This is a genomic window from Thiohalorhabdus denitrificans (assembly GCF_001399755.1).
GTDB lineage: Bacteria > Pseudomonadota > Gammaproteobacteria > Thiohalorhabdales > Thiohalorhabdaceae > Thiohalorhabdus > Thiohalorhabdus denitrificans.
Genome location: NZ_LJCP01000003.1, coordinates 1 through 45,623, shown reverse-complemented (window position 1 = coordinate 45,623; position 45,623 = coordinate 1). Strand labels below are relative to the sequence as shown.

Genomic DNA, 45,623 nt, shown 5'->3' with positions numbered 1-45,623 from the left:
CCGAGCAGAGCGGCGCCCACAAGGAGCTGCAGCGCCGCTTCAACATCATCGGCCCGCCCGCCATCATGTTCTTCGGCCCCGACGGCGAGGAGATCCAGTCCGCACGCATCGCCGGGTACAAGGACGCTGGGGAGTTCACGACCCACGTGGAGGAGACGTTCGGCGACGGCTGAACCGCCGACCCGCCACAACACCAAAAGGCCCCCTGGCGCGCCAGGGGGCCTTGTTCATTTCCGGATAGGGTTGGGCCGTTGCAAGAAGATGACGTCGTCACCCGCGAATTGCAGCTCCAGGCCCTCGCGCTCGGCCCACCACCGGAAACTGGTCCGGGAGAAGAAGCCGATGTGGGTGGGATCGCGGATGTAGTGCCAGGTGGCGAAACGCTCGCGGTCAAGCACCAGCTTGGTCATGATGCCCAGCCAGCCCCCGGGGCGCAGAAGCCCCGCCAGCCTGCGCAGCTCGGCGCCGGGCCGGGCCAGATGCTCCACCACCTCGGTGGCGGTGATGAAGTCCAGGCCGGGGCGCAAAACGGAGGGGTCGGGGGCGTAGAAGGGGTCGTAGACCGCCACCTCGTAGCCCGCCTCGCGGAGCATGGCCGCCAACGCCGGCCCCGGGCCGCAGCCGAAATCCAGGCCGGTGGCGGGGACCGGCACCCGCTCACGCAGGGGCGCCGCGAGCCGTTCCAAGAAGCGCCGGTAGCCGGGATCGTCCACGGCGTTGTCGTGGCGGTCGTACTCGGCGCGCTCCGCCTCGGGGGAAAGGTGGTGAGAGGGCGGGACGAAGACGAAGCCGCATACCTCGCAGCACAGGTAGGTCCGCCAAGCGTCAGCGTGGTAGTCCTCCGCCCCTTCCGCTCCGCACAGCGGGCAACCCCTCTCCGCCACCGCATCCTCCCCACCTGTTTTTCGACCCGCCCTGCGGGGATCGCTAGCGTTGCTCACCTGGTTCTCCGCAGACCCTCCATTCAGAAGACCTTCTTGCGCAGGGCCTTCTTCTGCTTGTGCTGCTTTTTGGCCTCCTTGCGCTTGCGCTGGGAGGCGCGGCTCGGCCGGGTGGGCCGCCGTTTCTTGGGGGTGTGTCCGGCGCTGCGGATGAGCTCCTGGAGGCGGCCGAGGGCATCCGCGCGGTTCTGTTCCTGGGAGCGGTAGCTCTGCGCCTTGATGACCACCACACCGTCCCGTGTGATGCGGTTGTCGTTCATGGCCAGCAGGCGCTCCCGGTAGCGCTCGGGCAGGGAGGAGGCACGGATGTCGAAGCGCAGGTGGACGGCGGTCGCCACCTTGTCCACGTTCTGGCCCCCGGCCCCCTGGGCCCGGACGTAATGGAGCTCGATCTCGCTATCGGGGATCTGGACCTGGTTGGATATATGCAGCATGCCGGTGGGAAAGGTTGTTCTCAGCTCTCCGGCTCCCGAAGCCGGGCGGTCAGGTGCTGCAAAGGCTCGAGGTAGGCGCCGAGCCTGCCGTAAAGCTGATGAGCGAAGGCCTCGTCGTAGGTATGACTGGTTCGATTCCGATCCTCCAGCATCGCCAGCCACCGCTCCTCGTCATCCAGCCATCCCTGCTGGAAGGCCAAGCGAAGACAGCTCTTGGGGGACTGGCAGGAAAGGCCTTGGCCGCGCGCCGTTTCCTGGATCACCTTCCAGGCCAATTCGAAGCAGAACTCGAAGCGCTGGATGGTGGCATCACGGTTCATGGCCGTTTCCGGAGCATCCAGCGCCTCCGCGAAACGGGCCACTGCCTTGTTCAGGCTTTCCCACCGCGCGGTCATAAGGCCATCCCCTCGCGTTCGACCTCTTCCCGCAGGGTGGGGCCTGCTTCACCCAAGTCCACCAGATCCACCGAATAAAGGGTGGGAAGGTCCTCCAGCCGCTCCCTGGCTTTCGCCAGCTCCCCCGGGGAAATGGCAGGATCCCGTTCCACCCCCAGGTCGAGATCCGAACGCGGCCGGGCCTGGCCCCTTGGCCAGGACCCGAACCACACCACACGGGCCCCGGGGCCCAGCTCTTCGCGCACCGCGGCGGCGGCGAGCAGGGCCACTTCCTGCACACGCTCCGGAATAGGCTGGCCTGGGGAAGATGCGATGGTACGTACCATGGATGTTCCGGTTTCCCGGGGGTGTGGGTTCATCCTAGCGCAGAACGGGGACAAACCGGAAAGCCCCTACTTGGCTGGCTCCGCAACCAGAACCTGTTTCAGTCGGAACCTCCCGTCCCGCACTTATCGGCAGAAACCCCACAAGGTAGCGAGTCCCGCAGCCAGGAGATCAGCCCCTCGCCGTACCCCTCTACCTCCTCCACCGAACCATGACCGGCCCCTGGGATACGGAGCAGTCTGGCACCGGACACGGAAGCCAGACGCTCCCCATCGGTGATGGGTACGGTGGCGTCTGCCTCGCCATGCACCAGCAGCAGCGGGCAGTGGACCAGGCATACGGTACGCAGCGGGGCGATGTCCGCGAAGCGGTGGCCGATAAGCCACTGGACGTAGGCCTGCACCAGCCGGTCCACGGCGCCCGGCAGGCGGAAGCCCCGCAGGTAGCGGCTCATCATCCACCGCGGATGAGCGAAAGCGGCGATGCTGATGACGGCGCCCACATCCCGGCGCCGCCCCGCCTCCAGCAGCACCGCCCCCGCCCCCACCGAGTGGCCGACCAGGACGATTCCGCCTCGCGATCCGCCCTCTTGCGCCTTGACCCAATCCACGGCGGCCCCGGCGTCCTCGGCGAAACGCGGCATGGAGGCGAAGGTGTCGCGGTCGCTACGGCCGTGGCCGCGGGCGTCCAGCAGGAGCACGTTGAGGCCCGCCGCCGCGAAGGGCGCCGCCAGGGGCAGCATGAGCTCGGCGTTGGCGCCCCAGCCGTGAAGGATGATCACGGTGGGGGCGGAGGCCCGGCCGGGCAGCCACCAGGCGAACAGTTGTCGCCGCCGGACCGTGGGGATCCGCACCTCCCGGAAGGAAAGCCCGTAAGCAGCCGGGGTGCCCGTCTCCCGGCGCGGTGGGACGCGGAAGGCGAGGTGGACTCCCACCAGGAAGATCCCACCAAGCCCGCCGAGCAGGGCCAACAGGCCCGCGAGATACGGCATGATGCCTCGATCTCCTCCGTTAGGAAGCATCTTTATCCGGCCGGAAGGGCCCACGGGGCCCGGGATGCGGGGCAAGCCCTCCAGGCCCCAAGGGGTCCCTGCCCTTCGGGCATCCCATCAGTCGCCCTCCGGGCTTACCCCGCATCCCGGATTCGTTTTGGGAGTCCGAGCGAACGTTTCGGTGACCGTCCAAGGAGCCGGAAGCCCCCTAAGCGGTCCCAGGAGGGCACCCGCCCCCATGAGGGTCGGATTGATCAGGTCTCCTCGGGTTCCGCTCCCCTTTCCCCGCTCAGTGCCAGGGAGGCGCCGACGGCCTCCCGGACCGCCGCCACCAGGGCCTGTCCCGATTCAGTGTGGTAACCGGAATAGGGCGTATCGGCGCCGCCCTCGGAGGCGATGGCCACCGCATCCGTGCCCGTGCCAGTGGCGATTCGGCCGGAGCCCGGCACGGTCCGCCCCAGGTCGGCGAGCAGCCCGGCCTTGGCCTCCGCCACCAGGGCCAGCGCCTCCGCCCGTGCGGCGGCGGTAAGCCCCTGCCCGGTTACCGCGATGATGTTGATAGTGCCCGCGCCCGGGTGGACGGGGGCCGGCTCGCCGGCACGATGGGCATTGCTGGTGCCCGCCGTGGCCAGCACCGACCATAGCGGGTCCCGCAGCGGGGCGTGACCCACGCCCAGATCCTGCGCGGACACGGCGGTCATCAGCCCGGTGAGTGCCCCGCCCCAGCCCTGCTCGGCCGCCAATCCCGCGAAGGTTGCCTCCGGGTCCGCGCAGGCATCGAGGCAGCCGTCGCCGTGGACGCACAGGTTGACGATGCGCCGGACCAGGCGGTCGCCGCCGCCCACCGGTGCGGAGGAGAGCACCGGGCAGGGCCGGTCGAAGGCCAGGGCGTTCCAGCGGGGATGGCGTTCTAGGGTGACGCCGGGGGCGAATCGCATGGAGCGGCTCTACTAGTGGTCTAGTGGCCCTTGGCCGGAAAAGGACCGAATCTAGCAGAAGCTGGCCTCCGGGTAGAGCCCGATCACTTCCGCGGTCATGGTCCGCTCCGCTACGGCACCGGGACCTCCGCACCCAACGCTTGAGCCCCGCCCAACCCCATGCTCGGCCCGGGGGGGCGGGGCTGCAATGGGGCCACCTCCAACCCCCGGCCCGCCCCAATGGGTCGGGGGTTCCTCCTGCTTCCGCGGGGAGGGCCGCTGCCAGCGGGCAGCCAGCTGGCCCACTCCGTAGCGCTTGCCGGCTGACGCCGAACTGGTAGGCGCCGCCCTGGGGGCTCAGGCCCGGATCTCCATGGCCAGCCCGCGTGCGTCCCGCTCCGGCTCCGGGGGCCGGCGCAGGGCCTCGCCGACAGCGATGCGCCGGGCGCTCCAGAGCGCGGCGACGGCGTCCAGGAGGTCGTCGCGGGCGTATCCGGAGGCGGGGAGCCCGGACCGGGCGTACGGCCAGGCGGTGCCGAGCCAGCCCTCTGCCAGCAGGTTTCGCTCCGCGGCCCCCGCGGCCGTCTTCTTGTTGTGGGCCATGGGCACGCCGCCGTTCCATACGGCGAAGCTCGTCTCCGGGTGGACCTCATGGACCCACTCCGCACGGGAGGGGTCCGCCGCGAGAAAGGCGTCCATCTCCCGGACCTTGGGCAGGATGTTCCAGGCCTGCCGGGACAGGCGGCGACCGTCCTTCCCCTCCCCGATCCGGCAAGCCTCGCGGTAGCTGTCCGCCGCCAGCATGGGCCGGAGGGGAGCCGGAAAGACGCTGCTTGCCCGGGGGCGGCCGAGCAGCCGCCGCGCCTCCCGGTCGCAGGCCCGGACGCCGCGCTCCGGCAGGCCGATGGGGACATCCACCCCCACCGCGACGGGGCGGGGCTCCAGGCCCAGCAGGTCCTCCAGCCGCTCCAGGATCCCGGCCGACAGCGCCCCCCGCTCCGGATCCCCCCACAGGCACAGCCAGCCCCCCGGGCAGCCGTCCACCCCCGCCACGATGGCCATCGCGTCTCTCCCTGGCTTACCCCGCAGCCCGGTCAGGGACCGATCCCGGGCCCAACAAATGCCGACAAACCGTTTGAAAACAGGACGTTTTGGGCTACCCTTCCAGCCGGTTCCCGATCCCCCCACACCCCCAGGACCGACCATGCCCTTCCGACCTTCCCTCCTCCTGCTGCTCGCGGCCCTCGCCCCGCTTTCCGGCTGCGACAGCGGCCCCACCAATCCGGACCAGAAGGAGCCGCGCACCCTGGACGAGATCAAGGAGTCCGGGAAGCTAATAGTCCTCACCCGGAACGCCCCCACCACCTGGTACATCGGCCGGGACGAGGAGCCCCGGGGCCCCGAGTACGAGATGGCGCGGGCCTTCGCCGATCACCTCGGGGTGGAGGCGGAGTTCGAGGTGCTGCCCGGTCTGGGCGCCATCCTGTCCGCCCTGGAGGACGGCGAGGGCGACCTGGCCGCCGCCGGCCTGACGCCCACCGACGCCCGCAAGGAGCGGTTCCGCTTCGGCCCCGCCTACAACCGCGTCACCCAGCAGGTGGTCTGCCGGCGGGACACCGCCCGCCCGCAGGACGTGGCCGACCTCACCGACCTGGATCTCACGGTGGTGGCAAACAGCAGCTACGTGGCACGCCTGCGCGGCCTCCGGGAGAAGGATTATCCCGAGCTGAGCTGGCGGGAGTCGGAAGAGCTGAATACCGAGCGCCTCCTCCACGAGGTCTGGAAGCGGGCAATCGACTGCACGGTGGCCGATTCCACCATCGTCGACATCAACCGCCGCTACTACCCCGAGCTGATCGCACCTTTCAACCTCTCCCGCGAACAGCCCATCGCCTGGGCCCTGCCCGCCTCCAGCGCGGAGCTGGAGGGGGCGGTGGCGGGCTGGCTGGCGAAATTCCGCGCCGAGGGCCGGCTGGACCAGGTCCACGAGAAGTACTACGGCTTCTTCGAGGTCTTCGACTACGTGGACACCCGCGCCTTCATCCGGCGCATCGACCAGCGGTTCCCCCAGTACCGCTCCTATTTCCGCCAGGCCGCCGAGAAGCACGACCTGCCCTACACGCTCATCGCCGCCCAGGGCTACCAGGAGTCCCACTGGCGGCCCGACGCCCGCAGCCCCACCGGCGTCCGCGGCATCATGATGCTGACCCGCCGGACCGCGCAGGCCCTGGGCGTGGAAGACCGCCTCGACCCCCGGCAGAGCATCTTCGGGGGCGCCAAGTACCTGGCCCGGATGAAGACACGGTTCAGCGAGGAGGTCACCGAGCCGGACCGGACCTGGCTGGCCCTGGCCGCCTACAACGTGGGCCGGGCCCACCTCCACGACGCCCAGCGGTTGGCGCGCCAGCTCGACAAGAGCCCCCACCACTGGCGCGACATGAAGGAGGTGCTGCCCCTGCTGGCGGACCGGAAGTACTACCGGAACCTGAAATACGGCTACGCCCGCGGCACCGAGCCCGTGCGCTATGTGCGGCGCATCCGGGAATACCGCCACGTCCTGCGCAACATGGTGCAGGACTGAAGGGGCCAATCGCCCCCGGCAAGGGAGGATCCCCATGCGGAATTTGCTTTTTGCGCTGCTCCTGCTGCTCCCCGCCGCTTTTCCGGCCATTGCGGCGGAGCGCCCCGACGACGCCCGCTCCCTGCAAGGGATCGAGGAGGGCCGCATCCTGTGGGACGTGACCCTGGACGATCCCGGACGGCTGCTGTCCCGGCTGAAGGTGGTGGAGCAGACCTACCGGGACCTGGAGCGCCAGGGCGTGGAGCCGCGCATGCTGCTGGCCTTCCGCAGCGGGGCGGTGCGCCTGCTGGCGGAGGACCTGGACCGCGTGGAGCTGGCCGAGGAGCCGGCGGTCCGGCAGGTCCAGCGGAAGCTGGTGGAGCTGGCCCGGCTCGAGGGCGTGACGCGGATCGAGGCCTGCTCCCTGGCCACCCGACGGGTGGAGCTTTCCCAGGAGGACCTGGTGGAGCCGGTGGTGGAGGTGGGCAACACCTTCCTCACCGCTGCGGCCTACGCCCAGCGCGGCTACGCCCGCATCCGCCTCGACTGAGTCCGGGCGGGCCGCCTACACCCCGCCGGCGAGGCGCTCCCGCACCCCGGCCAGCAGCTCGAAGGAGCGCAGGGTGGCCGCCTGCTCGTACATCTGGGTGGTCGCCATGATCTCGTCGGCGCCGGTGCGCTCCAGGAACCCGCGAACCTCGCGCTCCACCGTCTCCGGGGCACCCACGGCCGAGGCCCACAGCATGGGCGCGATGCGCTCGCGCTCCCCCGGGGTGGCCACCTCCTCCAGATCCGCCACCGGCGGCGGCAGGGGCCGGGGCGTGCGGCCCCGCACCATGGACAGGAACTGCTGCTGGAGGGAGGTGAACTGTCGCCGCGCCTCGGCGTCCGTGTCGGCGGCGGCCACGTTCATGCCGAGCATGACATAGGGCCGCCCCAGGTGCTCCGAGGGCTCGAACCGGCTGCGGTAGAGGTCCAGGGCCTCCATGAGCTGGTACGGGGCGAAGTGGGAGGCGAAGGCGTAGGGCAGCCCCAGCCGGGCGGCCAGATCGGCGCTGCTGGGGCTGGAGCCCAGGATCCAGACGGGGATATCCAGGCCCGCGCCGGGCACCGCCTGCACGGCCTGTCCCCGCTCCGCCGGGCGGAAGTAGGACCGAAGCTCCTCCAGGTCCTGGGGGAAGCGCTCGGCGGCGTCCGGGTCCTGACGGCGCAGGGCGCGCACGGTGCGCCCGTCGGTGCCGGGGGCCCGGCCCACCCCCAGGTCGATGCGGCCCGGATGGAGGGCCTCCAGGGTGCCGAACTGCTCGGCCACCACCAGCGGCGCGTGGTTGGGCAGCATGACCCCCCCCGAGCCCACGCGGATGGTCTCCGTGGCCTCGGCCACGTGCCCGATGAGCACGGCGGTGGCGGAGCTGCCGATGCCGGTCATGTTGTGGTGCTCCGCCAGCCAGAAGCGCCGGTAGCCCCAGGCCTCGGCGTGGCGGGCCAGCTCGCGGGTGTGCCCGAAGGCCGCGGCGGCGTCGCCGCCCTGCCGGATGGGGGCGAGATCGAGAATGGAGAAGGCGGTCACGCGGGGGACTCCTGTGCTTGTCGCTCCGGCTTCCGGACCCGGCCGGGGAGCAGGGTCGGGCGGGGCGGGAGGGTCAGTCTAACCGCACGGGAACGCCGGGCCCAAGCGGCTCCCGGTTCCGGAGCCGGGCCGGGAAGCAGTACAGTGAAGGCCTGTCCTTTGTCACGTCCGGGAGCGCCGCGATGAACAGCCCCAAGCAGCCGCGGGCCGGGATCCTCGCCCTGCTGGCCGCCGCCCTGCTCACGCCCGTCGCCCACGCCCAGGGAGAGGCGGAGGCGGTCTCCGACGCCGAGGCCGGCATCGAGGTGGAGACCGTAACCAGGGGGCTCGATCACCCCTGGGCCCTGGCCTTCCTGCCCGACGGCGACCTCCTGGTGACCGAGCGCTCCGGCACCCTGCTGCGCCTGGACCCGGACAGCGGCGACCGGCGGGCCCTGGCGGGCGTGCCCCCGGTGGACGCCGGCAACCAGGGGGGGCTGCTCGACGTGGCCCTGCACCCCGATTTCGGCGACAACCGCTGGGTCTACCTCACCTGGTCCGGGGAGTGCGGCCCCGGCAACGCCACCCACCTGGGCCGCGGCCGCCTGGAGGGCGACCGGCTAACGGACTTCGAGACCCTGTTCGTGGCCGAGCCCTGCGTGGCCAGCTCCATGCACTTCGGCTCGCGGATCGTCTTCGACGGCGACGGCCACCTGTTCGTGACCGTGGGCGAGCGCGGCGAGCGGGACCGCGCCCAGGACCTCGGCGACCACAACGGCTCGGTGCTGCGCCTCAACGAGGACGGCGCGGTGCCGGAGGACAATCCCTTCGTGGACCGCGCCGACGCCCGCGACGCCATCTACAGCTACGGCCACCGCAATCCCCAGGGCGCCGCCCTGCATCCGGAGACGGCGGAGGTGTGGATCCACGAGCACGGCCCCCGCGGGGGGGACGAGATCAACATCCCCGAGCCGGGGGGCAACTTCGGCTGGCCCAAGACCACCTACGGGCGCGAGTACTCCGGCCCGGAGATCGGCCCGGACCGCCTGCCCGGCACCGTGCAGCCCATCCACTACTGGGTCCCCTCCATCGCGCCCTCGGGCATGGCCTTCTACTCCGGCGACCGCTTCCCCGAATGGCGGGGCGACCTGTTCGTCGGTGCCCTGGCCCTGACCCACTTGGCCCACCTGGAGCTGGACGGCCAGGAGGTGGTCCGGGAACGCCGCCTGCTCGACGACCGGGGCTGGCGAGTGCGCGCCGTCGCCACGGGCCCCGACGGCTTCCTCTACCTCCTCACCGACCACGCCGACGGCCGCCTGGTGCGGCTGCGGCCGGCCGAGTGAGCCGGGACGCCATGGACGGCGACCCGCTGCCGGAGGTCGAGGTGGAGTGCCCCTACTGTGGCGAGGTCTTCGCCACCCTGGTGGACACGGGCACCCGGGACGCCGCCTACGTGGAGGACTGCCCGGTGTGCTGCGCCCCCATCGAGTTCACCGTCTCCTGGCCCCCGGACGGCGGGCCGCTGGAGGTCCGGGTGGCCCGGGACGACGACTGACCCCGGACCCGCCCGGCTATTCCGCCTCGCCTCCCTCCCGCGACTCGTCAGCCTCCGACCGCGCGAAGGGGAGGGTGAAGCGGAAGGTGGCCCCGCCCCACTCGTTGGTCTCCACCCACATCCGCCCGCTATGGGCCTCGACGATGGACAGGCTGGTCCGCAGGCCCAGGCCCAGCCCCTCCGCCTTGGAGCTCGCCAAGGCCCGGAAGGCCGCCACGTCCGCCCGCAGCATCCCCGCCCCGGCCATGCGGGGCAGGGGCTGGTAGGCGGCGATCACCTCCCGCCCCCGGTGGTCCTCGCCCCGAACCACTCCGGACTCACCCTGCAAGGCGCGCTGCAAGGGCCTAGGCGGCCCCTCATCGCCTGGCAGCTCCACGGGATCGTCCGGATTGGTGGCCCGCTAGCGGAAGGTAATCATGATTCGGAAAGTAGCCGGGACGTGGGAAAGGGACACGGGCGGACCCGCATCCTTCTGTGAAAATCAGTCTAGGAAAAAACTCGGAAATTCCGGGTCGGCTTTCCGGACACTTCCCCGCCAACCGTCAGGGAGGACAGGGGATGGCTCATCGAGGCAAGCTTACCGTCCGCCCTGGGCTCTGGGGACTTCTTCTGGGGGCCGCCCTCCTCCTTGCGGCGAATCACACCGCCGCGGCCCGGGAGCTGGCCGCCGACGAGGACCGCTTCGTGGAGGTGGAGGCGGTCGGCGTGGGAGTCACGCCCGCGGGCGCTCCGGCGGTGCTGCTGCGCCGGCCGGGCGCGGGGAAGGCCGTCCCCATCTTCGTGGATGCCGGACAGGCGCAGGCCATCGCCATGGCCCTCCAGGAGGTGGAGCCGTCCCGCCCCATGACCCACGACCTCCTGCGCGACACCCTGGGCGCCCTGGAGGCCGAGCTGCGGCGAATCTACGTGGACGACGTCCGGGACGGCGCCTTCTACGGCATGCTCGAGCTCGCCGTGGCCGGGCGGGAGGCGCCCGTGCGCGTGGACAGCCGGCCCAGCGACGCGCTGGCCCTCGCCCTGCGCGCCGGGGTCCCCATCCTGGCCGCCCCCAAGGTGCTGGAGGCGGCCCGGGAGGTGGAGTACCGCGGCATGGAGGAGCGGATCGCCCGGGCGGCCGGCATCACCGTCAACCCCCTGACCGAGGAGCTGCGGCGGGCCCTGGAGCTCCCCGACCGGAAGGGGGTGGTGGTCAGTGCGGCCATCGGTCCGGCCCACCACGCCGGCCTCCGCCCGGGCGCGCTGATCACCGCCATCAACGGCGAGACGCCGCGGGGGCCCGCCCATTTCCGGGCCCTCCTGCGGGAAACACCCTCCGGGGAGCGGGCCGAGGTCACCTTCTGGCAGGAGGGGGAGGAGCACCGCATCGAAATCCCGCCCGAGCTGTCGGGCGGCCACCGTGCCCGCCGCGCTCCGCGGCGCCCCGAACCCCACGGCTGAAGTGCTTCCAGGGTACGGGGGCCGATCCGGAGGCCGAACCGCGGGCCTGACCCCCTACCAGGGGAGCACGGAGCCGTCGGAGTGCCAGAAGGTTCCCGTGTTCTCCAGGTTCAGCTCGTCCATGCGCTGGACCAGCCGCTCGGCCGCCTCGTCGGGGGTGATGTGGCCACGGCCCTGGGTCATCTCGGTGCGCACGTAGCCCGGGTGCAGGATGGCCACGGCGATGCCGCGCGGCTTGAGGTCCACGGACAGGGACTTACCGGCGGCGTTCAGGGCCGCCTTGCTCATGCGGTAGCCGTACCGGCCGCCGGAGTCGTTGTCGGCGATGGAGCCCATGCGGGAGGTCATCAGGCCGATCTTGGCGCCCTCGCCCATGTTGCCCAGCACGGCGTGGGTGACGTGCAGCGGGCCGAGGGTGTTCACCTCGAACTGCTGCTCCATGGTAGCGAAGTTCATGTTCTCGAGGCTCTCGTCGAGCAGTATGCCGGCGTTGTTGTAGAGCAGGTCGATGCGCTCGTCGCCGAGGGCCTCGGCCATGCGCTGCACCTCCTCGCCCCGGGTGACGTCGATGCCGTCGATGATCCGCACCCCCAGCCCCTGCAGCTCCTCGGAGGGCTGGCGGCAGACGGCGATCACCTGGTCGCCCCGCTGGTGCCATTGCCGGGCCAGCTCCAGGCCGATGCCGCGGTTGGCCCCCGTGATCAAGACGTTCTGTGCCATGGATGCGCTCCTTGGTCTTTGCTTATGTGGGGATGCCGCCGGCCGGACCAAAGCCCCGGCCCGGCCGGCGCTCAGGTCTTGAGCCGGTAGCCGGTGCGGAAGATCCACCACACCGCCGCCAGGCACAGCGCCAGGAAGAGCAGCACCATGCCGAGGCTGACGGCCACGTGCACGTCCGCCAGGCCGAAGAAGCTCCAACGGAAGCCGCTCACCAGGTAGACCACCGGGTTGAACAGGGTCACCGTCTGCCAAAAGGGCGGCAGCATGTCGATGGAGTAGAAGGTGCCGCCGAGGAAGGTTAGCGGAGTGAGCACCAGCAGCGGCACCAGCTGCAGCTTCTCGAAGTTGTCGGCCCAGATGCCGATGATAAAGCCGAACAGGCTGAAGGAGAGCGCCGTCAGCACCAGGAAGGCCAGCATCCATACCGGATGGGCGATCTCCAGGGGCACGAACAGGGACGCCGTCCCCAGGATGAGGAGCCCCAGGATCACCGACTTGGTGGCCGCCGCACCCACGTAGCCCAGGACGATCTCGAAGGCCGATACCGGTGCCGAGAGGATCTCGTAAATGGTGCCCGTGAACCGCGGGAAGAAGATGGCGAAGGAGGCGTTGGACACGCTCTGCGTTAACAGCATGAGCATGATCAGCCCGGGCACGATGAAGGAGCCGTAGGCCACCCCTTCCACCTCCTCGATGCGCGAGCCGATGGCGGCGCCGAACACCACGAAGTACAGGGAGGTGGAGATCACCGGCGAGAGGATGCTCTGCAGCAGGGTGCGCCCCGTGCGCGCCATCTCGTACCCGTATATGGCGCGCACCGCGTACAGGTTGATGCTCATCGTCCCTCCCGGACCAGGCTGACGAAGATGTCCTCCAGGGAGCGCTGCTCCGTGTGGAGGTCGGCGAAATGGATGCCGGCCTCGCCAAGCTCGGTGAGGAGCTCCGCCACACCCTCTTCCCGGCCATCGGCGTCGTAGGTATAGGTGAGCTCGAAGCCGTCTGCGCCCAGCTCCAGCCGCCGATGCTCCAGCCCCGGAGGGATCTCCGCCAGGGGCTCGCGCAGGTGCAGGGTGAGGCGTTTACCGCCCAGCTTGCGCATCAGCTCGGCCTTTTCCTCCACCACCACCAGCTCACCGTTGTTGATCACCCCCACCCGGTCGGCCATCTCCTCGGCCTCCTCGATGTAGTGCGTGGTGAGGACCACGGTGACCCCGCTCTCCCGCAGCACGCGCACCACCTCCCACATGTCGTGGCGGAGGTCCACGTCCACCCCGGCGGTGGGCTCGTCGAGGAACAGGATCCGGGGCTCATGGGCCAGCGCCTTGGCGATCAGCAGGCGGCGCTTCATGCCCCCCGACAGGGACATGATCTTGCTGTCCCGCTTTTCCCACAGCGCCAGGTCCCGCAGCACCTTCTCGAGGTGGGCGGCATCCGGCGGCCGGCCGAACAGGCCGCGGCTGAAGCGCACCGTGTCCCATACCGTCTCGAAGGACTCGGTGGCCAGCTCCTGGGGCACCAGGCCCACCCGCGACCGCACCGCCCGGTAGTCGGCGACGTTGTCGTAGCCGTCCACCCGCACCCGGCCCGAGGTGGCGTTGACCAGGCCGCAGATGATGCTGATGAGGGTGGTCTTGCCGGCGCCGTTGGGCCCGAGCAGGCCGAAGATCTCCCCCCGGGAGACCTCCAGATCGATGCCCCGGAGAGCCTGGAAGCCGGAGTCGTAGGTCTTGCTCAGGCGGGACACGGCGATCGCCGGCGGGGCTTCCCGGTCGCCGGGCCCGGCGGCGGATCCGGAAGGTTTCGCGGGCCGTTCCTCCGCAACCGGCCCGGTGTGGTCCGTGTCGTGCATCGCTACGCTGCTCCACAAGCCGCAAAGTTCATTGGGTGCGTGCCGACCGGGGCATCGGCGGCGGCACGACGGGGGCGGTTCGTTGTATATTCCCGGCCCGAAAGGAAAGCGAGCCCGGGAAACAAGCCATGGAACCCCTGACCCCTTGCCGCGTACCCGCCTCCAGGGAGGCCGTCTACGTCGGCTTCGCGCACTACGACCGCGACGGCTACGCCCTCGACCATCCCCTGCTGGACATCCCCCGCGCCTCGCTGACCTTCGACCTCATCAATGCCTACGGGGCCTTCACCGAGGACGAGTACCTAGCCGCCCTGCCCGCGCCCCCGGAGCGGCTCCTGCGTCACCACAGCCCGGGCTACATCGACGCCCTGCGCGAGAGCGAGGAGCTGGGCTTCGTCCGCAGCGCGGCGCGCAAGCTGTACAACATCGGCACCCGGGAGAACCCCTGGTTCCCGGAGATCTACACCCTGCCGGCCCTGATGACGGGGTGCAGCATCCGGGCCGCCGAGCAGGTCCTGCGGGGGCGCACCGCCTTCAGCCCCACCGGCGGCATGCACCATACCAAACCGGACCACGCCCACGGCTTCGGCTTTCTCAACGACGGCGTGCTCGCCATCCACCGCCTGCGGGAGGAGGGCCTGCGGGTTCTCTACGTGGACATCGACGCCCACCACGGCGACGGGGTGGAGCTGGCCTTCGCCGACGACCCGGAGGTCTTCACCCTCTCCCTGCACATGGACACGGGCTACGCCTTCCCCTTCACCGGCGGAGGGCTGGCGGACCAGGGCGGTCCCAAGGGCGAGGCAAGCTGCCTGAACGTCCCCCTGCCGAAGGGGACCCACGACGCCGACTACGAATATCTGTTCACGGCCCTGTGGCCGAGGGTCCTGGCGGACTTCGTCCCGGACGCGGTGGTGCTGGAGCCGGGTACCGACATCATCGGCGGCGACCCGCTGGGCAAATTGGACATCAGCACCCAGCAGTTCCTGCGGATCGTCGAGCGCATCCACCGCGACAGCCCCCGCCTGCTGGTGCTCGGCGGCGGCGGTTACCACCCTCTGCTGCTGGCGCGGGGGTGGGCGGGAGTCTGGGGCATCCTGTCCGGGCGCGACCTGCCCGAGGAGATTCCCGAGTCTGGCCGGGCGCTGCTGGCCGGAGTGGAGTGGGACCTGGCGGACGACGAGGAAGACGAGCGGCTCGCTCGCTCCCGCCTCGACGAAGCGGTGGACCGGCCGCTCAGCCCCGAGCCGGACCGCATCCTGGAGGAGGCCCGCCGCCTCCATCCCCGGCTGCGGGGCCTGTGATCCCCCGCTCGGCGCGGGACAGGGACTTCCGGCCCGTTCAGGGTACCTTCACAGAGCCCCTTCCGTCCCGCTCCCCGAGCCGCGCCTCCCAGGCGCGCAGGCCGGGCACGAGCCAGTCGGGGCGGGTCTCGGGGCCCAGGGCCAGGCGTTCCAGGGCCCACTCCCGGCATCCTGCCGGCAGCACCGGGTACCGCTCGCGCAGGCCGCAGGCACGGGCCGCCAGGGCGGCCACCTCGCCGCGCGGCGACCCCCCGCCCTCCTCCATCCGCTCGTCCAGCCAGCGGGCGGCCAAGGTGGCCACGGCCCCCAGCCGCTCGGCCCGCCACGCCTCGGCCGCCTGCTCCTGCACGGCGTCCCCGGCGATCAGCACCCAGAACAGGTCCTCCGGCAGCCCCGCCACGGCCCGCTCGCCGTCCCGCAGGCTGTGGTACAGTCGTCCCTCGTGGAGCAGCTCCGCCAGCACGTAGTCCAGGGCGCCCCGGGCATGCTCGGCCAGGGCCGGATCCTCCAGGCGACGCCCGGCCCGCAGCAGGGCGAGCGCGGCCTGGGCGTTGGCATCCGCCAGCTTGGCCCGGTCCACCGGCGGGGCCCTCCGGGCGAGTCGCTCCGAGGCGGGACGCGCGTAGTATTCGGCGTCGGCGATGCGGGCCCGCCAGAAGCCGCCGTTCTCCGCGTCCCACAGGGTGATCCGCAGGAAGAACCAGCCCGACCAGGCGGCGTTGCGCACCCGATGCCGGTCGGAGCCCGCCAGCCAGGCCACCATCCAGGCGTTGTGCTCCAGAAGCTTGGCGGTCTCGCGGTGGGCCTCCGGGCGGTGCGGGTCCACGTAGTAGAAGAAGCCGCCGTCAAGCGGATCCAGCAGCCGCTCCACCTCCACCGCCCGCGCCTCCCGGGCGCGCTCCGACCACCCCGGCCGGCCCTCCAGCCACATCCAGGTACGGGGCTGGGTGCGCTTGAGGCCCGTGCCGGTCTCGTAGCGGCCGGCCAGGGTGCCCACATCCGGGGCGTAGAGGCGCTCCACGTGCTCCAGGAAGGCGGAGCGGTACGCCTCGTAGCCCGCGCGGCCGAGCCCGGAAGGGGTGGTTTCCGGCTCCTCCGGACCCGGCTCGGCCTCCGGGATGTCGCGCACCAGGGCGATGAGCTCCTGCGGCGGCAGGATGCCGGTGAAGGTGCGCAGGACCCGCCCGTCCGGCGCCAGAAGGACGTTGAACGGCAGGCCCCGGCCCCCGTAGCGGTTGACCAGGTCCCGGCGGGCGTCCCAGTCCAGGCGCACCGGCACCGTCTCGGCGCGCAGGGTGCGTTGGACCCGCGCCCTGCTCAGGGTCTCCGCCTCGTACTGGTGGCACCAGCTGCACCATTCAGCGTCGAAGTACACGAACACCGGCTTGCCGACCTGACGCGCGCGGGCCCGCGCCGCGGCGAGGTCGTCGAGCCAGCCCGCGGCCTCCCAGTCCACGCGCCCACGCTCTTCCGCCCCCTGCCCGGCGGCCGCTCCCGGCGGCCCCGCCAGCAGGGCGCTTAGCAGCAGGGCGAGCGCCCCGACCAGCCATCTGCGCCCGACCATGGTCACCACTTCCCGATCGGAGGGTTGGAAACGGAACGGTCCCCGAATCCCATCATCCTCCCCGCGGCCGAACCGGGGAAGGGCCGCGAGGTTCCCGTCGGACGGTCAGATCCCTAAGCGGCGAACGAGGGTGAGGGGCAACAGCACGGCGGAGGGAACGAGCTCAGGGGAAGGGGAATTACTGGCCCAGCAGCGCCACGCTCAAGCCCACCACCCAGGTCAGGGTCACGGCGGAGTAGAGGCGCTGCACTACCCCCTGCACCTCGGCGCTGTACCGGAACCAGATGCCGAGGAGGATGAGGAGGGCCGAAAGGGCCGTGATCAGGGAGTAGAGGGCGAAGCCCCGCCCGTCGGGCCAGAGCGCGACGGCGACCATCAGCATGGTCATTGCCAGCGCGAGGGAGCCCAGCAGGCCCGCTAGAACGTGCATCACGCCCGGGAAGGACCGCGGGGTGGCGGGGCAGCCCGGGTCGCAGGGATACCGGCCCATGACGGTTGTGGTGGCACCGTACACCCCCAGCCCCAGTGCGATGAGGTAGGCCAGCAGGCCCGGGCCGAGAGCCAGGGCCACCCCCAGGGCGAAGAGCACGAGGAGCACCCCCGAGGCGCACAGGGCGTTGTTGAAATGGGTGGCGCGGGGGGAAGGCTCGGTGCCCAGCTCGCTGGTGAACTGTCGACTGTGGCGATAGCCGGGATAGGCGGCGGCCGCGTACAGGATGCCGGCCACGTACACCAACGGGGCCAGCAGCCCGCCACCCAACAAGGTTGCCGTCACCATGAAGTCCCAACCTCCTTATCCCGGCTAACGGGTTGCAGGGCAGAGCGGGGCCCGGAGCATGCATGCCCGGAATACCCCCGAAAGGCTAGGGGATAATGCCCCTGAGGGAAAGGGGGATCCCGGTCCCGGACCCCGCGCCTTGACCCGAAGGCCCGGGGACCCCGATCATAAGCGGCTATCCCCAGCCAAGGAACACTGTCGATGAGCAAGCCGGAAGTGAAGACCGACGAGAAGAAGCAGCATTTCGACGACATCTACGTCGCCGAGAATCCGGTTCCCTACAAGGAACGGATCCTGGACGCGCTGGAGTACGTCTCCGACAACTTCAATAAGCAGACCTTCGATCGCCTGATCCTGCCCTGGGCCCAGGAAAAGGCGAGCGATAGCGCGCCGCTGAACTTCGTCGATCTCGCCGGCTGCTTCGGCAACACCACCTTGGCCACCGTCAACGGCATGGACTACGACGCCATCCGGAACAACTGGCGGGACGAGGAGGCCTGCAAGACCGTCGACCAGCCGCGCCGCTTCCCGGCCAAGGTCACCGGGATCGACATCTCCGCCAATGCGCTGGTCTACGGTCAGTCGGCCGGCATCTACGACGAGACCATCGAGGCGGACCTCAACGCCCCCGCCCCCGAGGCCCGGCAGGCGGTGGACACGGCCCTCCAGGAGGCCGACATCCTCATCTCCACCGCGGCCCTCGTCTACCTGGAATCGGATGCGGTGGCCAAGGTCCTCGACGCCTTTGCTGCGGGGTCCGGGGAAGGCTACCTGCTGGTCAACTTCCTCAATCCCTTCGCCCTCGACGCGGCCGACGCCACCAAGCGCATGCTTCTGGACCGCTTCGAGTTCGTGGGCAGCATGGCCAGCCGCCACCGCAAGATGTCCGCCCTGGAGCAGGAGAACTACCCCGGGGAAGAGTGGGCCCTGCTGGAGATCTGGGTGCTCAAGCGCAAAGGCTGACCGGGACCTACCGGGCCGGCAGGACCCGCAGGGGGTCGATGGCGTCGGTGCGGCGACGCAGCTCGAAATGCAGGGAGGACTCGCTGGCGGAGCCGGTGCTTCCCACCCGGGCCACCACATCGCCGGCGGCCACCTCGTCCCCCTCGGCCACCTCGTTGGCCTGGTTGTAGGCGTAGGCGGTGATGTAGCCGCCGGCATGGCGGACGATGACCAGGTTGCCGTAGCCCCGCAGGCCGTCCCCGGAATAGACCACCTCGCCGTCGGCCGCCGCGCGGACCTCCGTCCCGGCGGGGGCGCCGATCTCGATGCCCTTGTTGCGATCCCGGCCGTCGTCGTCGAAGCCCTGGATGATCGGGCCCTCCAGCGGCCATCGCCAATTCCCCGGCGCCGCCGTCGACGAGGATCCGGACGTGTTCGCAACGTCTCCCTCGCCTCCCCCGCCCCGTACGGCGGCCTTGCTCGCCACCGGGCCGTCCTTGGTCTCCGCCCCACCGTCCCCTACGTTTGCGTCCCGCGGCGGCCTTAGCCGCAGGCGCTGCCCCGTCCGCAGCCGGCTCGGGTCCTGGATATCGTTCCAGGCCAGAACCGCCTCGTGGTCGAGACCGAAGCGCTGGGCGATGCTGTAGACGGTGTCGCCGCGTCGGACTTGGTAGTGCTCGGGGGCGGGCCCGTGGTAGCTGGGGGCCTGGATGGGCGGCGCCCCGCACCCCGCCAGGATCAGCAGCAGGCCGTGGGCCAGTACCAGGGCGCGGATGGGCTTCCCCTCCACCACGGCTCCTTCCAGTGGGACATGACCCCGCAGCCTACCGGAATTCGCCCCCGAATTCAGCCCTGTCCCTCCAGGTGTCCGGCCGTCCCGTAGGCCGTCCCCTTCCCGTCAAGTTCTTGCCAACTCCCTGTTGATGAACGTTCCTTCCCAGCCAAACCTGCCAGGAGGGGACGGGCGCCCGGTCCGGCCCTGCACATCGGCACGGGTCCGCCGGCGGCGGATCCGGAATGCGAAAAGGAGTGACCACATGGGCTGGACCAAGACTCTGGCGGGCGGGTGCCTGCTAGGGGCCGTGGGGCTCGTCGTCTTCCCCGGCGTGGGCGCCCAGGAGGGCAGCAACGGGGCCAATGCGAACGACGGCCAGCAACGGCCTTCCGGCGACAGCTACTTCCCCGTGAAGGACATGGACTTCCAGGAGGTCCTCGAAAAGGACCGCGCCGAGAAGGACAAGGTGATGGAGCGCCAGCGGGAGCTCCTGGAAGAGCGCTACGACCTGTCCGACCAGCCCTCCGACGTGATGATGTCCGGGGGCAGGAAGGCGGTACAGGAGGGGGTGCGCGTGAAGCTCCCCGACGGGGTCGATTCCTGGGAAGAGCTCAACGCCATGAGCCCGGAGGAGATCCGGGAGAAGGATCTGTTCCCCAAGGGCTTCATGCCGCTGCCCCACGCCAAGCACCAGACCGGGGGCATGGTCTTCCCGGAGAACCAGATCGACGCCATCGAGAAGGCCGAAGGGCGTGACCTGAAGCGCTTCGACGTGGAGTTCGACCTCCCCGAGCACTTCCTGCCCGAGTACCCGCCGCCCCTGTTCCTCACCAGCCGGCCGGATCTCGGCGACGTCTCCGATGGCGAGGTGATCACCCTCAAGAACTTCCAGGACAAGCTCAAGGGCGTAATGACGCCGGTGCAGCTGGAGGGCATGCGGCTGCTGCTCACCCCCTTCCCGCAGCAGCAGTTCAACGCCACCCACGATCGCAAGGTTCTGGAGCCGAGCCAGGGGGTCTCCTGCCTGGACTGCCACGTAAACGGCCACACCAACGCGGCCTTCCACCTCAACCCCGACACCCGGCCCAACGAGGCGCGGCTGCGCATCGACACCGTGAGCCTGCGGGGGATGTTCAACCAGCAGATCCACGGCTCCAAGCGCTCGCTGCGCTCGGTGGAGGACTTCACCGAGTTCGAGCAGCGCACCGCCTACTTCGACGGCGACCACGTGACCGCAGCCAAGAAGGGGATCAATTTCCTCGACCGCGGCGGCCAGGTGTCGGCCATGGCCCAGGCGCAGAACATGTTCGACTTCCCGCCGGCGCCCAAGCTTAAGCCGAACGGCGACCTGGACCCCAACAAGGCCACCCAGCAGGAGCTGCTCGGCGAGAAGATCTTCCGGGGCAAGGGCCAGTGCGCCGACTGCCACTCGGGGCCCACCTTCATGAACAACGAGATGTCGGACCTGGAGGTGGACCGGTTCTACGAGCCCCGCGAGATCAACGGCCGCTACACCCAGGCCACCGGGCCCATCAAGAACTTCACCCTGCGGGGCATCAAGGACTCGCCCCCGTACCTCCACGACGGCCGGCTGCTGACGCTGGCGGACACCGTGGAATTCTTCAACCTGGTGCTGCAGCTCGACCTCGACCAGGAGGAGAAGGACGCGCTGGTGGCCTACATGCGCGTGCTCTGAGGCCCGGGGCGCCGTCCCGGCCCTTCGAAGGCCCACGAAAAAAGGCAGCGGGCGCGCCCCGCTGCCTTTTTTTGCCTTCCGGAGCCGGAGCCTGTTGGTCCGCCCTAGCGTTCGGTCGCCACCACCACGAAGGCGCAGCGCCCCCGCCCCGGCCACAGGGGCTCGATCTCCCGGGTCTCGGGCAGGGGATGGGCGAGGGTCTGGGCCCACTCCCCCACCGCGAACCCGGCGTCGGCCAGCAGACGCGCCACCTCGTCGGCGGAGTGGAAGACCGCCTCGCGGTAGAACACGCTCTCCTCCTGGTGGGCCAGATACTCCTGCCCCAGGTCGCTTTCCCGGTCGATGAAGCCGATTACCAGCCGCCCGCCCGGCCGGAGCACCCGGTAGGCCTCCGCCACCATGGCTGCCGCCGAGTCCACGAAGCAGATGGTGGTCACCACCAGGGCGTAGTCGAAGCTGCCGGCGGCGAAGGGCAGATCCTCTGCCACCCCCTCCACGGGCTCGATGCCCCGCGCGGCGGCGTAGGCCAGCATGGCCGGGGACGGATCCACCCCCACCTGCACGCCCAGCGGGGCGGCGAAGCGGCCGCTGCCCACGCCGATCTCCAGGCCCCGGCCCCGCCAGGGCACGAAGGGGCGCAGGGCGAGCAGCTCCGAGATGTAAGGGGCTTCGTGCTCGCCGAACCAGGCCTCGTAACGCTGGTGGTGGGCCTCGAAGGGCTCTGCCTTGGGCACGGATCACTCCCTTCTGTGGGGGTTGCTGAACCGGCGGCTGTCCTCCGGAAGCGGCGCCGCTCAGGCCCGCTCCCTTCCGCCCCGATGGCGCCCCGCGCCGCCCCGCCCCCCGGGCGATCCTTGCGCGCAGCGCCGGAAGGCCGGCAGGTGCCGCTGCTGGGAGGCGTCCCGGAGGTTGCGCAGCACCGCGAGGATGTCGTCGCGCCGGCTGGCCTCCAGCAGCCGGTCGTACATTGCCCCGTTGGCGATCTCCGCGGCCACGCCCGCCTTGCACGCGTCCCGCAGGCTGTCGTACAGGTCCACCCTGCCTGGCCAGGGGTTCTCGGGGACCGGCAGCCCATAGCGCGTGAACAGCGTGCGCAGCGCTTCGATATGGCGCGCCTCGGCCTCGCGGATGTTGCTGAACGGCCGCACTTCCCCGAAGTCGGCGAGCACCTGGTCGTAGGTGGCCCAGGCACGGTACTCGTCGTCCAGCGCCTCGTGGAGGGCGGCTATTTCGGCATCGGTGAGCTCGTTCATGGTCCGGCGCCTCCACCTGCGGACCCGACCCGCCTCCGGGGCCCCCTCATGGGCTACCCGTACCCCCTTGTCGGTACAGTGGACGGCAGCCGAGGTTGCCCGGTCAAGGGCGCCGCACCGGAAACCCACTCTCGGCTTCCCTGGCCCCGTCCCCGGTTGACCCGCCCGTCCCGCACGCCTCCCGCAGGGCCGCGCGGTCGGCGGCGGTCAAAGACGGAGGCGTGGATTTCCCGCCCTCGTTCACCCGGTGCATCACCGCCCCGGCCTCGTCCACGTGGCCGATACCCAGGGCATGGCCCAGCTCGTGGGCCAGGGCGAAGCGCAGCCGTCGCGGGCCCTCGTACTGCCGGATGGTGATCTCCTCGTCGCCCCAGCCCGTGCGCTGGTAGTAGCCCTGGCGGTACTCCCTACCGGGACGGGCCCGCTCGTTGGCCTCCCGCACCTGCTGGTTGTGGCGCTCGATCAGGGCGTTGGTCTCCGCGGCGAGCCGGTCCAGCCGGGCCTGCAGCTCCTTCAGGTCCTCCTGGCGGGCCTGAAGCTCCGCCACCCGCTCCTGGAGCTCCCGGCGGCGCTCCTCGAGCGCCTTCCCCTCCCCGGGCGCAGCCCCGCCCGCCTCGCGAACCTTCCGGAGCCGCGCCTCGAATGCCCGCCGGTCCCGCCGGAGCTCCTGGACCTCCGCCTCGAAGTCGCGGGCCCGCCCCTCGAAGCGCGCCTTCACCGCCTCCAGGCGGTCCTGCCTCTCCTCGATCCGCACCCGCAGGGAATCCGCGCTCTTTTCCAGCCCTTGGATGCGCTCGGTGGCCTCCTGGAGCGGCCCGTAGGCCAGGTTGATCCGGAAGTCCGCCCCGGGCCGGTGCTCGAACAGCTTTCGCCCGGCGGCCTCCTCCCACAGGCGGGCGGCGTCGCGGACAGCGGCCCGAAATTCCGCCCGGGAGCGGTCGAAGCGTTTGTCCACCTCGCCCACAGCGTAGGCGATCGGGACGTTGCAGGCGTGGGCCGGGAGCACACCGCCCAATAGGGCCAGGACGACAAGCCGGCGCATGGCGGGTGGTACCTCGCGCAAAGGATGGAAGTCGTGGGGCGGAAAGGCAGCAAAGCCCCTGGAAACCCTTTTACCACCAGCGGATATCCGGGCCAATTTCCCCGGACACGTCAAAAACCTTTACCGATCCCTCCCAGGGGGCGATCAACCCCGCCCCGGCGCCAGGCGGAGCAGGCCCCGGAAGACCAGGTACAGGAAGGCCGCTCCTACGGGCCAGTAATAGGGCGCCGGAGGCAGTAAGCCCATGAGAGGCACGGGCACCGCCGGCAGCTCGGACAGGTAGAGGTAGTTGCCGCCCACCAGCCCGTTGACCGCCGCCACCGGCACCGCGTAGAGGCCCAGCGCCGCCATGGCGGTCGCCGGGCTCCGCGCGCCGGGCCGAATCTTCAGCCCCCACGCCAGATGGCACAGGATCACCAACGACAGGCCGTGGGTGGAAAACATGGAGAAATAGGCCACGGAAGGGAAATCCGTGGCCAGGTCCGGGAACAGCAGCGCCAGGCTCGCGCTGGTAAGGACCCAATGGTACAGGACATCGAACAGCCGCGCCCGCGGCCGCACCAGATAGACCGCCAGCAGCAGCTGGTTCACGTCGCAGAGGTGCAGGGGGAGATCCGTTGCCGGATCGAACGCGCCCCGCAGGGCGGCCAGCCCGTGCCAGCCCACCAGCTCCAGGATCAGCACCCCGGCGAGCAGCCGCCGCCCGTGCCGCGACGGCGCCAGGACCGGCCAGCGGCGCGGCCCCACCGCCGCCACCAGGGCCAGCGCGGCCACCACCGCCAAGGCCGCGAGGTGGCTGGTTCCATAGTGTATGAAGGCGTCGGCAGGGCTCATGGAACGGCCTCGTCGGCCTGATGGGGACGTTTTCCGTTACGGGACCCGCTGCCGGCGATGCCGGAAGAAGGCCTTCTCCAGCTCCACCACCAGGAACAGGGCCACGCCGAAGACCAGGATGATGCCCCACTCCTCGAGACGCAGGGGGGCGGTGCCGAACAGGAACTGCATCGGTGGGGCGTAGGTGAAAAGCGCCTGGAGAACCACCAGCACGCCCACAGCAAGGAGCACGGCCCGGCTGCCCAGGAGGCCGGCGGGGTTGAGCACCGACTCCAGGATGTAGCGGCTGTTGAACAGGTAGACCAGCTCGCCCATCACCAGGGTATTGATGGCCACGGTGCGAGCGATCTCCACCTCCGCCTCCTGCCACTCCATCCACAGGTAGTGGCCGAAGGTGCCCGCCAGTAGCAGCGCCGAGACGAAGGCCACGCGCCAGATCAGGAAGCCCGAGAGGATGGGCGTCTCGGGCGGCCTGGGCGGGCGGCGCATGACGCCGGGCTCGGTGGGCTCGAAGGCCAGGGCCAGGCCCAGGGTCACGGCGGTGACCATGTTCACCCACAGCACCTGCACCGGAGTAAACGGCAGGGTCACCCCCAGCAGGATGGCGGCCATGATGGTGAAGCCCTCGCCGCCGCTGGTGGGCAGCAGGAACAGGATGGCCTTGCGCAGGTTGTCGTAGACCGTGCGGCCCTCCTCCACCGCATTGGCGATGGAGGCGAAGTTGTCGTCGGCGAGCACCATCTCGGCGGCCTCCTTGGAGGCCTCGGTGCCCTTGACCCCCATGGCCACGCCCACGTCGGCGCGCTTGAGCGCCGGGGCGTCGTTGACGCCGTCGCCGGTCACCGCCACGACGTGGCCGTCGGCCTGGATGGCCTCCACCAACCGCAGCTTGTGCTCCGGGGTGGCGCGGGCGAACACGTCCACCTCCCGCACCGCCCGCTCCAGCTCCTCCGCCGAAAGCCCCTCCAGCTCGTGGCCCGCCACCACGCCGCCCGCGGTGCGGATCTTCAGGTCCTCGGCCACGGCCCGGGCGGTCACGCCGTGGTCGCCGGTGATCATCTTCACCCGGATCCCCGCCTCTTGGCACTCCCGGACGGCCTGGATGGCCTCCTCCCGGGGCGGGTCGATGATGCCGCACACGGCCACCAGCGTAAGGCCGCCCTCCTCCACGTCGCCGAACTCCAGCGCACGCTTGTCCGCTTCCACGTCCTTGACCGCCACCGCCAGCAGGCGCTGCCCCCGGGAGGCCTCCGCCTCCATGCGGCGCTCCCAGCGCCCGGTATCGATGGGCCGCGCGCCGCCATCCCGGGTGCGCTCCTTGTCGCACAGGGCCAGCACCCGCTCCGGCGCCCCCTTCAGGAAGAGGAAGCTGTGGTCCCCCGCGTGGTGGTGGTGCAGGGTGACCATGAACTTGTAGGCGGCCTCGAAAGGGATCACGTCGTCGCGGGGATAGAGCTCGCCGGTCTCCCGGGGATCGAGCTGCCCCTTGAGCGCCGCGGTGACCAGCGCCCCCTCCGTGGGGTCGCCCTCCAGCACCCACTCGCCGTCCCGGTTGTGGATCTCGGCGTCGTTGCACAGCAGGATGGCGCGCAGCGCCTCGGCGAGGACCGGATGGTCGGCGGGCTCCACGTCCCGGCCCTCCAGGGAGAACCCGCCGTGGGGCTCGTAGCCCACGCCGCTCACCCCGAAGGTGTCCTCGGCGGTGACGATGTTCTGGACCGTCATTTCGTTGCGGGTGAGCGTGCCGGTCTTGTCGGAGCAGATGGTGGTGACCGAGCCCAGGGTCTCCACCGCCGGAAGGCGGCGGATGATGGCGTTGCGCCCGGCCATGCGCTGCACGCCGATGGCCAGGGTGATGGTCATGATGGCCGGCAACCCCTCGGGAATGGCGGCCACCGCCAGACTCACCGCCGCCAGGAAGGTCTCCACCAGCTCGTAGTCCCGCACCCAGTAGCCGAAGGCGAAGGTGACCCCGGCCAGCACCAGAATGGCCACGGACAGCCAGCGCCCGAATACCCCGATGTCCCGCAGCAGCGGGGTGGTGAGGGTTTCCACCTCCTCCAGCAGGGTGGAGATGCGCCCGATCTGGGTAGCGCTGCCCGTGGCCACCACCACGCCCCGCCCCTGGCCGAAGGCCACCAGGGTCCCGGAGAAGGCCATGGAGTCGCGGTCGCCCAGATCCGCGTCCGGCGCCACCGGCTCGGCGCGCTTATCCACCGCCACGGACTCGCCGGTGAGCATGGCCTCGTTGACGCGCATGTTGTGGGCGCGGAGCAGGCGCAGGTCGGCGGGCACCTTGTCGCCCGCCTGCAGGAAGACCAGGTCGCCGGGCACCAGCTCCTCGGCGGGAATGGTGCGCCGCTGGCCGTCGCGCAGCACCAGCGCCTTGGGCGAGAGCATGCCGCGGATGGCGTCCAGGGCCTCCTCCGCCTTGCCCTCCTGGAGGAAGCCCACAACGGCGTTGATGAGCACCACCCCCAGGATCACCCCGGTATCCACCCAGTGGTCCAGGAAGGCGGTGCCGCCCGCGGCGGCGAGCAGCACGTAGATGAGGACGTTGTGGAACTGGCGGAGGAAGAGCTTCCAGGGCCCCGAGCGTTCCGGGGCGGGCAGACGGTTCTCCCCGTAGCGCTCCAGGCGCTCCCGCACCTGCCCGCCGGACAGGCCGTGCGCCGTGGCGTCCTGTCTGGCGAGGACCTCCTCGATTTTCAGGCCGTGCCAGGGAACCTCCTCGGGCGGGGGATCGCCCATGACGGGGACACTCCTTGGTCGGGTTCGGGCAGTCGCCAGCGTTGGGGGATTCCGCGGACGTACAGACGAGTAGACCGAGCGACCGACACGAGGGTCAAGGCCGTCGAGGGGGCCTCGCCCTCAGTCCCGCCCCTCCCCCGGCTTGCCATGGCTCGGGGCGTAGTCGTAGACCCCCGGCACCCGGCTGGCGCGGGGATAGGCGCTGGTGGCGTCGAGATCGGCGTCGGTCTCGATGGGGACGGTCTGCTTGCGGTGGTAGACCGGGACCCACTCGCCGGCGATGGCCACCCGCCCCACGGGCTCCGCGTCCGGCCGCACCAGGCGGGCGCGGGCCCGCCAGCGCTCCGCGGTGTCCAGCGCGTCGGGCAGGGGCTCCGTGGGGCCCGGGTCGTCGGGAAGGCCGTAAACGGGCAGATCGGGGGCTTGGTCGCGGGTCATGAGGGACCTACTTCCCGGCGGTGTAGCCGCCGTCCACCATCAGGCTGGAGCCGGTGATGAAGCTGGCCTCGGGGCTGGCCAGGAACACCACCGCCGCGGCCACCTCCTCCGGCCGCCCCATGCGCCCCAGGGCGTGGCGGCGGGTGAGCACCTCCCTGGTCTCCTCGTCCAGATTGTCCAGCAACGGGGTCTCGATGTAGCCGGGGCACACGGCGTTGACCCGGATGCCCTGCGGTCCGTACTCCAGGCCCAGGGTCCGGGTCAGGTTGACCACCCCGCCCTTGGCCGCGGAGTAGGCCGCCGTCTGGCTCTGGCCCACGTGCCCCAGGATCGAGGCGCAGTTGATCAGGGACCCGGCGACCCCCGCTTGGTGCATGCGCGCCAGGGCCTCCCGCGCCACCAGGAAAACGCCGGTGAGGTTGATGTCCACCACCCGCTGCCAGTCCTTGGTGGAGACCTCGTGGCTGACGCCCAGATGGCCGATGCCGGCGTTGTTGAACACCACGTCCACCGTCCCGGCCCACTGCTCCGCCTGGTCGAACAGGTTCGCCACCTGGTTCTCGTCGGAGACGTCGGTGGGCACGAAGCGGGCCCAGGCGTCCCCCAGCTCCTTGACCAGCGCGTCGCCGCGCTCCGAATCCAGATCCGCCAGCACCACCTGCGCCCCCTCGGCCACCATGGCCCGGACGGTGGCCTCCCCGATGCCGCTGGCCCCGCCGGTCACCAACGCGATGCTGCCTTCCATTCGCATGCCACGCTCCTCAGCCGGTAACAGGATCAGACGCCGAGTCCCGGCATACCAGATACTTGGAAAGCTGGGAATCGTTCAGGCCCGCCCCTCAGGCGTCCAGCTCGGGGTAGTGCCGGAAGATGCCGTCCTCGTTGAAGGGGATGCGGCGCTCGGAATTTAGGTAGGCGGTGATCCGCGGCAGGTCGCGCACCCGCTCGTGGAGCAGGGTAACCCGGGGCGCGCTGTACTCGGCCCTTCCCATGGCGTCGGGAAAGGCGTAGCGCAGGCCCTCCACCACCTGGAACAGGGACAGGTCCGCGTAGGTCATGGAGCCCCCCGCCAGCCAACCGCCGTCGACGTGGTCGTCCAGCACGCGCTCGAAGTAGCCGAGGAATTTGGGCAAACGGTGCTCGCGGAAGCCCTCCGCGCGCCGGGCGGCCTCGGGCTTCTGGTCCTCGTAATAGAGCTGCGCACCCACCGGATGATGGGTGTCGTGGATCTCCACCACCCAGTCCGCGATGGTGAGCTGGAGCTGATGCACCCAGAGCCGGTCCAGCTCCCCTTCCGGCGCCAGGCCGTGCCTGGGGCCGAGGTAGAGCAGGATGTTGGCCGTCTGGGCGATGAGCCGTCCGCCGGCTTCGAGCACCGGGGGCGCGAAGGGCGGCGGGCCGGGCTGCTCGCCCCACAGCACGGCAGAGACGGCGCCGAAATCGGGACCCTCCGGCCCCCGCCCAACGTCCTCGTACTCCGCCCCGACCGCCTCCAGGGCCAGCCGCACGAACTCCCCGCGCCCCTGAATGGTGGGCCAGTAGTAGAGCCGGTATGTCATGGCCAAGCCTCCCCCGTTGCGCATAGCGGAATAGGTAGGATGCCACCCGCCCTTCCCTCACGGGAGCCCAAAGGCCCGACCCCGTCAACACGCCGGCCGCCCCCCGATCCGGATCGAACCGGCCCGGACGGTTGCGCCCCCCGCCGGTGTCAGGTATTGGGGGAGCCTTAACCGATATCGGCACCACGCGACGGGCCCTCGCCCGCCGGACGGGACAAGCAGCCGGCCCTATCAGCCCGAACAGGAACAGCAATGCGATTTTTCCTGAAAGTGGAATTCACCGAGCGAGGCGAGGTCTGGGAGTTCTTTAACGAGGATCTTGCAAAGGTTTCGGAAATCCTCGACCCGAACGACCCCTCCCTGGGGCGGCTGGTCAAGGCCGCTGCCAAGCTGGAGAAGGAAGCGATCGATCCTTCCGATCAGGGGCCGAACGGCCCAGGCGAGACCCCCCCAAAGGCCTGGCTCGTCTTTACGGTTGACCCGGAATAAATACGGCTTGGGGAAACCCCCCGGGCCAACGGGCACCGATCCATATTCGGGGATCGGCAGGCAGGGTTTACAGTGGATACTCCGTTGGCGATAGCGCAGCGAAGCCAACCCAGAGACGGGCGCAAACCCAAGAAAAGGGCGGGGAGGAAAGATCATGCACATCGCAAAGGAAGACGTACCCGTCCGGATCGACGCCCCGGGCGCCATCGCGCGGCAGCAGACCGAATTCGGCGACGTCACCGGATACGGCAAGATGGGGGCGGAATACTTCTCCTTCGAGGCCGGAACCGACATCACCCAACTTCTACATGGGCTGAAGGACGACACCTGCCAGTCGCCGCACTGGGGCTACGTCGTAAGCGGAGTAATCACCGCCCTCTACACCGACGGCGAGGAGGAGACCTCCCGCACCGGTGACCTGTTCTACTGGCGCCCCGGGCACAGCGTCCGGGCCGAAGAGGACACCGACATCGTCATGTTCAGCCCGCAGGAGGAGCACAGCTCCGTCATGGAGCACATCCGCCACAAGATCACCGGCTGAAGCGCGACCGGCCCCCGGGCCGAGGAAGGGCGGGGTGCTCTCCCCGCCCTTCCTCGGCCCGACCTCGACGGGCCCGCCTAACGGATTCCGGCCTCAGGCTCGATAGTCCGGGTTGGCGTAGTCGAAGCGGCAGCCCGCCTTCCAGGCCTCGCGGTTGTTGCCGTGGTTGGGGATGCCGCCGGCATCACGCAGGATGCGGGCGAGGTGCAGCAGGTTCCAGGTCATGATGGTGAGGTTGCGCTGGGTGAAGTCGTTGTCGAAGCCCGCGCGGGTGCCGTCCTCCAGCTCGTCGCCGTAGGACGGCCCCGGACCGGCCTCTCCCACCCAACCGCAATCCGCCTGGGGCGGGATGGTGTACCCCAGGTGCGACAGCGCGAAGCCGAGGGTCATGGCCACGTGCTTGACGCCGTCCTCGTTGCCGGTCACCACCGTGCCGCCCACCCGGTTGTAGAAGACCGACTGGCCGCGGTCGTTGAGCAGCCCGGACATGCCGTAGAGCCGCTCGATGAGCACCCGGCACGTCGAACTCTCCTCCCCCAGCCAGATGGGCGTGCCCACCACCAGGATGTCCGCGGCTTTCACCCGCTCCCACAGGGCCGGCCAGTCGTCGCGCTCCCAGCCGTACTCGGTCATGTCCGGATAGACCCCCGGCGGCACCTGATGGTCGAGCAGGTGGAGGTGGTCCACCGCCACCCCGTTCCGGGCCATGATCTCCCCGGAAACCTCCATCAACAGCCGGGTATGGCTCTCCTCACCCGCCTTCTTCAGGGAAGTGTTGACGAACAGCGCCCGCAGGTCGGAGTAGTCGGTGCGGTTCTCGGCGCACAGGCTGGCTTGGTGCTCCGTCAGGGCCATGGCGGCTCCTCCCGGTGGCGTGGCTCCTCCCCATCCAACTTGTCACGGGGCACGGGGGGCGTCCACACAGTCCCCCACCTCCCGGGATCGCGCTTCCCAAGCCGACCCTACGCAAAGGCCATCCAAGCCGTTTGCCCGAAAAGGCACTGTGGGAGCGGTCCTTGACCGCGACTTGCAGCGAGGCCGCACGTGGGGGTTCGGGGCACGAACCCCCACCAGGTAAACGAGCCGGATGATCACCGAAGGAAGGCCTTTCTCCTACCCTTTATAATCGTTTCATTTTTCGTTTCACGAATCGCATCAAAATTCAGGAGTAATACTCAAAAAACCCTCCAAACACAAACTATTATCCGCTATACTCCGATTTCCAAATTCGTTTCACCTTGATCGGATAATGGCCCTTTCCGCCGAACAGCTCATCGCCCGCCTCCAGGCCCTGGGGACCGCCTCGCGCAGCGAGCTGGCCCAGGTGCTGGGCGTCAGCACCCCCACGGTCTACCGCCATCTCCAGCGGGCGGAGGCGGCGGGCCGGGTGGTCCGTTTCGGCCGTGGACGGGCCACGCGCTACGCGGTCCGGGCCCCCCTGTTCAATCGCCGCGTCGAAGAGCTGCCGCTGTACCGGGTGGACGGCGCCGGCACCATCCACCACCTGGCCACCCTCGCGGGCCTGGCGAACGGTGCCACGCTCGTCCGCCCGTCCACGGAGGAGGCCGCCCTCCCCCGGCTCCTGCGGGGAGACAGCGGCAACGGCCATTACGACGACCTCCCCTTCTTCCTCCAGGACCTGCGCCCCCAGGGCTTCCTCGGCCACCAATACGCACACAGGGTGGCGGATCTGCCGGACAATCCGGACCGCTGGACCGCCAGCCAAGTCGGGGCCTACCTCCTGGACCACGCCGTGGACCTACCCGGCGACCTCCTGCTCGGCGACGGCGCCGTGGAGCGGTTTCGGCACTGGAGCCCGAACCAGCTCACCCCGGCGGACTTTCCGGCGGAGGCGGAACGGGTGCTGGCCGGCGAGGTACCCGGCTCCTCGGCGGGTGGGGAACAGCCCAAATTCCCCGCCGCGGTGGGCGGCCGGGAAGTGCTGGTCAAGTTCTCCCCCGCCGAGAACGACTCGGCCGCGGCCCGCCGCCAGCGGGATCTCCTCGTTTGCGAGCACCTTGCCCTCGCCACCCTGGCGGAGCACGGCCTGCCCGTGGCCAAGAGCCGTCTGCACGAGGCCGGGGGCCGGCTGTTCCTGGAATCGGAGCGCTTCGACCGGACGGCGCAGGGCGGGCGGCTGCCCGCCCTTTCTCTTTGGGCGGTGGACGCCGAATTCGCCGGCGCCGGCCAGGGCTGGGGCCGGGTAGCGGCGGCGCTGGCGCGCCAGGGATGGCTGACGGGGGCGGACCGGGAGCGGATCGAGACCGCCGAGGCTTTCGCCGACTGGATCGAGAACACCGACCAGCACCTGGGCAACATCACCCTCCAGCCCCGGCCCGACGGCCGGCTCGCCCTGGCCCCGCTGTACGACATGGTCCCCATGCGCCACGCCCCCAGGCAGAGCGAGGTCCCGCCGACCCCGGAATTCCATCCCCCCGTATCCCGTGGCAACCGGACGCGCTGGGCCGAGACCGGGGCCATGGCCGCCGATTTCTGGCGGCGGGCCGGCGCGGACGAGCGGGTATCCGAAGCATTTCGGGAGCTCGCCGCGGCGCGGCATCAGTTGATCGAACAGGCGGTACGGCAGACCGAGGAAGCCGCCCCCCGGGGGACGGAGAGCGGGCCGGGCTGGTAAGCGGGCAGTGGCCGGTACCCCGGGTGTTCTTGAATCTCCCCCCGCCCATCCCCAAGTAGGGCGGGCAGCCAACCCAAGCGTGTGACCCACAGGAGAACCATCCGTGAGCGATGCCGAAGACCCCCTGTTCCAGCCCCACACCCTGGGCGACCTGGAGCTGCCCAACCGCGTGATCATGGCGCCCCTGACCCGCTCGCGGGCCGCCCAGCCGGGGGACGTGCCCACCGCGCTGAACGCCGAGTACTACGCCCAGCGGGCCGGAGCCGGCCTGATCATCAGCGAGGCCACCCAGGTTTCCCCCCAGGGCAAGGGCTACGCCTTCACCCCCGGCATCCACTCCGCTGAGCAGGTGGCCGGTTGGCGCCAGGTGACCGATGCGGTACACGCGGCGGGCGGCCGCATCTACCTGCAGCTGTGGCACGTGGGCCGGGTCTCCCGGCCGGAGCTGCAGCCCAACGGGGAGCAGCCCGTGGCGCCCTCCGCCATCCAGCCCGAGACCATGGTGTTCATCAGCGCCGAATCCGGCATGGTCCCGTGCCTGGAGCCGCGGGCCCTGGAGACCGAGGAGGTCCCGGACGTGGTGGAGCAATTCCGCCAGGGGGCAAAGAACGCCCGCGAGGCCGGCTTCGACGGCGTTGAAATCCACGCCGCCAACGGCTACCTGCTCGACCAGTTCCTGCGCAGCGGCAGCAACAAGCGCACCGACCAATACGGCGGCTCCGTGGCCAACCGCCTGCGCCTGCCGCTGGAGGTGGTGGACGCCGTGGTGGACGTATGGGGCGCCGAGCGCACCGGCATCCGCGTCAGCCCCACCGGCACCTTCAACGACATGCACGACGACGACCCCGTGGCCACCTACGGCGCCCTGGCGGAGGAGCTACAGGCCCGGGGCATCGCCTTCCTGGAAGTGGTGGAGGACTCCTTCCAGGGCAACGAGGTGGAGGGCCGGCCGGAGCCGGTGATCGACGCCATCCAGGCCGGCTTCCGCCGCAGCTACATCGGCAACGGCGCCTACACCGCCGACGAGGCCCGGAGCCGCATCCGCGACGGACGGTGCGACCTGGCCTCCTTCGGCCGCCCCTACATCGCCAACCCGGACCTCGCCGAGCGCTTCCGCAAGGGCGCGCCGCTCAACGAGTGGGACGAGTCCACCTTCTACGGCGGCGACGAGCGCGGCTACACGGACTATCCGTTCCTGGAGGACACCGACTGAGGTCGGCAAGGCCTCTGCGGGAAAAGGGCGCGGGCCCCGGACCCGCGGCCCTCCGCAGCCTGCCGGGATCGGCATGGCGGGGTCCCCCGGATACCGCCGGACGGGCAACCCCCCTAAGCTGTTGAGAGGTAGCCAACCAGGCAGGGGGCTCCCATGGCGGAAAGCTACGACGTGGTGGTGATCGGCGGCGGGGCCGTCGGCGAGAACGCCGCGGGACGGGCAGTTCAGAACGGGCTCAGCGCCGCGCTGATCGAGCGGGAGCTGGTCGGCGGCGAGTGCACCTACTGGGCCTGCATGCCCAGCAAGGCCCTGCTGCGGCCGGGCGAGGCGGTGGCCGAGGTCCGGCGTACCCCGGGCGCCCGGGAGGCCGTTACGGGCAGCATCGACGTGGCGGCGACGCTAGGGCGCCGCGACCAGCTGGCAAGCCACTGGGACGACAGCAGCCAGCTGAAGTGGCTGGAGACCATGGACGTTGCCTGGTACCGGGGGCACGGCCGGATCGTCGGCGAGCGCCGGGTGGTGGTGGAGGATGCCGAGGGCAGCCGCCGGGAGCTGGAGGCCAACCGGGCGGTGGTGGTCGCCACCGGGAGCCGGGCGGCGGTGCCGCCCATCGAGGGCCTGCCGGAGGCGGAGCCCTGGGGCAGCCGCAAGGCCACCTCCGCGGGCGCGGTGCCGGCCAGCCTGCTGGTGCTCGGGGGAAGCAATACGGGCCTGGAGCTGGCCCAGGCCTGGCGGCGCCTGGGGGCCGACCCGGTCACCGTGGTGGACCAAAATGACCGCCTGCTGCCGGCCCTGCCCGACTTCGCCGGGGAGCTCCTGGGCGAATCCCTGACCGCCGAGGGAATCGACATCCGCCTGGGTGGGAGCCTGACGCGGGTGGCCCGGCGGGACAACGGGGCCATCTCCGCCGTGCTCGACTCGGGGGAGGAGCTGGAAGCCGCCGAGCTCCTGGTTGCCACCGGCCGCAAGCCGGTCACCGACAACCTGGGCCTGGAGGAAGCAGGACTGAGCCCCGGGCAATATATCCGGGTGAACGATCAGATGCGCGCGGTGGACGCCGCCGGGGACTGGCTGTACGCCGTGGGCGACGTAACCGGACGCAACCTGCTTACCCACATGGGGAAATACCAGGCCCGGATCTGCGCCGACGTCATCGGGGGCCGGGAGACCGCGGCCTGGTCGGACCACTGGGCCGTACCCGGCGTCACCTTCACCGACCCCCAGGTGGCCAAGGTGGGGCTCACCGAGGCGGCGGCCAAAGATCATGGAATCAGCGTCCGCACCGTGGAGCACCCCTTCGGCGCCGTGGCCGGTGCCGCCACCCAGGGAGAGGGCATCAAGGGCCGTTGCCAGCTGGTGGTAGACGCCGACCGCCGGGTCGTGGTGGGGGCGACCTTCGTGGGCCCGGGCGCCGGGGAGCAGCTACACGCGGCCACCATCGCCATCGCCGGCGAGGTCCCCCTGGAGCGGCTGTGGCACGCCGTGCCCGCCTTCCCCACCCTGAGCGAGAACTGGCTGCGGCTGCTGGAGCATTACGGGTTGTGAGAAAGGCGCAGGTGCCCTCCATGGACAATGGTGGGCACCTGGACGCGCCACGCCCTGGCCCGGCGCTTCCCGCCCCCTATTGCTCGTTGGCCCGCACTCCATAGGCCGCCCGCCGCAGGGCCTCCAGCCGGGTCCCGGCGTCGTGGCCGGCCGGAACCGCCTGCAGCACATCCTGATTCTCCAGAAGCTGGCGCACCCGGGGCTGGATACCGGCGACGAACACGGCACGGCCGCTGCCCTGGGCGTCGCTGATCATGTCGTCGATGGCCCGGGCGGTGGTGAAGTCGATAGTGGGCACGTCCGTCAGGTCCAGCACCAGGGTGTCGTACTCGTCGAACCCGGCCAGACGCCGGACCATGCCCTTGGCCGCGCCAAAGCTCATGGGTCCGCTCAGGTGGAACAGCAGGATGCGGCCGCCGCCGGCCCCCAGCAGCCGGGCCTCCTCCTCGGTCAGGGGGCCCTCCTCGTCGGGGTCGGTGATGGCCGTGATGCTCTCCAGCTGCAGGTCGGTCATGCGCTTCATGAACACCAGGGCCGCCATGATCATGCCGATGCCCACGGCGGTGATCAGGTCCACGAACACCGTGAGCACCAGCACCGTGAACATCATCACCACCCCGGCGAAGGGCGCCCGATGGAGGCGCCGCAGGTAGTCCCAATCGATGATGTCGGTGCCCACCTTGATGAGGATGCCGGCCAGCACCGCGTGGGGGATGTAGCTCGCCATACCGCCGGCCCCCAGCACCACCGCCAGCAGCACCAGGGCGTGGAGGCCGCCGGAGATGGGCGTGCGCCCGCCGGCGCGGACGTTGACCACCGTGCGCATGGTCGCCCCGGCGCCGGGCAGGCCGCCCAGCAGGCCCGCCGCCGTGTTGCCGATGCCCTGCCCCACCAGCTCGCGCTCCGGGCGGTGGTGGGTGCGGGTCATGTTGTCGGCCACCAGCGAGGTGAGCAGGGAATCGATGCTCCCCAGGGCGGCCAGCATCAGGGCCGACTTGATCATGTAGGGCAGCTGGTCCAGCTCGATGGTGGGCCACTGCGGCGCGGGCAGGCCGGTGGGGATGTCGCCGAGGATGGCGGCCCGCCCGTCGGGGAAGAACAGCTGCAGGGCCAGGGTCCCCACCACCAGCGCCACCAGGGGCGCCGGCACCAGGCGGTTGATGCGGCTCGGCAGCAGGTAGACCACCGCCAGCGACAGGGCGCCCAGGGCCACCGCGGCGGGCACGGGATCGGCCAGGAAGTCCGGCACCGCGCGGGCAGCCGCCAGCGGCCCGGAAGGGGTCTCGTGGCCCAGCAGGGGACCGAGCTGCAGCAGGATGATGATGAGGCCGATGCCGCTCATGAACCCGGAGATCACCGGGTGCGGGATCAGGGCAATGTACCGCCCGAGCCGGAGCACCCCGAACAGCACCTGGAAGGCGCCGCCCATCATCACCACGGTAAAGGCCAGCGCCGCGCCGCGGCCGGGGTCGTCGGGGTACAGGGCCGTGAAGTGGGTGAACACCGCGGCCATGACCACCGTCATCGGCCCGGTGGGCCCGGAAACCTGGGTGGGCGTCCCCCCGAACAGGGCGGCGAACAGGCCCACGAAGATCGCCCCGTACACCCCGGCCACCGGCCCGGCCCCGGAGGAAACGCCGAAGGCCAGGGCCAGGGGAAGCGCCACCACCGCCGCCGTCAGCCCGCCGTAGAAATCCCCCCGCAGATTGTCGAAGTGCAGCCCGTTAACCCAGCGCCCCGGATTCATAGAACCTGATCATCCCTTAAAAAACGACGGCCCCGGGTGGGCAAGCCGACCCACCCGGGGCGCACAGAAAAATCACCTATTTCCACAAGGGGCATCAGGTTATCAAGAAATCCACTTTTTCCCAAACGGGGGATTGGTATTTAACGCAATGAGGACTCAACAAGGAGACCACCCCAGGGCAACCAAAGTGGGTGTGATTGCACGCCCAAGCTAGGATCCGTAACCTTTCTTGGCCCGTTTTGAGCCGGGCAGTGCGCAAGGCGCGTAACGCCCGGAAGACGGATCCCCACGGATTCCCACGGAGACCGAAACCAGGTTGGAACCGAGCCTCCCCTGAACGCGGTTCCGGCCTGTGGAGGAGAAACGCTGTGCGACTACGAACCCTGCTGCTGGGCCTGGTTGCCCTGATGACCGCCGGTCCGGCCCTCGCCGAGAGCAATCCCTACGGCGAGCTGCCCTTCGATTTTCAAGTGCAAAAGGTCCCCGAGGCGCCCGTCTATTACGCCCGGGGCTTCTCGGCGGTGCCGGATTCGGACAACGCCGGGCATACCTCCAACGCCGGCTTTGTGGTTACCGAGGAAGGGGTGGTGGTGTTCGATGCCCTGGGCACCCCGGCGCTGGGCTACGCCCTGCTCCAGGAGATCCGAAAGGTGACGGACAAGCCGGTGCGGCGGGTGGTGGTGAGCCATTACCACGCCGACCATATCTATGGACTGCAGGCCTTCCGGGAGCACACCGAAGGGGCAGAGGTCTGGGCGCAGCGGCTCACCAAGGACTATTTCGATCCCCAACGCTTCAAGAAGGGCGAGGACGCCGACCGCCGGCTCGCCCAGCGGCGGGAGGCCCTGTCCCCCTGGGTGGACGAGGACACCTACCTGGTGGAGCCGGACCACCTGTTCGGGGAAAAGGCTAGCTTCGAGGTGGGCGAAACCACCTTCGAGCTCCGCCACATGGGCCCGGCCCACGCACCCGGCGACAGCATCATGGTGGTCCCGGAGATGGGCGTCGTCTTCGGTGGCGACATCATCTACCGCGGCCGCATCCCGTTCCTGGACAGCCCCAAGGTGGACACCAAGCGCTGGCAGGAGGGGCTGGCCTACCTCACCCGGATGGAGCCCAAGCCCACCTTCATTATCCCGGGCCACGGCGAAGCCAGCGCCAACGTCCAGGAGGCGGTGGATTTCACCAGCACCTACCTCGGGTTCGTGCGCAACACCATGGGAACGGCGGCCAGGAACTTCCGGTCCTTCGCCCAGGCCTACGAGCAGGCCGACTGGTCCAAGTACGAAGGCATGCCGGCCTTCGAAGCCAGCAACCGCGGCAACGCCTACCGCGTGTACCTGGAGATGGAGGAGGAAGTCTTCTAGCGGGCCCTCTAGAATCAAACGCATGAAAAAGGCCTTCCCCCCTTGCGGAGGAAGGCCTTTTTATTCCGTGGGCGTACTTTGCCTCCCCTCCCCGGGGGAGGAACGCAGAAGCGCCCCCTCCCTACGAAGGGGGCGCGGCAGGATCAGTGCTTCTGTCCCTGCCAAAGCAGGTTATAGCCGATCTCGTAGGTGTCGGAACAGTACTCCAGAAGGACGCTGAACTTGTCCCGAAAGGCTTCATCGGCGTGGGACCGCTCATGGGCCTCGAAGGACTCCCAGAAGGTCAGGATCGCGAGGTGGTCCTCGCCCTCCGGCTGGGAGCTCGGGTCCACACTGCCCTCTTCCGACACGAAGCCCGCGGACTGGTAGACAAGCCCGCCGTAGAACTCGGGGTAGGTCTCCTTGACCACCTCGCACATCTCCCCAAGGGCCAGCTCGGCGTCCTCGACGGTGTAACCGGGCTTCAGCTTGGCTACGTTATATAGCATGACGTGGTTGCCCGGTATCTGGATCGGTTCGAACATGATGCTCACCCCTTCATTAGGGTCTATGTATAGTCTTAGACCAACCCTAAATATTAGAGGTTCATGAAATTCAACTGATATACCGGGGCGGGCAACACCCCGCATGCCTTAGGTGCCGGAACCGCCCGGGCATGGGGGACCCTCCTTAGGGAGAGGATAGGTGAGATCTCCGTGGAGATGGAGTGGGGTGGGGTGGGGTGTGAGCGAGAAGAGGACACCCACTTTGGTTCGCACCCCAAAAGGGCAAACAAAGTGGGTGTCCTATATGTGCGCTATTCTCCGTGCTATTGGTTTTGCTCCTGATCCTCTCTCACCCCCAGTTCCTTCACGAAAACGTAAAACCTGACCAGAGATCCGGAGCCCACAAAAAAGACCAGCCCAATAATCAACTCCGTTGAAGTCGCAGCAAGGCGTATCCAAGTATCGGAACTGGACAAAAAGGCATCGTTCATGAGGTTCTTTGCCCTTTGAATGGAAATCACCTGATAAGAGAGACTCGCCAAGGCGCTTGCAAAAAAATACATGCCCAGCAAGGTCACCCCTACGCGAAATATATCTGGCTCCCCAAGCGGCTGGGGATCTTCAGACTTGTTCAGGAAGGGATCCGGGGCCACCTTCTGGGCAATGGGGTAGGAATACCGCCAAAGGATACCGGCAAGGAGCAGCGGAAACCCTATGGCCATAAATACAGCCGCCGCAAATTTCAGTGACATGCCCAGGTGCTCCATGAAAAGCATGATCTCCGCGGACTGCCTCAAGGCAATGACAACCAGGACAATGGCAAAAATCCTCAAACCAGCCGAAATCAACGAATGACCTCTCATAAACGCCCCCTAAAATCCCGCTAACAACGTTGGTGTCCTTTATCCATTCTCCCCCGAATACCCCTCTGGCAAACGGTGTGGCCGCTCTTCTGGCGCGTTACTCCCCCTGTCTATGGCGCTTTCAACCCGGCCCGGTAAACCCAGAGCGCCGAAACCGCACTTGCCACCAACCCGTTCAGGAAAAAGACCTTCGAAGCGTCCAGCCAAAACCACAAGGCGCCGGGCACTTGGAATGGATAGAGGAACCGCTCCCACCAATGTTCGAAGGGTGCAAAGGAAAACCGGGCCTCCCCCGCGGGGGAATCCGAAAGTGAAACCATGGGGCGCCCCCCCAGGTCCGCGGCAGCCAGGGGCATGGTGACCGCCGGGGCGACAAGGGCCACAACCAGGCAGACCAGGGCAATGCCTCCCAGGGCTCTCAGGAGCCCCTGCTTGCCGCCAAACCGCTGAAGATCCGGCGAGGCGCCTCCTCCTCGACCTCCCGCGGAAAAAGGCTGGGAAGACAGAACCCATTTCACGGAGAGCCAGCCAGCAAGGAGGGTTACGGAGAAAAGGACGGCGATGTGCTTCAGGAAGGAAGCCGCCCAGGGCCAATGGGTAAGGGTATTGATGAGCAGATCCCACCGGCTAAAGGAGGGAGAAGCGGGTAGGACGGTGAAGGGCTGGTAAGCCACCGCTACCACAAGGCTCACCACAACGCAGCGCCAGAGAACGGTCATTCTTTCCCCCCCTTGCCCATGCCCGCCCATCCCCTACCGGCGGTTTCAGATTCCTTCCTGGCCGGAGGCAGGCCCAACACCGCCACAAACGGATTGTGTGTCCTTTCACTCCGAAGAGCGGTCAGGAAAGTAGTGTCCTATATCTGGGAGGACACCCGCGGGGCCTCCGAACCGCACCCCCCACCTGGGCCCGTGTTAAGGCTAGAGCCGCTGTTTGGGGACGACCACCGCAATCTGCAACTGGGAGGGGCGCTCCTCGAAGTGTCTGGTCACCACGGGGGCGATCACGCCTTTCAAGTCTTCAAAGGTCCTGTCGGAGGCGATCTCTTCCGGAAGGTGTACCGAAACCCGCTGAAGGGTCCCATTGTGGATGTTCCACCCAACCTGGACGTCGCCACCCAGCGCGGTGGACAGCTCCTCCGTTACCTGCTGCTGGCTCTCCTGCGCGTCGGAGAAATCCCCCACGAAATTGCAACCGGCCAGCGCCATACCCGCGAAAATCACCAGGAAAACGAAAAATCTGGGCATCCTACTCCCCTTTTGGCTAACCCGAAATTGCCCGTCTATTCCAAGAAAGTGGGGGTTCTGTATCGGATTCCCTTGGGTTTAGCTATTCCGGATTCCTTCGAAGGGCATAGGCCTTGAGCTTTTCGGCGTACTCGCCCGATCCGTGATCCTGTGCCGCCGCGGCGCCCCAGGTTTTTACCCAGCGAAACAGCACAAGGCGGGCCTTTCTAAAAAAATTCGGGCTCTGGTCCACCCGCAACTTCTTAAAGGGAACCCCATATTCATCCGGACGGTTGGGAGGCGCGTTCAGGAAGACCTGATAGCCGAAGTGAGTGTAACCCCGGAAGTTTTCCAGGAAACTGGAAATCCGTTTAGGGATGCTCCCGGGGAACAGGCCGATAAAACCGGAGAACATATTGAATCCATACCCAAATGGCACCCGCGGAACCCCGTCCGCCGCGTTCACCACCCTATACACCGGCGTTTTGATCCCGGAGAAGAAGTCCCGGTCCCCGACCCTAGGGCCCCCAAAGGTATAACAGGCCCCCGTCCCGTCCTTTTCCAGGTAGCGGGTGGCGAGCGTGGCCAAGGCGCCGCCCAGGGAGTGGCCGGTGATGTACAGGGGCGGGCCCGCATGCCTGTCCAGAGCGCGGCTTATGGGCTCTTTAACCCTTTCAAAGGCCTCCAGAAATCCGCGATGCACCCGGCCCCCGCCCGGGGCCGACCGCAGGTCTGCCTTGATATCGGCGAAAATGTCGGCGACCTCCATCTCCGTTCCCCGGAAGGCCAGAATCAGCATGCCTTCAAAGGAGCCTCCCGGATTAAACCTCGCCAGGAAGGCCTGCGTCCCCCCTTCATCGAAACTTTCAAGGAGCTCAAAATCAGCTTCCCGTAAAATCGAGACCAGTTCGGTGCTGGTTCCCTGCTCCGCCTCCATGGCTCTCTTGACCAGGCTGGCCACGGCATCCTCGTCCTCCCCGGCCGCCACGGACTCTTTGATCTCATGAACCAGTCGTGTGATGGATACCTCGGCGGGTAGTGGCTCGTACACTAAACGGGATAGTTCCGCCATGATCCAGGCCGTGCGGTCCGAGTAGGCCGCCCGGGTTACGGGAGGACCGTTTAAAAGCCTTTCTGCTTCGAAATAGGAACCCATATCCGACCCCTTTGGCGTGCAGGACCGCGTTATTCTGGCCCTTCCTTTTTATGGGTAATACCGTAGCGCCCTACGGGCAGACCCGCAATATCCGGATTGTTATGGATTTTCTTTCTCTTTTTCCAGGAAAGCTGAATCCTTTGGGAAGGAGGAATAGGGCCGAGGAGAGGAGAGGCAAAGCGTTGGGGTTGGATGGAGAAACGCCTGGAAACATGTGTCCGGACCCGGGGGATCTTCACCTTTCCCGGGGTCCGGATACCTAGACGAGCGCCCGAGCCAACGCCCCGGCTCCAGCCACCGCGGACACGGCCAGCACCGCCGGACGCAGCCAGGCCCGATCCAGGGCCCGGGCGGTGAAGCCGGACAGCCAGAAGCCCGCGAACACGGCCGGCAGCAGCGCCAGGCCCAGGATCAGCTCCGGGACCCCGAAGCGGCCCACCGCCGCCAGGGAGAGCAGGGCGAACAGGCCTCCGGGCACGAAGATGGCGGACAGGGTGGCCCGCAGCCGGATCCCGGAGGCGTTCTGGAAAACCAGGGCCAGGGGCGGGCCACCAATGGAGGTGGCCGTGGCCATGAACCCCGCCAGCGTTCCGGCCGCCGTCAGGTGGCCGCCGCGCGGTTCCGCGGGGGCCCACCCCAGGGCGCTCATGGCCACCGCCAGGAGGACCAGGCTGCCGAAGACCAGGGCCAGGCCGCTCTCCGGCAACGAAGCCACCACCCCGCCGGCCACCACCGAACCGACCACGAAGCCCGGCAGGACCCAGGCCACCGGCCTCTTCTCCAGTCCGGCCCGATCCCGGACCAGGATGAGGGCCGGCAGGGTAAGCCCGGCGATGAGCATGGGGGCCGGCACCAGGGCCGGGTTCACCAGGAACAACAGCGGCGCACCGAGCAGGGCCACGCCGAAGCCCACCGAGCCCTGCACCACCGCCCCGCCCACCAGCACCAGGCTGGCCAGAAGCCACTCCCCTACAGTCAGCGGCAAGCCTGCGAGCATCACAGGCTAATTTTCGAAATGTTCATGTCCTCCCCGCACAGGAAGGCCCGGCGGACGCAGCGGGAAACGCAGTGGTACCAAGGGGGAACCCTTTTCAATTCACCCCTTCCCTGCTTCGCGGCTCCACCTCCTGTTCAATACGCTCCCCATGTTCCGCGGCCGTCACGGCGAGCTCGTACTGCTCCTGAAGGTTGAGCCAGAAATGCGGCGTGGTTCCGAAATAGCGAGCCAGGCGCAGGGCTGTATCGGCGGTCAGCCTGCGGGTGCCGTTCAGGATACCGGTGATCCGATTGGGCGGCACATTCAAGGCCCGGGCCAGCGCATTGGCGCTGAGGCCGAACGGCTCCATGAAATCATGGCGCAGAACATCCCCGGGCCGAGTCGGGGCGATCTCCTCCCCGCCGGCCTCGACCACCTCCTCGAAATCGGTTTTTTCCAGGTCCTCGATTCGGATACTCATGGGCCTTCCGTCCTCAATGGTAATCGGCGATTTCGACCTCGAAGGCCTCACCGTTCTCCCACCGGAAGCACACCCGCCACTGACGGTTGATGCGGATGCTGTGCTGGCCCTCCCGATCCCCGGATAGAGCCTCCAGCCGGTTCGCCGGCGGGACCCGCAGGTCCTCAAACGTAATAGGTCAAGGACCACTCCGTCACCGCCAGGACCTCACCTCCCTTCATCGAGCCCCTCGCGCCCTTCCGCCAGATACTGCCGAACCAATAGTGGCCCGGAGAACAGAGCCGTCCAGCGGGGCTGGGTCATGGGGCAGGCCTCCTGATAAGAACATAACGAGAACCTACCAGGGAGGCTGCCCAAGGGCAATCAAGGTGGGTGTCCCTTATCTTTTGGGAGGCCTTTTCCGGCGTGGATAATTTTTCGGCCTTCCATTCCGCCGCCCCGTTTTGCGCCTATACTTCCAGGATGGGTGGCGGTTCAGCCCCCTACGTGGCCCTCTTCGGAGGCCCACACCCACCGAGGAAGTGAAGGGCCCAGGCTGGGCCTCTCCGTGCCGGACCCGCTCCCCTCTCCAGCAGTTGCGAGGTAGCCAGCCATGGCCGATTTCAATATTCGGGCATTAAACGGGGAAGATAGGGCCCTGAGCAGGGAAGTTCTGGATGGGTTCCTGAGCGGTATCAGGGGGGTAGCCGTGACCGAGACGTCCCCCGAATACGACGCCAGCCGGCAAATATGGAACGCCATGATCGAAAAGCGCCCCGCGCTCATCATTCGGGCGGCGGGGCAGGCGGATATCCTCCGCACCATCAACTTCGCCCGAGAGCATGAGCTCCTTCTGGCGGTGCGGGGCGGGGGCCACAACATCGCGGGAAAGGCCCTGTGTGACGGCGGTGTGGTCCTCGACCTCTCCGCGCTGCGCGGTGTGCACGTGGATCCCCAGGCCCGCACGGTCCGAGTGGAGCCCGGGGCGACCCTGGGGGATATGGACCATGAAACCCAGGCCTTCGGGCTGGCCACGCCCCTCGGCATCAATTCCACCACCGGGGTGGCCGGTCTCACCCTGGGCGGCGGCTTTGGCTGGCTGACCCGCAAATTCGGGATGACGGTGGACAATCTTGTTTCCGCGGAGGTGGTCACCTCCGACGGCGACCTGCGCAAGGCCTCGGAGACCAGCGAACCGGACCTGTTCTGGGCCATCCGGGGCGGAGGCGGCAACTTCGGGGTGGTGACCTCCTTCGAGTTCCGTTTGCATCCGGTGGGCCCGGAAGTGCTCTCCGGCCTGATCTTCTACCCCCTGGCCGAGGCCCCGCAGATCCTGCGCCGCTACCGGGATTTCGTGGCCGAGATGCCCGAGGAATTGAGCGTCTGGGCCGTGCTGCGCAAGGCACCGCCCCTGCCGTTCCTCCCCGAGTCCGCCCATGGCACGGAAGTGTTGGCCCTGGCCCTGATGTATGCGGGCGACCCGGAAACCGGGTGGCGCGCCGTGGAGCCCCTGGAGGAGCTGGGAACCCCCATTGGCAAACACGTGGGGGTGCAGCCCTATACCGCCTTCCAGGCGGCCTTCGACCCCCTGCTCACGCCGGGGGCGCGCAATTACTGGAAGTCCCAGGACCTGGCCACCCTGAACGACGCGGTGCTCGAGACCGTGGTCGACTACGCCTGGCATCTGCCATCCGACGAGTGCGAGATTTTTATCGCATCCCTGGGCGGGGCCATGGCCCGGGTGCCCTCGGATGCCACGGCGTACGCCGGCCGGGACGCCAACTTCGTTATGAATGTGCATACCCGGTGGCGGGATGCGGCCGCGGACGGCCAGTGCCGCCAATGGGCACGGGCGTTTTCCGAGGCAGTGGCGCCCAATGCCACCGGCGGGGTGTACGTCAACTTCCTGAGCCAGGACGAAGCGGACCGGGTCCATGCCGCCTATGGCGGCAATTACGAGCGGCTAGCGGGAATCAAGGTCCGCTACGATCCCGCCAACCTGTTCCGGAACAACCAGAACATCGCCCCGGCCGGGAGCGGACAAGGAAGGGAACCGGAAAGCGTGGAGGGGTGATGCGCCCCCCTCTCCCGGGCGACGAGCGCGGCCAAACCGGCTACGCGTTCCTGAAGGACACTGACTGAGACCGCCGCCCCCCTTCCGGCCCCTCGCGCAAGCGGCCCCATCTGGAGTTGCCCCGTTTCAGTGGACAGGTAACAGTTTGGTTTACGCGGCATCCCGCCAGGCCGCTTCATAGGCCTTCGGGGCCTGCTGGCCGAGGGCGGAATGGCGTCGCCTCAAGTTGTACCAGCCC

47 protein-coding genes and 1 pseudogene are annotated in these 45,623 nt (G+C 69.0%); 15 read left to right on the top strand and 33 right to left on the bottom strand.

Going from position 1 to position 45,623, the window contains the following annotated elements; genetic code table 11:
* Positions 1–227: 227 nt before the first annotated feature.
* The 7 genes from AN478_RS00400 to AN478_RS00370 form a co-directional block, all read right to left on the bottom strand.
* Positions 228–884 carry a class I SAM-dependent methyltransferase gene (locus tag AN478_RS00400; RefSeq protein WP_054964652.1) on the bottom strand — a complete coding sequence of 219 codons (657 nt, stop codon included), beginning with the start codon at positions 882–884 and terminating at the stop codon, positions 228–230.
* A gap of 80 nt (positions 885–964) precedes the next feature.
* On the bottom strand, positions 965–1,375 hold the full coding sequence (gene arfB, locus AN478_RS00395) for an alternative ribosome rescue aminoacyl-tRNA hydrolase ArfB (RefSeq protein ID WP_054964651.1): 411 nt from the start codon (positions 1,373–1,375) through the stop codon (positions 965–967).
* A gap of 20 nt (positions 1,376–1,395) precedes the next feature.
* The gene (locus tag AN478_RS00390) at positions 1,396–1,770 is read right to left on the bottom strand and encodes an HI0074 family nucleotidyltransferase substrate-binding subunit (protein WP_054964650.1); all 375 of its coding nucleotides are present in this window, start codon (positions 1,768–1,770) and stop codon (positions 1,396–1,398) included.
* Positions 1,767–2,039 (bottom strand): nucleotidyltransferase family protein, encoded by a 273-nt coding sequence (locus AN478_RS00385; RefSeq protein WP_231627293.1) that lies wholly within the window; start codon positions 2,037–2,039, stop codon positions 1,767–1,769. Before AN478_RS00385 ends, AN478_RS00390 begins: the two co-directional genes overlap by 4 nt.
* A gap of 155 nt (positions 2,040–2,194) precedes the next feature.
* Positions 2,195–3,085 (bottom strand): alpha/beta hydrolase, encoded by an 891-nt coding sequence (locus tag AN478_RS00380; RefSeq protein ID WP_054964648.1) that lies wholly within the window; start codon positions 3,083–3,085, stop codon positions 2,195–2,197.
* Positions 3,086–3,339: 254 nt separating this feature from the next.
* Positions 3,340–4,023 carry an adenosylcobinamide amidohydrolase gene (locus AN478_RS00375; RefSeq protein WP_054964647.1) on the bottom strand — a complete coding sequence of 228 codons (684 nt, stop codon included), beginning with the start codon at positions 4,021–4,023 and terminating at the stop codon, positions 3,340–3,342.
* Between the two features lie 336 nt (positions 4,024–4,359).
* A complete protein-coding gene (locus AN478_RS00370) occupies positions 4,360–5,064 on the bottom strand; it encodes a DUF429 domain-containing protein (RefSeq protein WP_054964646.1) in 705 nt (234 codons plus the stop codon).
* A 142-nt stretch (positions 5,065–5,206) separates the two neighbouring features.
* On the opposite strand from AN478_RS00370, the gene mltF reads away from it, so the two are divergent.
* The gene (mltF, locus tag AN478_RS00365; RefSeq protein WP_054964645.1) at positions 5,207–6,583 is read left to right on the top strand and encodes a membrane-bound lytic murein transglycosylase MltF; all 1,377 of its coding nucleotides are present in this window, start codon (positions 5,207–5,209) and stop codon (positions 6,581–6,583) included.
* Positions 6,584–6,617: 34 nt separating this feature from the next.
* Positions 6,618–7,112 (top strand): hypothetical protein, encoded by a 495-nt coding sequence (locus AN478_RS00360; RefSeq protein ID WP_054964644.1) that lies wholly within the window; start codon positions 6,618–6,620, stop codon positions 7,110–7,112.
* A gap of 15 nt (positions 7,113–7,127) precedes the next feature.
* Here the strand turns inward: AN478_RS00360 and AN478_RS00355 are convergent, their stop codons facing one another.
* Entirely contained in the window at positions 7,128–8,132 is a 1,005-nt protein-coding gene (locus AN478_RS00355) for an LLM class flavin-dependent oxidoreductase (RefSeq protein ID WP_054964643.1), read from the bottom strand.
* A gap of 182 nt (positions 8,133–8,314) precedes the next feature.
* On the opposite strand from AN478_RS00355, the gene AN478_RS00350 reads away from it, so the two are divergent.
* Both AN478_RS00350 and AN478_RS00345 read left to right on the top strand, forming a co-directional pair.
* Entirely contained in the window at positions 8,315–9,454 is a 1,140-nt protein-coding gene (locus AN478_RS00350; RefSeq protein ID WP_054964642.1) for a PQQ-dependent sugar dehydrogenase, read from the top strand.
* Positions 9,451–9,666, top strand: coding sequence for a CPXCG motif-containing cysteine-rich protein (locus tag AN478_RS00345; protein WP_231627292.1), 216 nt, complete (start codon positions 9,451–9,453; stop codon positions 9,664–9,666). Before AN478_RS00350 ends, AN478_RS00345 begins: the two co-directional genes overlap by 4 nt.
* Before the next feature lie 16 nt (positions 9,667–9,682).
* Here AN478_RS00345 and AN478_RS00340 read toward each other — a convergent pair whose 3' ends face one another.
* Positions 9,683–10,006, bottom strand: coding sequence for an ATP-binding protein (locus AN478_RS00340; protein ID WP_176758781.1), 324 nt, complete (start codon positions 10,004–10,006; stop codon positions 9,683–9,685).
* 218 nt (positions 10,007–10,224) lie between these two features.
* On the opposite strand from AN478_RS00340, the gene AN478_RS00335 reads away from it, so the two are divergent.
* Positions 10,225–11,103, top strand: a complete 879-nt coding sequence (locus AN478_RS00335) for a bifunctional nuclease domain-containing protein (RefSeq protein WP_054964639.1) — start codon at positions 10,225–10,227, stop codon at positions 11,101–11,103.
* A 54-nt stretch (positions 11,104–11,157) separates the two neighbouring features.
* Here the strand turns inward: AN478_RS00335 and AN478_RS00330 are convergent, their stop codons facing one another.
* From AN478_RS00330 to AN478_RS00320, 3 genes are all read right to left on the bottom strand, one after another.
* Positions 11,158–11,823, bottom strand: a complete 666-nt coding sequence (locus tag AN478_RS00330) for an SDR family oxidoreductase (protein ID WP_054964638.1) — start codon at positions 11,821–11,823, stop codon at positions 11,158–11,160.
* 71 nt (positions 11,824–11,894) lie between these two features.
* A complete protein-coding gene (locus AN478_RS00325; protein WP_054964656.1) occupies positions 11,895–12,656 on the bottom strand; it encodes an ABC transporter permease in 762 nt (253 codons plus the stop codon).
* Positions 12,657–12,658: 2 nt separating this feature from the next.
* Entirely contained in the window at positions 12,659–13,672 is a 1,014-nt protein-coding gene (locus AN478_RS00320; RefSeq protein WP_082432686.1) for an ABC transporter ATP-binding protein, read from the bottom strand.
* 128 nt (positions 13,673–13,800) lie between these two features.
* On the opposite strand from AN478_RS00320, the gene AN478_RS00315 reads away from it, so the two are divergent.
* On the top strand, positions 13,801–14,976 hold the full coding sequence (locus AN478_RS00315; RefSeq protein WP_054964637.1) for an arginase family protein: 1,176 nt from the start codon (positions 13,801–13,803) through the stop codon (positions 14,974–14,976).
* A gap of 37 nt (positions 14,977–15,013) precedes the next feature.
* Here the strand turns inward: AN478_RS00315 and AN478_RS00310 are convergent, their stop codons facing one another.
* Together AN478_RS00310 and AN478_RS00305 are read right to left on the bottom strand one after the other, a co-directional pair.
* On the bottom strand, positions 15,014–16,540 hold the full coding sequence (locus tag AN478_RS00310; protein ID WP_054964636.1) for a thioredoxin family protein: 1,527 nt from the start codon (positions 16,538–16,540) through the stop codon (positions 15,014–15,016).
* Positions 16,541–16,718: 178 nt separating this feature from the next.
* The gene (locus tag AN478_RS00305) at positions 16,719–17,318 is read right to left on the bottom strand and encodes a DUF998 domain-containing protein (protein WP_054964635.1); all 600 of its coding nucleotides are present in this window, start codon (positions 17,316–17,318) and stop codon (positions 16,719–16,721) included.
* A 201-nt stretch (positions 17,319–17,519) separates the two neighbouring features.
* Here AN478_RS00305 and AN478_RS00300 point away from each other — a divergent pair, with 201 nt between their 5' ends.
* Positions 17,520–18,281: a class I SAM-dependent methyltransferase gene (locus tag AN478_RS00300; RefSeq protein WP_054964634.1), complete on the top strand. Its 762-nt coding sequence runs from the start codon at positions 17,520–17,522 to the stop codon at positions 18,279–18,281.
* Positions 18,282–18,288: 7 nt separating this feature from the next.
* Here AN478_RS00300 and AN478_RS00295 read toward each other — a convergent pair whose 3' ends face one another.
* The gene (locus AN478_RS00295; RefSeq protein WP_082432684.1) at positions 18,289–19,053 is read right to left on the bottom strand and encodes a peptidoglycan DD-metalloendopeptidase family protein; all 765 of its coding nucleotides are present in this window, start codon (positions 19,051–19,053) and stop codon (positions 18,289–18,291) included.
* Between the two features lie 244 nt (positions 19,054–19,297).
* On the opposite strand from AN478_RS00295, the gene AN478_RS00290 reads away from it, so the two are divergent.
* The gene (locus AN478_RS00290) at positions 19,298–20,731 is read left to right on the top strand and encodes a hypothetical protein (RefSeq protein WP_054964632.1); all 1,434 of its coding nucleotides are present in this window, start codon (positions 19,298–19,300) and stop codon (positions 20,729–20,731) included.
* A 104-nt stretch (positions 20,732–20,835) separates the two neighbouring features.
* On the opposite strand, the gene AN478_RS00285 is transcribed toward AN478_RS00290, so the two are convergent.
* From AN478_RS00285 to AN478_RS00250, 8 genes are all read right to left on the bottom strand, one after another.
* A complete protein-coding gene (locus tag AN478_RS00285) occupies positions 20,836–21,465 on the bottom strand; it encodes a class I SAM-dependent methyltransferase (protein ID WP_054964631.1) in 630 nt (209 codons plus the stop codon).
* Positions 21,466–21,525: 60 nt separating this feature from the next.
* Positions 21,526–21,984, bottom strand: coding sequence for a ferritin-like domain-containing protein (locus AN478_RS00280; protein WP_054964630.1), 459 nt, complete (start codon positions 21,982–21,984; stop codon positions 21,526–21,528).
* A gap of 103 nt (positions 21,985–22,087) precedes the next feature.
* Positions 22,088–23,026, bottom strand: a complete 939-nt coding sequence (locus AN478_RS00275) for a matrixin family metalloprotease (protein WP_054964629.1) — start codon at positions 23,024–23,026, stop codon at positions 22,088–22,090.
* Between the two features lie 144 nt (positions 23,027–23,170).
* Positions 23,171–23,860 carry a YwaF family protein gene (locus AN478_RS00270; RefSeq protein WP_054964628.1) on the bottom strand — a complete coding sequence of 230 codons (690 nt, stop codon included), beginning with the start codon at positions 23,858–23,860 and terminating at the stop codon, positions 23,171–23,173.
* A gap of 36 nt (positions 23,861–23,896) precedes the next feature.
* On the bottom strand, positions 23,897–26,611 hold the full coding sequence (locus AN478_RS00265; RefSeq protein ID WP_054964627.1) for a cation-transporting P-type ATPase: 2,715 nt from the start codon (positions 26,609–26,611) through the stop codon (positions 23,897–23,899).
* Positions 26,612–26,731: 120 nt separating this feature from the next.
* Positions 26,732–27,049, bottom strand: a complete 318-nt coding sequence (locus AN478_RS00260) for a hypothetical protein (RefSeq protein WP_054964626.1) — start codon at positions 27,047–27,049, stop codon at positions 26,732–26,734.
* A gap of 7 nt (positions 27,050–27,056) precedes the next feature.
* On the bottom strand, positions 27,057–27,800 hold the full coding sequence (locus AN478_RS00255) for an SDR family NAD(P)-dependent oxidoreductase (RefSeq protein WP_054964625.1): 744 nt from the start codon (positions 27,798–27,800) through the stop codon (positions 27,057–27,059).
* A gap of 88 nt (positions 27,801–27,888) precedes the next feature.
* Positions 27,889–28,608, bottom strand: coding sequence for a glutathione S-transferase (locus AN478_RS00250; protein ID WP_054964654.1), 720 nt, complete (start codon positions 28,606–28,608; stop codon positions 27,889–27,891).
* 252 nt (positions 28,609–28,860) lie between these two features.
* Between AN478_RS00250 and AN478_RS00245 the strand changes: the two genes are divergently transcribed.
* Together AN478_RS00245 and AN478_RS00240 are read left to right on the top strand one after the other, a co-directional pair.
* Positions 28,861–29,097, top strand: coding sequence for a hypothetical protein (locus tag AN478_RS00245; RefSeq protein WP_054964624.1), 237 nt, complete (start codon positions 28,861–28,863; stop codon positions 29,095–29,097).
* Positions 29,098–29,251: 154 nt separating this feature from the next.
* Positions 29,252–29,638: a cupin domain-containing protein gene (locus tag AN478_RS00240; protein WP_054964623.1), complete on the top strand. Its 387-nt coding sequence runs from the start codon at positions 29,252–29,254 to the stop codon at positions 29,636–29,638.
* Between the two features lie 93 nt (positions 29,639–29,731).
* Here AN478_RS00240 and AN478_RS00235 read toward each other — a convergent pair whose 3' ends face one another.
* Positions 29,732–30,493, bottom strand: coding sequence for a flavodoxin family protein (locus AN478_RS00235; RefSeq protein ID WP_054964622.1), 762 nt, complete (start codon positions 30,491–30,493; stop codon positions 29,732–29,734).
* A gap of 394 nt (positions 30,494–30,887) precedes the next feature.
* Here AN478_RS00235 and yjjJ point away from each other — a divergent pair, with 394 nt between their 5' ends.
* The 3 genes from yjjJ to AN478_RS00220 all read left to right on the top strand — a co-directional run bounded on the left by yjjJ (position 30,888) and on the right by AN478_RS00220 (position 35,031).
* Positions 30,888–32,273: a type II toxin-antitoxin system HipA family toxin YjjJ gene (gene yjjJ / locus AN478_RS00230; RefSeq protein ID WP_054964621.1), complete on the top strand. Its 1,386-nt coding sequence runs from the start codon at positions 30,888–30,890 to the stop codon at positions 32,271–32,273.
* A gap of 103 nt (positions 32,274–32,376) precedes the next feature.
* A complete protein-coding gene (locus tag AN478_RS00225; protein WP_054964620.1) occupies positions 32,377–33,486 on the top strand; it encodes an alkene reductase in 1,110 nt (369 codons plus the stop codon).
* A 153-nt stretch (positions 33,487–33,639) separates the two neighbouring features.
* Positions 33,640–35,031 (top strand): dihydrolipoyl dehydrogenase family protein, encoded by a 1,392-nt coding sequence (locus AN478_RS00220; protein ID WP_054964619.1) that lies wholly within the window; start codon positions 33,640–33,642, stop codon positions 35,029–35,031.
* A 76-nt stretch (positions 35,032–35,107) separates the two neighbouring features.
* On the opposite strand, the gene AN478_RS00215 is transcribed toward AN478_RS00220, so the two are convergent.
* Positions 35,108–36,778: a SulP family inorganic anion transporter gene (locus tag AN478_RS00215; protein ID WP_054964618.1), complete on the bottom strand. Its 1,671-nt coding sequence runs from the start codon at positions 36,776–36,778 to the stop codon at positions 35,108–35,110.
* Between the two features lie 407 nt (positions 36,779–37,185).
* Between AN478_RS00215 and AN478_RS00210 the strand changes: the two genes are divergently transcribed.
* A complete protein-coding gene (locus tag AN478_RS00210) occupies positions 37,186–38,145 on the top strand; it encodes an MBL fold metallo-hydrolase (RefSeq protein ID WP_082432692.1) in 960 nt (319 codons plus the stop codon).
* Positions 38,146–38,288: 143 nt separating this feature from the next.
* Here the strand turns inward: AN478_RS00210 and AN478_RS00205 are convergent, their stop codons facing one another.
* The 8 genes and pseudogenes from AN478_RS00205 to AN478_RS13405 all read right to left on the bottom strand — a co-directional run.
* Positions 38,289–38,669 (bottom strand): hypothetical protein, encoded by a 381-nt coding sequence (locus AN478_RS00205; protein ID WP_054964617.1) that lies wholly within the window; start codon positions 38,667–38,669, stop codon positions 38,289–38,291.
* 284 nt (positions 38,670–38,953) lie between these two features.
* On the bottom strand, positions 38,954–39,493 hold the full coding sequence (locus AN478_RS00200) for a hypothetical protein (protein WP_054964616.1): 540 nt from the start codon (positions 39,491–39,493) through the stop codon (positions 38,954–38,956).
* A gap of 110 nt (positions 39,494–39,603) precedes the next feature.
* The gene (locus AN478_RS00195) at positions 39,604–40,212 is read right to left on the bottom strand and encodes a hypothetical protein (RefSeq protein ID WP_054964615.1); all 609 of its coding nucleotides are present in this window, start codon (positions 40,210–40,212) and stop codon (positions 39,604–39,606) included.
* A 201-nt stretch (positions 40,213–40,413) separates the two neighbouring features.
* Complete coding sequence (locus AN478_RS00190) at positions 40,414–40,740, bottom strand: hypothetical protein (protein WP_054964614.1); 327 nt, start codon at positions 40,738–40,740, stop codon at positions 40,414–40,416.
* 82 nt (positions 40,741–40,822) lie between these two features.
* Positions 40,823–41,875, bottom strand: a complete 1,053-nt coding sequence (locus AN478_RS00185; protein WP_054964613.1) for a lipase family protein — start codon at positions 41,873–41,875, stop codon at positions 40,823–40,825.
* Between the two features lie 259 nt (positions 41,876–42,134).
* Positions 42,135–42,872, bottom strand: a complete 738-nt coding sequence (locus AN478_RS00180; RefSeq protein WP_054964612.1) for a sulfite exporter TauE/SafE family protein — start codon at positions 42,870–42,872, stop codon at positions 42,135–42,137.
* Positions 42,873–42,966: 94 nt separating this feature from the next.
* The gene (locus tag AN478_RS00175) at positions 42,967–43,332 is read right to left on the bottom strand and encodes a HigA family addiction module antitoxin (RefSeq protein ID WP_054964611.1); all 366 of its coding nucleotides are present in this window, start codon (positions 43,330–43,332) and stop codon (positions 42,967–42,969) included.
* 13 nt (positions 43,333–43,345) lie between these two features.
* A pseudogene (locus AN478_RS13405) lies at positions 43,346–43,498 on the bottom strand (type II toxin-antitoxin system RelE/ParE family toxin); the annotation flags it as partial.
* Between the two features lie 426 nt (positions 43,499–43,924).
* On the opposite strand from AN478_RS13405, the gene AN478_RS00170 reads away from it, so the two are divergent.
* Positions 43,925–45,385 (top strand): FAD-binding oxidoreductase, encoded by a 1,461-nt coding sequence (locus AN478_RS00170; RefSeq protein ID WP_054964610.1) that lies wholly within the window; start codon positions 43,925–43,927, stop codon positions 45,383–45,385.
* The last annotated feature ends 238 nt before the right edge of the window (positions 45,386–45,623 follow it).

Coding starts and splice junctions, on each gene's coding strand:
- AN478_RS00190 (WP_054964614.1), bottom strand. CDS start 40,740: ATGCCCAGATTTTTCGTTTTCCTGGTGATTTTCGCGGGTATGGCGCTG.
- AN478_RS00280 (WP_054964630.1), bottom strand. CDS start 21,984: ATGAACGAGCTCACCGATGCCGAAATAGCCGCCCTCCACGAGGCGCTG.
- AN478_RS00180 (WP_054964612.1), bottom strand. CDS start 42,872: ATGCTCGCAGGCTTGCCGCTGACTGTAGGGGAGTGGCTTCTGGCCAGC.
- AN478_RS00310 (WP_054964636.1), bottom strand. CDS start 16,540: ATGGTCGGGCGCAGATGGCTGGTCGGGGCGCTCGCCCTGCTGCTAAGC.
- AN478_RS00200 (WP_054964616.1), bottom strand. CDS start 39,493: ATGAGAGGTCATTCGTTGATTTCGGCTGGTTTGAGGATTTTTGCCATT.
- AN478_RS00170 (WP_054964610.1), top strand. CDS start 43,925: ATGGCCGATTTCAATATTCGGGCATTAAACGGGGAAGATAGGGCCCTG.
- AN478_RS00210 (WP_082432692.1), top strand. CDS start 37,186: ATGACCGCCGGTCCGGCCCTCGCCGAGAGCAATCCCTACGGCGAGCTG.
- AN478_RS00375 (WP_054964647.1), bottom strand. CDS start 4,023: ATGCGATTCGCCCCCGGCGTCACCCTAGAACGCCATCCCCGCTGGAAC.
- AN478_RS00305 (WP_054964635.1), bottom strand. CDS start 17,318: ATGGTGACGGCAACCTTGTTGGGTGGCGGGCTGCTGGCCCCGTTGGTG.
- AN478_RS00380 (WP_054964648.1), bottom strand. CDS start 3,085: ATGCCGTATCTCGCGGGCCTGTTGGCCCTGCTCGGCGGGCTTGGTGGG.
- AN478_RS00260 (WP_054964626.1), bottom strand. CDS start 27,049: ATGACCCGCGACCAAGCCCCCGATCTGCCCGTTTACGGCCTTCCCGAC.
- AN478_RS00245 (WP_054964624.1), top strand. CDS start 28,861: ATGCGATTTTTCCTGAAAGTGGAATTCACCGAGCGAGGCGAGGTCTGG.
- AN478_RS00350 (WP_054964642.1), top strand. CDS start 8,315: ATGAACAGCCCCAAGCAGCCGCGGGCCGGGATCCTCGCCCTGCTGGCC.
- AN478_RS00330 (WP_054964638.1), bottom strand. CDS start 11,823: ATGGCACAGAACGTCTTGATCACGGGGGCCAACCGCGGCATCGGCCTG.
- AN478_RS00300 (WP_054964634.1), top strand. CDS start 17,520: ATGAGCAAGCCGGAAGTGAAGACCGACGAGAAGAAGCAGCATTTCGAC.
- AN478_RS00360 (WP_054964644.1), top strand. CDS start 6,618: ATGCGGAATTTGCTTTTTGCGCTGCTCCTGCTGCTCCCCGCCGCTTTT.
- AN478_RS00265 (WP_054964627.1), bottom strand. CDS start 26,611: ATGGGCGATCCCCCGCCCGAGGAGGTTCCCTGGCACGGCCTGAAAATC.
- AN478_RS00195 (WP_054964615.1), bottom strand. CDS start 40,212: ATGACCGTTCTCTGGCGCTGCGTTGTGGTGAGCCTTGTGGTAGCGGTG.
- AN478_RS00275 (WP_054964629.1), bottom strand. CDS start 23,026: ATGCGCCGGCTTGTCGTCCTGGCCCTATTGGGCGGTGTGCTCCCGGCC.
- AN478_RS00255 (WP_054964625.1), bottom strand. CDS start 27,800: ATGCGAATGGAAGGCAGCATCGCGTTGGTGACCGGCGGGGCCAGCGGC.
- yjjJ (WP_054964621.1), top strand. CDS start 30,888: ATGGCCCTTTCCGCCGAACAGCTCATCGCCCGCCTCCAGGCCCTGGGG.
- arfB (WP_054964651.1), bottom strand. CDS start 1,375: ATGCTGCATATATCCAACCAGGTCCAGATCCCCGATAGCGAGATCGAG.
- AN478_RS00390 (WP_054964650.1), bottom strand. CDS start 1,770: ATGACCGCGCGGTGGGAAAGCCTGAACAAGGCAGTGGCCCGTTTCGCG.
- AN478_RS00235 (WP_054964622.1), bottom strand. CDS start 30,493: ATGGCCCTGACGGAGCACCAAGCCAGCCTGTGCGCCGAGAACCGCACC.
- AN478_RS00220 (WP_054964619.1), top strand. CDS start 33,640: ATGGCGGAAAGCTACGACGTGGTGGTGATCGGCGGCGGGGCCGTCGGC.
- AN478_RS00335 (WP_054964639.1), top strand. CDS start 10,225: ATGGCTCATCGAGGCAAGCTTACCGTCCGCCCTGGGCTCTGGGGACTT.
- AN478_RS00205 (WP_054964617.1), bottom strand. CDS start 38,669: ATGTTCGAACCGATCCAGATACCGGGCAACCACGTCATGCTATATAAC.
- AN478_RS00175 (WP_054964611.1), bottom strand. CDS start 43,332: ATGAGTATCCGAATCGAGGACCTGGAAAAAACCGATTTCGAGGAGGTG.
- AN478_RS00270 (WP_054964628.1), bottom strand. CDS start 23,860: ATGAGCCCTGCCGACGCCTTCATACACTATGGAACCAGCCACCTCGCG.
- AN478_RS00250 (WP_054964654.1), bottom strand. CDS start 28,608: ATGACATACCGGCTCTACTACTGGCCCACCATTCAGGGGCGCGGGGAG.
- AN478_RS00215 (WP_054964618.1), bottom strand. CDS start 36,778: ATGAATCCGGGGCGCTGGGTTAACGGGCTGCACTTCGACAATCTGCGG.
- AN478_RS00315 (WP_054964637.1), top strand. CDS start 13,801: ATGGAACCCCTGACCCCTTGCCGCGTACCCGCCTCCAGGGAGGCCGTC.
- AN478_RS00370 (WP_054964646.1), bottom strand. CDS start 5,064: ATGGCCATCGTGGCGGGGGTGGACGGCTGCCCGGGGGGCTGGCTGTGC.
- AN478_RS00320 (WP_082432686.1), bottom strand. CDS start 13,672: ATGCACGACACGGACCACACCGGGCCGGTTGCGGAGGAACGGCCCGCG.
- AN478_RS00185 (WP_054964613.1), bottom strand. CDS start 41,875: ATGGGTTCCTATTTCGAAGCAGAAAGGCTTTTAAACGGTCCTCCCGTA.
- AN478_RS00240 (WP_054964623.1), top strand. CDS start 29,252: ATGCACATCGCAAAGGAAGACGTACCCGTCCGGATCGACGCCCCGGGC.
- AN478_RS00290 (WP_054964632.1), top strand. CDS start 19,298: ATGGGCTGGACCAAGACTCTGGCGGGCGGGTGCCTGCTAGGGGCCGTG.
- mltF (WP_054964645.1), top strand. CDS start 5,207: ATGCCCTTCCGACCTTCCCTCCTCCTGCTGCTCGCGGCCCTCGCCCCG.